67 protein-coding genes, 3 tRNA genes and 1 riboswitch (1 of these 71 only partly in view) are annotated in these 54831 nt (G+C 70.0%); of the genes, 3 read left to right on the forward strand and 67 right to left on the reverse strand.

What is annotated here, in order from left to right; all coding sequences use genetic code 11:
• The 10 genes from thiC to SLP03_RS07580 all read right to left on the reverse strand — a co-directional run.
• The coding region (gene thiC, locus SLP03_RS07535) for a phosphomethylpyrimidine synthase ThiC (RefSeq protein WP_319459802.1) at positions 1 to 1564 on the reverse strand (1564 nt) is incomplete at its 3' end.
• 17 nt (positions 1565 to 1581) lie between these two features.
• Positions 1582 to 2370, reverse strand: a complete 789-nt coding sequence (thiD, locus tag SLP03_RS07540) for a bifunctional hydroxymethylpyrimidine kinase/phosphomethylpyrimidine kinase (RefSeq protein WP_319459803.1) — start codon at positions 2368 to 2370, stop codon at positions 1582 to 1584.
• Positions 2367 to 3002 carry a thiamine phosphate synthase gene (locus SLP03_RS07545; RefSeq protein ID WP_319459924.1) on the reverse strand — a complete coding sequence of 212 codons (636 nt, stop codon included), beginning with the start codon at positions 3000 to 3002 and terminating at the stop codon, positions 2367 to 2369. Before SLP03_RS07545 ends, thiD begins: the two co-directional genes overlap by 4 nt.
• A 5-nt stretch (positions 3003 to 3007) precedes the next feature.
• The gene (locus tag SLP03_RS07550) at positions 3008 to 3787 is read right to left on the reverse strand and encodes a thiazole synthase (protein ID WP_319459804.1); all 780 of its coding nucleotides are present in this window, start codon (positions 3785 to 3787) and stop codon (positions 3008 to 3010) included.
• A complete protein-coding gene (gene thiS, locus SLP03_RS07555; RefSeq protein WP_319459805.1) occupies positions 3784 to 3984 on the reverse strand; it encodes a sulfur carrier protein ThiS in 201 nt (66 codons plus the stop codon). The genes SLP03_RS07550 and thiS overlap by 4 nt, the downstream gene beginning before the upstream one ends.
• Positions 3975 to 5069: a glycine oxidase ThiO gene (thiO, locus tag SLP03_RS07560; RefSeq protein WP_319459806.1), complete on the reverse strand. Its 1095-nt coding sequence runs from the start codon at positions 5067 to 5069 to the stop codon at positions 3975 to 3977. The genes thiS and thiO overlap by 10 nt, the downstream gene beginning before the upstream one ends.
• On the reverse strand, positions 5063 to 5689 hold the full coding sequence (gene thiE / locus SLP03_RS07565) for a thiamine phosphate synthase (protein ID WP_319459807.1): 627 nt from the start codon (positions 5687 to 5689) through the stop codon (positions 5063 to 5065). The genes thiO and thiE overlap by 7 nt, the downstream gene beginning before the upstream one ends.
• Positions 5684 to 5792: riboswitch (TPP riboswitch) on the reverse strand. It overlaps the preceding gene by 6 nt.
• A gap of 243 nt (positions 5793 to 6035) precedes the next feature.
• Positions 6036 to 6998: an aldo/keto reductase gene (locus SLP03_RS07570; RefSeq protein WP_319459808.1), complete on the reverse strand. Its 963-nt coding sequence runs from the start codon at positions 6996 to 6998 to the stop codon at positions 6036 to 6038.
• Between the two features lie 63 nt (positions 6999 to 7061).
• A complete protein-coding gene (locus SLP03_RS07575; protein ID WP_319459809.1) occupies positions 7062 to 8741 on the reverse strand; it encodes an ATP-binding cassette domain-containing protein in 1680 nt (559 codons plus the stop codon).
• Positions 8742 to 8782: 41 nt separating this feature from the next.
• On the reverse strand, positions 8783 to 9388 hold the full coding sequence (locus tag SLP03_RS07580) for a class I SAM-dependent methyltransferase (protein ID WP_319459925.1): 606 nt from the start codon (positions 9386 to 9388) through the stop codon (positions 8783 to 8785).
• A gap of 127 nt (positions 9389 to 9515) precedes the next feature.
• Here SLP03_RS07580 and SLP03_RS07585 point away from each other — a divergent pair, with 127 nt between their 5' ends.
• Positions 9516 to 10616, forward strand: coding sequence for a hypothetical protein (locus SLP03_RS07585; RefSeq protein WP_319459810.1), 1101 nt, complete (start codon positions 9516 to 9518; stop codon positions 10614 to 10616).
• 48 nt (positions 10617 to 10664) lie between these two features.
• Here SLP03_RS07585 and truA read toward each other — a convergent pair whose 3' ends face one another.
• The 57 genes from truA to SLP03_RS07870 all read right to left on the reverse strand — a co-directional run bounded on the left by truA (position 10665) and on the right by SLP03_RS07870 (position 53610).
• Complete coding sequence (gene truA, locus SLP03_RS07590) at positions 10665 to 11498, reverse strand: tRNA pseudouridine(38-40) synthase TruA (protein WP_319459811.1); 834 nt, start codon at positions 11496 to 11498, stop codon at positions 10665 to 10667.
• Between the two features lie 74 nt (positions 11499 to 11572).
• The gene (rplQ, locus tag SLP03_RS07595) at positions 11573 to 12130 is read right to left on the reverse strand and encodes a 50S ribosomal protein L17 (protein ID WP_319459812.1); all 558 of its coding nucleotides are present in this window, start codon (positions 12128 to 12130) and stop codon (positions 11573 to 11575) included.
• A 34-nt stretch (positions 12131 to 12164) separates the two neighbouring features.
• Positions 12165 to 13187 carry a DNA-directed RNA polymerase subunit alpha gene (locus SLP03_RS07600; protein WP_007073009.1) on the reverse strand — a complete coding sequence of 341 codons (1023 nt, stop codon included), beginning with the start codon at positions 13185 to 13187 and terminating at the stop codon, positions 12165 to 12167.
• Positions 13188 to 13283: 96 nt separating this feature from the next.
• A complete protein-coding gene (gene rpsD, locus SLP03_RS07605; protein ID WP_319459813.1) occupies positions 13284 to 13910 on the reverse strand; it encodes a 30S ribosomal protein S4 in 627 nt (208 codons plus the stop codon).
• A gap of 14 nt (positions 13911 to 13924) precedes the next feature.
• Positions 13925 to 14332: a 30S ribosomal protein S11 gene (gene rpsK / locus SLP03_RS07610; RefSeq protein WP_030329919.1), complete on the reverse strand. Its 408-nt coding sequence runs from the start codon at positions 14330 to 14332 to the stop codon at positions 13925 to 13927.
• An 18-nt stretch (positions 14333 to 14350) separates the two neighbouring features.
• Positions 14351 to 14731, reverse strand: coding sequence for a 30S ribosomal protein S13 (gene rpsM, locus SLP03_RS07615; protein WP_319459814.1), 381 nt, complete (start codon positions 14729 to 14731; stop codon positions 14351 to 14353).
• Positions 14732 to 14997: 266 nt separating this feature from the next.
• Positions 14998 to 15111: a 50S ribosomal protein L36 gene (rpmJ, locus tag SLP03_RS07620; protein WP_088952025.1), complete on the reverse strand. Its 114-nt coding sequence runs from the start codon at positions 15109 to 15111 to the stop codon at positions 14998 to 15000.
• Between the two features lie 93 nt (positions 15112 to 15204).
• Positions 15205 to 15426, reverse strand: a complete 222-nt coding sequence (gene infA, locus SLP03_RS07625; RefSeq protein ID WP_007073013.1) for a translation initiation factor IF-1 — start codon at positions 15424 to 15426, stop codon at positions 15205 to 15207.
• A gap of 259 nt (positions 15427 to 15685) precedes the next feature.
• Complete coding sequence (locus SLP03_RS07630; RefSeq protein WP_319459815.1) at positions 15686 to 16240, reverse strand: DUF1707 domain-containing protein; 555 nt, start codon at positions 16238 to 16240, stop codon at positions 15686 to 15688.
• Between the two features lie 279 nt (positions 16241 to 16519).
• Positions 16520 to 17371, reverse strand: coding sequence for a type I methionyl aminopeptidase (map, locus tag SLP03_RS07635; protein WP_319459816.1), 852 nt, complete (start codon positions 17369 to 17371; stop codon positions 16520 to 16522).
• Positions 17372 to 17463: 92 nt separating this feature from the next.
• Entirely contained in the window at positions 17464 to 18117 is a 654-nt protein-coding gene (locus tag SLP03_RS07640) for an adenylate kinase (RefSeq protein ID WP_319459817.1), read from the reverse strand.
• Entirely contained in the window at positions 18118 to 19446 is a 1329-nt protein-coding gene (gene secY / locus SLP03_RS07645) for a preprotein translocase subunit SecY (protein ID WP_319459818.1), read from the reverse strand.
• 235 nt (positions 19447 to 19681) lie between these two features.
• Positions 19682 to 20125 (reverse strand): 50S ribosomal protein L15, encoded by a 444-nt coding sequence (gene rplO / locus SLP03_RS07650; protein ID WP_319459819.1) that lies wholly within the window; start codon positions 20123 to 20125, stop codon positions 19682 to 19684.
• Positions 20125 to 20307 (reverse strand): 50S ribosomal protein L30, encoded by a 183-nt coding sequence (gene rpmD / locus SLP03_RS07655; RefSeq protein ID WP_319459820.1) that lies wholly within the window; start codon positions 20305 to 20307, stop codon positions 20125 to 20127. The genes rplO and rpmD overlap by 1 nt, the downstream gene beginning before the upstream one ends.
• Positions 20307 to 20921, reverse strand: a complete 615-nt coding sequence (gene rpsE / locus SLP03_RS07660) for a 30S ribosomal protein S5 (RefSeq protein ID WP_319459821.1) — start codon at positions 20919 to 20921, stop codon at positions 20307 to 20309. Before rpsE ends, rpmD begins: the two co-directional genes overlap by 1 nt.
• A gap of 33 nt (positions 20922 to 20954) precedes the next feature.
• Positions 20955 to 21344, reverse strand: coding sequence for a 50S ribosomal protein L18 (gene rplR, locus SLP03_RS07665; protein ID WP_319459822.1), 390 nt, complete (start codon positions 21342 to 21344; stop codon positions 20955 to 20957).
• Positions 21341 to 21883 (reverse strand): 50S ribosomal protein L6, encoded by a 543-nt coding sequence (gene rplF / locus SLP03_RS07670; RefSeq protein ID WP_319459823.1) that lies wholly within the window; start codon positions 21881 to 21883, stop codon positions 21341 to 21343. The genes rplR and rplF overlap by 4 nt, the downstream gene beginning before the upstream one ends.
• Positions 21884 to 21899: 16 nt before the next feature.
• Positions 21900 to 22307 carry a 30S ribosomal protein S8 gene (rpsH, locus tag SLP03_RS07675; RefSeq protein ID WP_319459824.1) on the reverse strand — a complete coding sequence of 136 codons (408 nt, stop codon included), beginning with the start codon at positions 22305 to 22307 and terminating at the stop codon, positions 21900 to 21902.
• 95 nt (positions 22308 to 22402) lie between these two features.
• Positions 22403 to 22588: a type Z 30S ribosomal protein S14 gene (locus SLP03_RS07680; RefSeq protein WP_074314593.1), complete on the reverse strand. Its 186-nt coding sequence runs from the start codon at positions 22586 to 22588 to the stop codon at positions 22403 to 22405.
• A 1-nt stretch (position 22589) separates the two neighbouring features.
• A complete protein-coding gene (rplE, locus tag SLP03_RS07685; protein WP_319459825.1) occupies positions 22590 to 23159 on the reverse strand; it encodes a 50S ribosomal protein L5 in 570 nt (189 codons plus the stop codon).
• Positions 23159 to 23479, reverse strand: a complete 321-nt coding sequence (gene rplX, locus SLP03_RS07690; protein WP_319459826.1) for a 50S ribosomal protein L24 — start codon at positions 23477 to 23479, stop codon at positions 23159 to 23161. The genes rplE and rplX overlap by 1 nt, the downstream gene beginning before the upstream one ends.
• Entirely contained in the window at positions 23476 to 23844 is a 369-nt protein-coding gene (rplN, locus tag SLP03_RS07695; RefSeq protein WP_007465279.1) for a 50S ribosomal protein L14, read from the reverse strand. Before rplN ends, rplX begins: the two co-directional genes overlap by 4 nt.
• Positions 23845 to 23941: 97 nt before the next feature.
• The gene (rpsQ, locus tag SLP03_RS07700) at positions 23942 to 24217 is read right to left on the reverse strand and encodes a 30S ribosomal protein S17 (protein ID WP_319459827.1); all 276 of its coding nucleotides are present in this window, start codon (positions 24215 to 24217) and stop codon (positions 23942 to 23944) included.
• Positions 24214 to 24450, reverse strand: coding sequence for a 50S ribosomal protein L29 (gene rpmC / locus SLP03_RS07705; protein ID WP_007465283.1), 237 nt, complete (start codon positions 24448 to 24450; stop codon positions 24214 to 24216). Before rpmC ends, rpsQ begins: the two co-directional genes overlap by 4 nt.
• Positions 24450 to 24875 carry a 50S ribosomal protein L16 gene (rplP, locus tag SLP03_RS07710; RefSeq protein ID WP_088647000.1) on the reverse strand — a complete coding sequence of 142 codons (426 nt, stop codon included), beginning with the start codon at positions 24873 to 24875 and terminating at the stop codon, positions 24450 to 24452. Before rplP ends, rpmC begins: the two co-directional genes overlap by 1 nt.
• Positions 24876 to 24878: 3 nt before the next feature.
• The gene (gene rpsC, locus SLP03_RS07715) at positions 24879 to 25748 is read right to left on the reverse strand and encodes a 30S ribosomal protein S3 (protein ID WP_319459828.1); all 870 of its coding nucleotides are present in this window, start codon (positions 25746 to 25748) and stop codon (positions 24879 to 24881) included.
• Positions 25748 to 26209, reverse strand: a complete 462-nt coding sequence (gene rplV / locus SLP03_RS07720) for a 50S ribosomal protein L22 (protein ID WP_319459829.1) — start codon at positions 26207 to 26209, stop codon at positions 25748 to 25750. Before rplV ends, rpsC begins: the two co-directional genes overlap by 1 nt.
• 40 nt (positions 26210 to 26249) lie before the next feature.
• Positions 26250 to 26531: a 30S ribosomal protein S19 gene (gene rpsS, locus SLP03_RS07725; protein WP_319459830.1), complete on the reverse strand. Its 282-nt coding sequence runs from the start codon at positions 26529 to 26531 to the stop codon at positions 26250 to 26252.
• 12 nt (positions 26532 to 26543) lie between these two features.
• Positions 26544 to 27383 carry a 50S ribosomal protein L2 gene (gene rplB, locus SLP03_RS07730; RefSeq protein ID WP_319459831.1) on the reverse strand — a complete coding sequence of 280 codons (840 nt, stop codon included), beginning with the start codon at positions 27381 to 27383 and terminating at the stop codon, positions 26544 to 26546.
• A 12-nt stretch (positions 27384 to 27395) separates the two neighbouring features.
• Positions 27396 to 27698 carry a 50S ribosomal protein L23 gene (rplW, locus tag SLP03_RS07735; RefSeq protein ID WP_007465304.1) on the reverse strand — a complete coding sequence of 101 codons (303 nt, stop codon included), beginning with the start codon at positions 27696 to 27698 and terminating at the stop codon, positions 27396 to 27398.
• Positions 27695 to 28345: a 50S ribosomal protein L4 gene (gene rplD, locus SLP03_RS07740; protein ID WP_319459832.1), complete on the reverse strand. Its 651-nt coding sequence runs from the start codon at positions 28343 to 28345 to the stop codon at positions 27695 to 27697. The genes rplW and rplD overlap by 4 nt, the downstream gene beginning before the upstream one ends.
• The gene (gene rplC / locus SLP03_RS07745) at positions 28342 to 29007 is read right to left on the reverse strand and encodes a 50S ribosomal protein L3 (RefSeq protein ID WP_319459833.1); all 666 of its coding nucleotides are present in this window, start codon (positions 29005 to 29007) and stop codon (positions 28342 to 28344) included. The genes rplD and rplC overlap by 4 nt, the downstream gene beginning before the upstream one ends.
• Before the next feature lie 11 nt (positions 29008 to 29018).
• Positions 29019 to 29327 (reverse strand): 30S ribosomal protein S10, encoded by a 309-nt coding sequence (gene rpsJ, locus SLP03_RS07750; RefSeq protein ID WP_007073037.1) that lies wholly within the window; start codon positions 29325 to 29327, stop codon positions 29019 to 29021.
• Positions 29328 to 29683: 356 nt separating this feature from the next.
• The gene (gene tuf, locus SLP03_RS07755; RefSeq protein WP_319459834.1) at positions 29684 to 30877 is read right to left on the reverse strand and encodes an elongation factor Tu; all 1194 of its coding nucleotides are present in this window, start codon (positions 30875 to 30877) and stop codon (positions 29684 to 29686) included.
• A 222-nt stretch (positions 30878 to 31099) separates the two neighbouring features.
• Entirely contained in the window at positions 31100 to 33196 is a 2097-nt protein-coding gene (gene fusA, locus SLP03_RS07760; protein ID WP_319459835.1) for an elongation factor G, read from the reverse strand.
• A 75-nt stretch (positions 33197 to 33271) separates the two neighbouring features.
• Complete coding sequence (gene rpsG, locus SLP03_RS07765) at positions 33272 to 33742, reverse strand: 30S ribosomal protein S7 (RefSeq protein WP_089012495.1); 471 nt, start codon at positions 33740 to 33742, stop codon at positions 33272 to 33274.
• 1 nt (position 33743) lies between these two features.
• A complete protein-coding gene (gene rpsL, locus SLP03_RS07770) occupies positions 33744 to 34118 on the reverse strand; it encodes a 30S ribosomal protein S12 (protein ID WP_007465318.1) in 375 nt (124 codons plus the stop codon).
• 536 nt (positions 34119 to 34654) lie between these two features.
• Positions 34655 to 35035, reverse strand: coding sequence for a hypothetical protein (locus SLP03_RS07775; RefSeq protein WP_319459926.1), 381 nt, complete (start codon positions 35033 to 35035; stop codon positions 34655 to 34657).
• 616 nt (positions 35036 to 35651) lie between these two features.
• Positions 35652 to 36020, reverse strand: coding sequence for a hypothetical protein (locus SLP03_RS07780; RefSeq protein ID WP_319459836.1), 369 nt, complete (start codon positions 36018 to 36020; stop codon positions 35652 to 35654).
• Between the two features lie 137 nt (positions 36021 to 36157).
• A complete protein-coding gene (locus SLP03_RS07785; protein WP_319459837.1) occupies positions 36158 to 40045 on the reverse strand; it encodes a DNA-directed RNA polymerase subunit beta' in 3888 nt (1295 codons plus the stop codon).
• Positions 40046 to 40126: 81 nt separating this feature from the next.
• Positions 40127 to 43558 carry a DNA-directed RNA polymerase subunit beta gene (locus SLP03_RS07790; protein WP_319459838.1) on the reverse strand — a complete coding sequence of 1144 codons (3432 nt, stop codon included), beginning with the start codon at positions 43556 to 43558 and terminating at the stop codon, positions 40127 to 40129.
• Positions 43559 to 44132: 574 nt separating this feature from the next.
• Positions 44133 to 44516, reverse strand: a complete 384-nt coding sequence (rplL, locus tag SLP03_RS07795) for a 50S ribosomal protein L7/L12 (RefSeq protein ID WP_319459839.1) — start codon at positions 44514 to 44516, stop codon at positions 44133 to 44135.
• A 53-nt stretch (positions 44517 to 44569) separates the two neighbouring features.
• On the reverse strand, positions 44570 to 45115 hold the full coding sequence (rplJ, locus tag SLP03_RS07800; protein WP_319459840.1) for a 50S ribosomal protein L10: 546 nt from the start codon (positions 45113 to 45115) through the stop codon (positions 44570 to 44572).
• A gap of 478 nt (positions 45116 to 45593) precedes the next feature.
• Complete coding sequence (locus SLP03_RS07805; RefSeq protein ID WP_319459841.1) at positions 45594 to 45998, reverse strand: hypothetical protein; 405 nt, start codon at positions 45996 to 45998, stop codon at positions 45594 to 45596.
• Positions 45995 to 46213 (reverse strand): hypothetical protein, encoded by a 219-nt coding sequence (locus SLP03_RS07810; RefSeq protein WP_319459842.1) that lies wholly within the window; start codon positions 46211 to 46213, stop codon positions 45995 to 45997. The genes SLP03_RS07805 and SLP03_RS07810 overlap by 4 nt, the downstream gene beginning before the upstream one ends.
• Before the next feature lie 84 nt (positions 46214 to 46297).
• On the reverse strand, positions 46298 to 47014 hold the full coding sequence (gene rplA, locus SLP03_RS07815) for a 50S ribosomal protein L1 (RefSeq protein ID WP_319459843.1): 717 nt from the start codon (positions 47012 to 47014) through the stop codon (positions 46298 to 46300).
• An 82-nt stretch (positions 47015 to 47096) separates the two neighbouring features.
• Positions 47097 to 47528, reverse strand: coding sequence for a 50S ribosomal protein L11 (gene rplK, locus SLP03_RS07820; RefSeq protein WP_319459844.1), 432 nt, complete (start codon positions 47526 to 47528; stop codon positions 47097 to 47099).
• Positions 47529 to 47715: 187 nt separating this feature from the next.
• Positions 47716 to 48438 carry a transcription termination/antitermination protein NusG gene (nusG, locus tag SLP03_RS07825; protein ID WP_319459845.1) on the reverse strand — a complete coding sequence of 241 codons (723 nt, stop codon included), beginning with the start codon at positions 48436 to 48438 and terminating at the stop codon, positions 47716 to 47718.
• 38 nt (positions 48439 to 48476) lie between these two features.
• Positions 48477 to 48869: a preprotein translocase subunit SecE gene (gene secE / locus SLP03_RS07830; protein WP_319459846.1), complete on the reverse strand. Its 393-nt coding sequence runs from the start codon at positions 48867 to 48869 to the stop codon at positions 48477 to 48479.
• Between the two features lie 212 nt (positions 48870 to 49081).
• Positions 49082 to 49154 (reverse strand) — tRNA-Trp (locus SLP03_RS07835).
• A gap of 128 nt (positions 49155 to 49282) precedes the next feature.
• Entirely contained in the window at positions 49283 to 49675 is a 393-nt protein-coding gene (locus SLP03_RS07840) for a MaoC family dehydratase (RefSeq protein ID WP_319459847.1), read from the reverse strand.
• A 1-nt stretch (position 49676) separates the two neighbouring features.
• Positions 49677 to 50123 carry a MaoC family dehydratase N-terminal domain-containing protein gene (locus tag SLP03_RS07845; RefSeq protein WP_319459848.1) on the reverse strand — a complete coding sequence of 149 codons (447 nt, stop codon included), beginning with the start codon at positions 50121 to 50123 and terminating at the stop codon, positions 49677 to 49679.
• 122 nt (positions 50124 to 50245) lie between these two features.
• Positions 50246 to 50413, reverse strand: a complete 168-nt coding sequence (gene rpmG, locus SLP03_RS07850) for a 50S ribosomal protein L33 (RefSeq protein ID WP_319459849.1) — start codon at positions 50411 to 50413, stop codon at positions 50246 to 50248.
• Positions 50414 to 50542: 129 nt separating this feature from the next.
• Positions 50543 to 50615 (reverse strand) — tRNA-Met (locus tag SLP03_RS07855).
• Between the two features lie 25 nt (positions 50616 to 50640).
• A tRNA-Thr gene (locus tag SLP03_RS07860) sits at positions 50641 to 50713 on the reverse strand.
• A gap of 108 nt (positions 50714 to 50821) precedes the next feature.
• Positions 50822 to 53368, reverse strand: coding sequence for a bifunctional diguanylate cyclase/phosphodiesterase (locus tag SLP03_RS07865; protein WP_319459850.1), 2547 nt, complete (start codon positions 53366 to 53368; stop codon positions 50822 to 50824).
• A gap of 110 nt (positions 53369 to 53478) precedes the next feature.
• Positions 53479 to 53610: a hypothetical protein gene (locus SLP03_RS07870; protein WP_319459851.1), complete on the reverse strand. Its 132-nt coding sequence runs from the start codon at positions 53608 to 53610 to the stop codon at positions 53479 to 53481.
• A 765-nt stretch (positions 53611 to 54375) separates the two neighbouring features.
• Here SLP03_RS07870 and SLP03_RS07875 point away from each other — a divergent pair.
• Together SLP03_RS07875 and SLP03_RS07880 are read left to right on the forward strand one after the other, a co-directional pair.
• Positions 54376 to 54786, forward strand: a complete 411-nt coding sequence (locus tag SLP03_RS07875; protein WP_319459927.1) for a VOC family protein — start codon at positions 54376 to 54378, stop codon at positions 54784 to 54786.
• Between the two features lie 23 nt (positions 54787 to 54809).
• Positions 54810 to 54831 carry the 5' portion of a hypothetical protein gene (locus tag SLP03_RS07880; RefSeq protein WP_319459852.1) on the forward strand. Its footprint extends 158 nt past the window's final position, so the window shows 22 of its 180 coding nt (coding positions 1–22); its start codon is at positions 54810 to 54812; its stop codon lies off the right edge, out of view.

The raw sequence follows: 54831 nt of genomic DNA on the forward strand, positions 1-54831 counted from the left end.
CGGAGGAGAGGAACTCCTCCGACTTGTCCTTCATGCCCCGGGCGGCGTACTCCTTCAGCTCCTGGGTGATCTTCATGGAGCAGAACTTGGGCCCGCACATTGAGCAGAAGTGCGCGGTCTTCGCCGGCTCCGCCGGGAGCGTCGCGTCGTGGTACGACCGGGCGGTCTCCGGGTCGAGCGAGAGGTTGAACTGGTCGGACCAGCGGAACTCGAACCGGGCCTTCGACAGCGCGTCGTCCCAGGCCTGCGCGCCGGGGTGCCCCTTGGCCAGGTCGGCCGCGTGCGCCGCGATCTTGTACGCGATCACGCCCGCCTTCACGTCGTCCCGGTCCGGCAGCCCCAGGTGCTCCTTCGGGGTGACGTAGCAGAGCATCGCGGTGCCGAACATGCCGATCATCGCGGCGCCGATGGCGGAGGTGATGTGGTCGTACGCGGGCGCGATGTCGGTGGTCAGCGGACCGAGCGTGTAGAACGGCGCCTCGTGGCACCACTCCTGCTGGAGGTCCACGTTCTCCTTGATCTTGTGCATCGGCACGTGACCCGGGCCTTCGATCATCACCTGGACGTCGTACTCCCAGGCGACCCTGGTCAGCTCGCCGAGGGTGCGCAGCTCGGCGAACTGCGCCTCGTCGTTGGCATCGGCGATGGAGCCGGGCCGCAGCCCGTCGCCGAGCGAGAAGGTCACGTCGTACCGCGCCAGGATCGCGCAGAGTTCGCGGAAGTTGGTGTAGAGGAAGTTCTCCTGGTGGTGCGCCAGGCACCAGGCCGCCATGATCGAGCCGCCCCGGGAGACGATCCCGGTCACCCGGTCCACCGCGAGGGGCACGTACGGCAGCAGCACCCCGGCGTGCACGGTCATGTAGTCGACGCCCTGCTCGGCCTGCTCGATGACGGTCTCCCGGAACACCTCCCAGCTGAGCTTCACCGGGTCGCCGCCGACCTTCTCCAGGGCCTGGTAGATCGGCACGGTGCCGATCGGGACGGGCGAGTTGCGCACGATCGCCTCGCGGGTCTCGTGGATCCGCTTGCCGGTCGACAGGTCCATCACGGTGTCCGCGCCCCACCGGGTAGCCCAGGTCAGCTTCTCCACCTCCTCGGCGATCGACGAGGTGACCGCCGAGGTGCCGATGTTGGCGTTCACCTTCACCAGGAACGCCTTGCCGATGATCGCCGGTTCGCACTCGGGGTGGTTGACGTTGAGCGGCAGCACCGCCCGTCCGGCGGCGATCTCGTCCCGGACGAAGTCCGGCGTCATCCCCTCCCGGACCGCCACGAACTCCATCTCGGGGGTGACCGTCCCGGCCCGGGCGTACGCAAGCTGGGTGGGCCGCTTCTCGTCCGCGCCGGCCAGCGGTGTTCCCGCGCCGCGCACCGGGGCGACGTCGCCGCGCGCGGCGATCCACGGGCCGCGCAGCGGCGGCAGTCCCAGCTCGGGGTCGGAGCCCGGCCCCGACGTGTCGTAGAGGCGTACCGGCGGGTTGTCCCCGGTGAGGTCGACCTCGGCGAACGGCACCCGGACGTCCGGCCGTGACCCCTCGACGTAGACCTTGCGACGTGCCTGCATGACAGCCTCCCTGGTGATCAACAGGACCAGCCGAAGTGGTCCAGCGGGCCATGTCCCGCGCCCAGCTCCCAGTTCCGCGCGCCGGTCAGCGCGCGGGTGACGTACTCCTTGGCGGCGGCGACCGCGACCGGCACCGGGTCGCCCGCCGCGAGCCGGACGGCGACCGCCGCCGAGAACGAGCAGCCCGTGCCGTGGTGGTGCCGGGTGGCCACCCGCGGCGCGCGCAGCAGCGTGGTCGGCCCGCCACCGGCCAGCACGTCGACCGACTCGCCGGCCGCGTCCACGTCGCCGCCGGTGACCACGACGTGCGCCGGGCCGCCGGCGGCGAGCGCCTCGGCGGCGGCGACCATCTCCTCGACGGTGGTCACCGGGCGTCCGGTGAGGGCTGCGGCCTCCGCGCAGTTCGGCGTCGCCACCTCCGCGTACGGCAGCAGCCGCTCGACCGCCTCCACCACGCCGAGCCGGTGCCCACTGGTGGCGACGAGGACCGGGTCGACGACCAGGTTCGGCAGCCGTCCCGCCTTCGCCGCCTCGGCGATCGCGTCGGCGACCGCCGGGGTGCCGAGCATGCCGGTCTTCACCGCGCGTACCCGGAAGTCCCCGAGCACGCTGTCGAGCTGCGCGGTGACGGTGCGGGGCGGCAGCGGCAGGACGGCGTCGACACCCCGGGTGTTCTCCGCGGTGACGGCGGTGATGACGCTGGTGCCGTACGCGCCGAGGGCGGCGAAGACCTTGAGGTCGGCCTGGATGCCGGCTCCGCCGCCGGAGTCGGAGCCGGCGATGGTGAGCACTGTCGTCGGGGTCATGGTTCCCGCCCTTTCCGGGTTGGCGGCTGCGTCGCCGCGAAGGGCGTCATCAGCGTGGTGACCGCCTCGACCGGGTCTTCTGCTCGCATCACCGCGCCGAGCACCGCCACTCCGCCGGCTCCCGCTTGCAGGCAGGCGTGTACCTGGTCCGGTGTCTCGATGCCACCCAGGGCGAGGAGCGGCACGGGGCTGACCTGGATCAGCTCGCGCAGCCCCGCGTGGTGCAACGGTGGGCCGTGGCCCGGCTTCGTCCGGCTGGGGAAGACGGGTGAGAGGGTGGCGTAGTCCTCTGTGGTCAGCCTTCGCAGCTCCGCCTGGTCGTGGCAGGAGCGGCCGACGAGTCCGTGCCGCGGTGGTGGGTAGGGGCCGGCGGCGGGGAGGTGCACGGCGTCTCCGTCGAGGGGGTCGGGGCCCGCGACGATCAGGGTGCCGCCGGCCTCGGTGAGGATGGGGCGCAGCTCGGCGGCGAGAGCGGCGCGGTCGACGCGGGGCAGGTCCTTCTCCCGCAGCACCACCCACCGCGCTCCCCCGGCCACCGCCGCCGCGACCACCTCGGGCAACGGCCGGCGCGCCTGCCAACGGTCGGTCAGCACCACCAGCCCCGACGGCGCGGAGGATTCCGCGCGGGACAGGGCGGTCACAGGTCGGGCCTTCCCTCGTCGGTGGTGGAGGCGAGGGCGTGGAAGCGGCGGGCGATCCGGCCCGCGCCGAAGGCCAGCCGGCCCGCCTCCACCGCGTACCGCATCGCGGTGGCCATCGCCACCGGGTCGGCGGCCCGGGTGACCGCGCTGGCCAGCAGCACCGCGTCGCAGCCCAGTTCCAGGGCGAGCGCCGCGTCGGAGGCGGTGCCGATGCCGGCGTCGAGGATCACCGGCACGTCCACGCTTCGCCGGATCAGCCGGATGTGGTGCGGGTTCGAGATGCCCAGCCCGGAGCCGATCGGCGCGCCGGCCGGCATCACCGCGGCGCAGCCGACGTCGGCCAGCCGGCGGGCCAGGATCGGGTCGTCCGAGGTGTACGGCAGCACGGTGAACCCGTCGGCGACCAGTTCCTCGGCGGCGCGCAGCAGCTCCACCCCGTCGGGCAGCAGCGTCCGCTCGTCGCCGATCACCTCCAGCTTCACCCAGTCCGTGTCGAACGCCTCCCGGGCCAGGTGGGCCACCTTCACCGCCTCGCCGGCCGTGTGGCAGCCGGCGGTGTTCGGCAGCAGCTTCACCGCGCACCGGGCGAGCAGGTCGAGCAGCCCGCCAGCCGTACCGGGGGCGGTGTCGACCCGGCGCAGCGCCACGGTGACCAGCTCGGTGCCGGAGGCACGGACCGCCTGCTCCAGCACGTGCAGGTTGGCCGCGCCGCCGGTGCCGAGGATGAGCCGCGAGCCGAACGTCTCGCCGCCGATCGTGAAGGTCACCACGCTCACCCGCCCTGGGCGGCGCTGAGCACCTCGACCCGGTCACCGTCCCGCAGCACCGTCGCCGGCCAGCCGCCGCGCGGCACCACTTCGCCGTTCACCGCGACCGCGAGCCCGCGCCGCTGGTCGGTGACCGTCCGGACCAGGTCCGCCACCGTGGCCCCACCCGGTACGCATCGGCCGACGCCGTTCACCGTCAGTTCCACGTGCGCTCCTCCTCAGGTACGAAGCGGTCCGGGGTGAAGGGTGCGAGCAGCGGGTCCGCCGCGCCGGTGACGATCAGCTCGGTGACCAGGTCGGCGGTGACCGGGGTGAGCACGATGCCGTGCCGGTGGTGCCCGGTGGCGGCGAGCACGCCGGGCCGGCCGGGTAGCGGCCCGATGATCGGCGCGTTGTCCGGGGTGCCGGGGCGCAGCCCGGCGGACGCCTCGACCAGGTCGTACTCGGCCAGCTCGGGGACCAGGTCGACGGCGGCGCGGAGCAGCCGCAGCACCGCGCCGGCGGTGACCTCGACGTCGGTGCGCTCCTCGACGGTCGCCCCGACCACCACCTCGCCGCTGTCCCGGGGCACCAGGTAGACCGACTCGCCGTCGGCGTACCCCCGGATCACGTGCCGGAAGCCCGGTGTGCCGCGACCCGGCGCGCGGAGCCGGAGCACCTGCCCCTTCACCGGCCGGACCGGCAGCCCGGTGAGCGCGGCGGCGCCGCAGCCGGCGGCGACCACGGCGACCGGCGCGTCCAGGTCGGCGAGCCGGTGGACCGCGCCGGGCACCAGCGCCGCACCGGCCCGCACGGCCGCGGTGCGCAGCGCGGCGACCAGCCGCCGCGGGTCGACCTGGTGGTCGCCGGGGGCGACCGCGCCGCCGCGCACCCGCGGCGCCAGCGCCGGCTCGCGCTCCCGCAGCTCCGACGGGCGCAGCGGCGTGATCGGCAGCCCCCACCCCTGCTGGTACGACCACAGCCGGCGCGCCTCGGCCAGGTCGTCGCCGGTGAGCCCGACGACGAGGGTGCCTTCGGTGCGGTACCCGAAGCCGGTGCCGGCGGCCTCGGCCAGCTCGGCGGCGAAGCCCGGCCAGCGGGCGGCGGACTCGGCGAGCAGCCCGGTCAGCTCGTGCTCCCCGAAGTACGCCTCGGCGACCGGCGCGAGCATCCCGGCCGCGACGTGCGACGCCCCGGAGCCCGGGGCCGGATCGTGCACGACCACCCGCAGCCCGCGCGTCGCGCAGCGCCAGGCGACGGCCAGCCCGACCGGTCCCGCGCCCACCACGGCGACGTCCGGTCGGGTCAGCACGTCAGCGCCCCGAGCAGGGCGGCGGTGGCTCGGGTGGGATCCGCGGCCCCGGAGAGCGCTCCGACCACCGCCACCCCGTACGCCCCGGCGGCCCGCAGCGCCGGCACGCGCGCGGCGGTCACCCCGCCGATGGCGATCACCGGCACGTCCACCGCCTCGGCGACCGCGCGCACTCCGTCGGGGCCGATCGGGTCGGGCAGCCCGGTCTTGGTGCCGGTGGGGTGGCAGGGGCCCACGCCCAGGTAGCTGGCCCCGGCGGCGGCCGCCGCGGCGGCGCTCCCCGGCTCCCGGGCGGTCGCCCCGAGCACGGCGCCGGAGCCGAGCACCCGGCGGGCCGCCCGTACCGGCAGGTCCTCCGCGCCGACGTGGCCGCCGGCGGCGCCGACCGCGAGCGCCACGTGCAGCCGGTCGTTGACCAGGCACGTCGCCGCGTACGGCCGGCAGAGCGCGACCACCCGGCGGGCCAGCTCGTACGTCTCCCGGTCGGTGGCGTCGTCCTCGACGCGGACCTGGACGACCAGTTCGGCGCGGGCCACCGGCAGGGCGGCGCGCAGCACGGCGAGCGGGTCCCGCCCGGGCCGGGTGTCGGTGATCAGATGCAGTCGTCCCAGGGACGGCACGGCAACGCTCCTCCCTGCGCCGGCATTACCCGGATCAGGTTCGACGGTCGGGGGCTTCAGCCCCCCTCTCAGCCCGGCGCACCGGGCTCCCGTGGGTCACTTGCGGCCTACCGTACGACGGATGGGCGGATCCGCCAAGGGCCGGGGTGCGGATTTCCCACTGGCCGTCGCATGTCGACGGTGAGGGCAGCGCGTGACGGACCGCTCACGCCATGCTGTCCAGTTGACCGGCGACCGGCCGATCCCCGAAAAAGCGTGATACCTCAAAGGCATCACGATGCCCCTGAGGTATCACGCTCTCGCGGTGGTCCCGTCCGGCAGTGCGAAAGCTGGCGGACCGGGTAGGTCAGAGGATGGCGTCGAGGGCGTCCAGGTCCTCGTCGGTGGGCTGCCAGGTGCCCGCCTCGGCGTTGGCGCGTACCTGCTCGGGCGTGGTGGCGCCGGCGATCACCGAGGTCACCGCCGGGCGGGCGGCCAGCCCGCCGATGGCCACCTGGAGCAGAGTGATCCCACGCGCCGCGGCGTACGCCTCGAGCGCCTCGATGGTGTCCCAGTCCGCGGCGGCCAGGCGCTCGGCGTACCGGCCGCCGCCGGCGAGCCGGCTGCCGGCGGGCGGCGCCTCGCTGCGCTTGTACTTGCCGGTGAGCAGGCCGTTGGCCAGCGGGAAGAACGGCAGCATGCCGAGGCCGAACCGCTCGCACGCGGGGATGACCTCGGCCTCGACGGACCGCTCCAGCAGCGAGTAGTGGTTCTGTGCGGAGATGAAGCGGGCCCGGCCCTGGGACGAGGCGGTCCAGTCGGCGTCGGCGATCTGCCAGCCGGCGAAGTTGGAGTTGCCGAGGTAGCGCACCTTGCCGGCGCGGACCAGGTCGTCCAGCGCGGCGAGCGTCTCGTCGATCGGGGTGCCCGGGTCGGGCTCGTGCATCTGGTACAGGTCGATGTGGTCGGTGTCGAGCCGGCGCAGCGACGCCTCGACGGCGCGGGCGATGTAGCGGCGGGCCCCCCGGGCGCCGTGGTCGGGCCCGTTGAGGCCGTGCATGTCCATGCCGAACTTGGTGGCGACCACCACGTCGTCCCGGCGGCCCTTGAGCGCCTGGCCGAGCAGTTCCTCGGAGGCGCCCTGCGGCTCGCCGTAGATGTCGGCGGTGTCGAAGAAGTTGATCCCGGCGTCGAGGGCGGCATCGACCACCGCCCGGGTGCCGTCGAGGTCGAGCTTGCGGCCGAAGTTGTTGCAGCCGATGCCGACCACGGACACCACGAGTCCGGAGTCGCCCAGCCGGCGGAAGGTCATCTCAGTCACGAGATCCACCCTATGCCCGCCCGTCGGGGGCCACCGGGCAGTCGCCCACCACTCCACGGCACCCGGCGCCGGTCACCTCACGTCCCAGACCGGCTCCGGGGTCTCCACCACCTCGCCGTCGCCCCCGAACAGCACGAACCGGTCGAACGATCGGGTGAACCACCGGTCGTGGGTCACCGCGACGACCGTTCCCTCGAACGCGGCCAGCCCCGCCTCCAGCGCCTCGGCGGAGGCCAGATCGAGGTTGTCGGTCGGCTCGTCCAGCAGCAGCAGGGTCGCCCCGGACAACTCCAGCAGCAGCACCAGGAAGCGGGCCTGCTGCCCGCCGGAGAGGGTGCCGAAGCGCTGGTCGCCCTGCCCGGCCAGCTCGTACCGGCTCAGCACCGCCATCGCCCCGTGCCGGTCCATCCCGGCCCGGTGGTCGTCACCCCGCCAGAGGATCTCGACGAGGTTCTTCGCCATCAGCTCCGGCCGGTCGTGGGTCTGCGAGAAGTGCCCGGGGCGGACCCGCGCGCCGAGCCGGACCACCCCGTCATGGGTGACCGGCGCCAACGCGGCCGCGCCGTCGACCGGGCCGTTGGCCGGGTCCGGGTCGGTGCCACCCCGGGCCAGCAGCCGCAGGAAGTGCGACTTGCCCGTCCCGTTGGCGCCCAGCACGGCGACCCGGTCGCCGTACCAGAGCTCCAGGTCGAAGGGGTAGGTCAGGCCGTCCAGCTCGAGCTGCTCGCAGATCACCGCGCGCTTGCCGGTCCGCCCGCCGGACAGGCGCATCCGGATGTCCTGGTCCTTCGGGGGTACGGGCGGCGGCCCGGCCTCCTCGAACCTGCGCAACCGGGTCTGCGCCGACTGGTAGCGCGACGCCATGTCGGAGTTGTACGCGGCCTTCTGCTTGTACATCAGCACCAGCTCGCGCAGCTTCTGGTGCTCCTCGTCCCAGCGTTTGCGCAGCTCGTCGAGGCGGGCGTGCCGGGCCGTCCGGGCGTCGTGCCAGCTGGCGAAGCCACCCGGGTGCACCCAGGCGCTGCCGCCCTCCACCGCGACCACCCGGTCGGCGGTCTGCGCCAGCAGCTCCCGGTCGTGCGAGACGTAGAGCACCGACTTGCCGGACTCGCGCAGCCGCGCCTCCAGCCAGCGCTTGCCGGGCACGTCGAGGAAGTTGTCCGGCTCGTCGAGGAGCAGCACCTCCTCGGTGCCGCGCAGCAGCAGTTCCAGGGCGAAGCGCTTCTGTTGGCCGCCGGAGAGGGTCCGGACCGGACGTTCCCGGGCGGCGTCCCAGGGCAGGTCGAGCACGATGGTGGTGACGGTGTCGAAGAGCACCTCGACGTCGTACCCGCCGGCCTCGCCCCAGGCGGCCAGCGCGTCCGCGTACGCCAGCTGGGCCTTGCCGGCGGCGGTGCTGTACTTGCCGCGCAGCTCGGCCGCCCGCATGGCCGTCTCGGTGTCGGCGAGCCGGCGGCCGGCGTCGCGCAGCGCTGGCGGCGCCAGCGAGAGCGCCAGGTCGGCGAGCGTCGACTCGTCGCCGATCATGCCGATGAACTGCCGCATCACGCCGAGACCACCGGCGCGGGCGACGACCCCGGTCTTCACCGGCAGGTCCCCGGCGACCATTCGCAACAAGGTGGTCTTCCCGGCGCCGTTCGGGCCGACCAGGGCGACCTTGGCACCCTCACCGACCCGGAACGACACCTCGGCGAAGAGTTCCCGGCCGTCGGGCAGGATGTGCCCGACCCCCGCCACATCCACGTATCCCACGCGGGCATCCTGCCCGAGCGGCCGGGGCGGGCGACACTCGATTACCGGGTGACCCGCAACACCCGGTAGCCCTTCTGGCTGGCGCGCCGGTCCACCTGCCAGCCCTCCTCGACGAGCCAGCGGTGCAGCGAGTCGCCGCCGAGGTGCCGGGCGACGACCAGCCAGGCGACGCCGTCCGGAGCAAGCCGGGGCAGCCAGCGGCGCAGCAGCTCGTGCAGCTCGGCCTTGCCGATCCGGATCGGCGGGTTGGACCAGAGCTCGGCGAAGGCGAGATCCGCCGGGACGTCGTCCGGGGCCGCCACCCGCACCCGGTCGGCCGCGCCGACCCGCGCGGCGTTGGCGGCGGTGAGTTCGCGGGCCCGTTCGTTGACGTCGACCGCCCAGACGGTGGCGTCCGGGGCGCAGGTGGCGAGCACGCAGGTGATCGGGCCGAACCCGCACCCCAGGTCGAGCAGCGGACCGGCGGCGTCGGTGGACGGCAGCTCCGCCTTGCGCAGCAGCACCGCGGTGCCGGGGTCGAGGCGGTCGGCGGAGAAGACGCCCCCGGCCGAGGTGAGGGTGAAGTCGCGCCCGGCGACGGAGAACTCGACCTCGCGCGGCTGGGCGGCGGTCGTGGGTTCAGCGGTGAAGTAGTGGTCGCCGGTCACGTCCGGCATTGTCGCACCGACCCGACGGGGGCCGGTCGACGGCGTGACGCACAGCAAGAAACGCCACCTCCGCCGGAATTCCCCAATATTACCCCCTAAAGGGACGATCAGTCCTACTGTGTGCCACATGGTGTATCGGTACGAGTCCGATGAGGACGCCTTCCTGGAGTACCCGGAGCACGGGTCCGACCCGTCGATGCTCGGCGCCGGTGCGCCTCCGCCCGCGGGGCCCTCCCCGTCCCGTTTCCCCGCCCCGTTACTTGCGCCACCGGCCCGGGCGACCGTCCCGGTAGCGCCGCCGGCGCCCACCAGCGCACCGCACCCCCCGGCGGCGACGTCCGACCCGCGCACGGCGGCGCCCCGGACCCAGGTGTACGACACGAGTCAGCCGCTGGGCCTGCCCCGGTCCCGTCGCGCCGACCGCAACCGCCGGGGCGGCCGGACCTGGCAGGTGCTGATCGGCGGCGCGGCCGTCCTGATGCTGCTCGCCCTCTGCGGGCTGGCCGCCGCCGCCGTGCTCCAGGACCGGGCCGCCACGCCGCAGGGCACCGCGCCGACCAACCAGCCCGTGGTGGAGCAGTCGGCCGCGCCGGACGACGGGTCCGACCTCAACTCCCGGGACACCGACCAGCTCGCGCTGACCGCCAAGGAGGTCTTCCCCGGCACGGCACTGGTGGTCACCGACGGCCAGCCGGCCTACCGGGTACTCAAGACCGATTCCAGCGGCAGCTGCGCGGTCGCGGCGGCCGGTGAGGTGGCCGACCTCCTGGTCCGGCTCGGCTGCAACCAGGTGGTCCGGGCCACCCTCCGCTCCCCGGACAACGACCACCTGCTCACCGCCGGGCTGTTCAACCTGACCGACCTGGCCAGCGCCCAGCGGGCCCGCGACCGGATCCGGCAGATACTCGACGAGCGGCAGGGCCGCTTCGGGGGCATGCCGGCCGGCGACGGCACCGAGGCCGTGGCGAACGCGGCCGCACGGGTCGGTTGGCAGGTACGCGGCCACTACATCGCGTACTGCGTGGTGACCCGGGCCGACGGGGAGCGGATCAGCGCCACCGACGCCAAGGTTCGCGAGATCCTGTACGACATGATCGAGGTGCACCTCAACCGCGGGGTGCTGGAGCGGCGGGCGAACGGCGGCGTGGCCAGCCAGCCCACCGACGCCCCGCCGAACGGCACCGCCACCCAGCAGGGCACCCGCGGCCAGCAGCTTCCCGGCAACTGACCACCGACACGGCGGCCCGCCGCCCCCGTGGCCGGCGACCGCGAACCGTCAGCCCTCGACGACCGGCACCCGGAGCCGGCGGGTCAGGTCGGCGCGGCGGGCGTACTCGGCCGGGTCGTCGGGGTAACCGACCGCGACCAGGGTCAGCCCGTGCGCCGCGGCCACGGTGACCTCGCTGGAACGTTCCCGGCGGGTGAGCAGGCTCGCCGGCCACTCGACGGGGCGGCGGCGGTCCCCGGCCACCAGCATCGCGCCGACCAGGCTGCGCACCATCGCCTGGCAGAAGGCGTCGGCCTGGACGGTGGCGACCAGGATCCCGTCCGGGTCCCGCCGCCAGTCCAGCCGGGTCACCTCGCGCAGCGTGGTGGCGTTCTCCTTCCGCCGGCAGTACGCGGCGAAGTCGTGCTCCCCGACGAGGCCGGCCGCGGCGGCGTTCAGCGCTGCCAGGTCGAGCGGCTTGGGCCAGGCCAGGGTGTCCCGCCGGCGCAGCGGCTCGGCGCCCCACGGCGCGTCGGTGACCCGGTACTCGTAGCGGCGGAAGGTCGCCGAGAAGCGGGCGTCGAAGTCGGCGGGCACCTCGGTCATCGCGCGTACCCGCACGTCGGTGGGGAGCAGCCGGGCCAGCCGGCGCAGCAGCCGCCCGTCGTGCTCCCGCCAGACGCCGCTGGGCAGGTCGAGGTGACAGACCTGCCCGGTGGCGTGCACGCCGGCATCCGTCCGGCCGGCCACGGTCAACCCGGTCGCGGTGCCCGCGCCGAGGACCAGGTCCAGCGTCCCGGTGAGGACACCGGCGACCGTACGCCGGGTCGGCTGGGCGGCCCAGCCGGAGAAGTCGGTGCCGTCGTACGAGACGTCCAGCCGCAGCCGGGTCCGCTCGTCCACCTCGTACCTCCCGTTCACGGCGTCGGGCCCGGCACCCCAGGAAGGGATGCCGGGCCCGGCGATGCTGCCTGTGCTCAGGCCTTGTTCTCGGTGGCCTCGTCGCTGTCCTCGCGGGCGGCGTCGGTGTCACCGGACGCCGAGACCGGCGCCTCGGAGTCCTGGTCGGCCTGGGCCGCCTGCGGGGCCTCCTCGGCCGGAGCCAGCGCCTCGACCTTGTCCTGCTGCGCCGCCTTGCGTGCGGCGGTCTTCTTGTTCACCTTGGGCTCGGCGACCTGCAGCTCCTCGACCAGTTCGATGATCGCCATGGGAGCGTTGTCGCCCTTGCGCGGGCCGGTCTTCACGATCCGGGTGTAGCCGCCGTTGCGGTTGGCGTACCGGGGCGCGATCTGGTCGAACAGGGCGTAGACCACGTCCTTGTCCTTGACGACACCCAGCACCCGCCGCCGCGAGGCGAGGTCACCGCGCTTGGCCTTGGTGATGAGCTGCTCGGCGAGCGGACGCAGCCGCCGGGCCTTCGTCTCGGTGGTCTTGATCTTGCCGTGCTGGAACAGCGACATGGCCAGGTTGGCCAGCATCAGCCGCTCGTGCGCGGGGCTGCCGCCGAGGCGGGGGCCCTTGGTGGGCGTGGGCATGCTTGGTGCTCCTCAGGTGTGGCGGCAGCGCGGACTAGAGCTGCTCGGTCTCGCGGTAGTCGTCGGTGTCGTAGTCGGCCTCGCCAAAGGCGTCCACGACGTGCGCCGGGTCGAAGTTCGGAGCCGAGTCCTTCAGCCCGAGACCCATCCCGGCGAGCTTCATCTTGACCTCGTCGATCGACTTCTGACCGAAATTCCGGATGTCGAGGAGGTCGGCCTCGGTACGCCCGATGAGCTCACCAACGGAGTTGATGCCCTCGCGCTTGAGGCAGTTGTAGGAGCGGACGGTGAGGTCCAGCTCCTCGATCGGCAGGGCCAGGTCCGCCGCCAGCTGGGCGTCCTGCGGGGACGGCCCGATGTCGATGCCCTCGGCGGTCTCGTCCAGCTCCCGGGCCAGCCCGAAGAGCTCCACCAGCGTCGAGCCGGCCGAGGCCAGCGCGGTACGCGGGCCCATCGACGGCTTGGTCTCGACGTCGATGATCAGCCGGTCGAAGTCGGTCCGCTGCTCGACGCGGGTCGCCTCGACGCGGTACGTCACCTTGAGCACCGGCGAGTAGATCGAGTCGACCGGGATCCGGCCGATCTCGGCGCCGGCCTGCTTGTTCTGCGCGGCCGTGACGTAGCCCCGGCCCCGCTCGACGGTGAGCTCCATGTCGAGCCGGCCCTTGCCGTTCAGGGTGGCGAGCTTCAGGTCCGGGTTGTGCACCGAGACACCGGCCGGGGGCTGGATGTCACCGGCGGTCACGTCGCCCGGGCCCTGCTTGCGCAGGTACATGCTGACCGGCTCGTCGTGCTCGGAGCTGACGCAGAGCTCCTTGATGTTCATGACGAGCTCGACCACGTCCTCCTTGACACCGGGGATCGTGGTGAACTCGTGCAGCACCCCGTCGATCTTGATCGACGTGACCGCCGCGCCCGGGATGGACGACAGCAGCGTACGACGCAGCGAGTTGCCCAGGGTGTAGCCGAAGCCCGGCTCCAGCGGCTCGATGGTGAACCGGGAGCGGGTCTCGTTGATCGACTCTTCGGAGAGAGACGGTCGCTGGCTGATGAGCATTTCTTCTCTTCTCTTCCGGGACGCCCGCTATTTGACGCCCACGACACAAACTGTTCCGGTGGCCCGCCCCGGGGGGCGGGCCACCGCAACGAACCCCTACTTGGAGTAGAGCTCGACGATCAGCTGCTCCTGGACCTGCGTGTCGATGACCTGCCGGGCCGGGAGCGAGTGCACGAGCACCTTCATCTGGCTCGGAATGGCCTCGAGCCAGGCCGGAACCGCCCGCGAACCCGCCTGGGCCTGCGCGACGACGAACGGGGTGAGTTCCTTGCTCTTGCCCCGGACCTCGATGATGTCGTGCTCCTTGACGCGGTACGACGGGATGTCGACCTTCTTGCCGTTCACCACGAAGTGGCCGTGCTTGACCAGCTGGCGGGCCATGTCACGCGAGTGCGCATAGCCAGCCCGGTAAACAACGTTGTCCAGCCGCGACTCGAGGATCTGCAGGAGGACCTCACCGGTCTTGGCCTGCTTGGCCACGGCCTCCTCGTAGTAACCGCGGAACTGCTTCTCCAGCACGCCGTAGACGCGGCGGGCCTTCTGCTTCTCACGGAGCTGGAGCAGGTACTCCGTCTCCTTGGTCCGACCGCGGCCGTGCTGCCCGGGCGGGAACGGCCGGGACTCGAACGGGCATTTCGGACCATCGCACTTGCTGCCCTTGAGGAACAGCTTCATCTTCTCCCGCCGGCAACGGCGGCAGTCAGCACCGGTGTAACGAGCCATCTCTCTCTAACCTCTCAGACCCGGCGACGCTTCGGCGGACGGCACCCGTTGTGCGGCTGCGGGGTGACGTCGGCGATCTGACCGACCTCGAGGCCCACGGCCTGCAGCGAACGGATGGCGGTTTCCCGGCCGGAGCCGGGACCCTTGACGAACACGTCGACCTTGCGCATGCCGTGCTCCATCGCCCGACGCGCGGCGGCCTCGGCGGCGAGCTGCGCGGCGAACGGGGTCGACTTGCGGGAGCCCTTGAAGCCAACCTGGCCCGCGGAGGCCCAGGAGATGACCGCACCGGTCGGGTCCGTGATGGACACGATGGTGTTGTTGAAGGTGCTCTTGATGTGCGCCTGCCCGTGGGCGACGTTCTTGCGTTCCTTGCGCCGGACCTTCTTGACAGCGGCTCCGGCACGAGCCTTCGGTGGCATAAGTCTGTGCGCTCCTAGTTACTTCTTGCCGGGCTTCTTCTTGCCGGCGACGGTCCGCTTCGGGCCCTTCCGGGTCCGCGCATTGGTCTTGGTCCGCTGGCCACGCACGGGCAGGCCCCGGCGGTGCCGGATGCCGGCGTAGCAGCCGATCTCGACCTTGCGGCGGATGTCAGAGGCGACCTCGCGGCGCAGGTCGCCTTCAACCTTGTAGTTGCCCTCAATGTGGTTGCGGAGCTGGACCAGCTCCTCGTCCGTGAGGTCCCGAGCGCGCTTGTCCGGCGAGATGCCGGTGGCAGCGAGCGTCTCCAGGGCGCGGGTACGACCGACCCCGAAGATGTAGGTGAGCGCGATCTCCAGCCGCTTTTCGCGGGGGAGGTCCACGCCGACTAGACGTGCCATGTGCGGGCGTACTCCTCGTGATGTTGTGGCGGAGGTGTGGACCCGTCCCTCCCCGCTACCGGCGTCTCCCGTCTTTCCGGCGCTTGTCAGCGCCGGCGACCGGGATCGGCCGCTGCCCGAGCGGGCCCCGGCCTCCGACCGGGGGTCAACCACGAGGTGGTACGCGCTGCGTACCGCTCGCGGCTGGGACGAGCTGGTGATGTGCTGTCGGGATCTGCGACGCCCGGACCGATCCGACCGGCCGTGTCACGGCCGGCGGAAATGGTTCAGCCCTGGCGCTGCTTGTGGCGCGGGTCGCTGCAGATGACCATGACCCGGCCGTGCCGGCGGATAACCCGGCACTTCTGGCAGATCCTCTTGACGCTCGGCTTGACCTTCACGGTTGCCTTACTTCCCATCTGGCCCGGAGACGCGCGACGCGCGACGCCGGACGTCGAAGACGGACACGGGGACGTTCCCGGCCGCCGTCAGGCTTACTTGTAGCGGTAGACGATGCGCCCGCGGGTCAGGTCGTACGGCGAGAGTTCGACGACGACCCGGTCCTCCGGCAGGATGCGGATGTAGTGCTGCCGCATCTTGCCGCTGATGTGAGCCAGGACCTTGTGACCGTTCGCGAGCTCCACCCGGAACATGGCGTTCGGCAGGGGCTCGATGACCCGACCCTCGATCTCGATGGCTCCGTCTTTTTTCGGCATGTCCTCCGCTGTCCTGACGTCGGTTACTCCGGACGGCCCACAACGTCTTACTCGAGCTCCGACGAAAATCGCCGGGCCCGAGCCAGCCGCGGCTCCGACTCCCACCGAAGCGCAGGGCGGGCATGCCGGAGTGGACGCTGTGCGCCGATCTGAAAGTGTACGCCCGCCTGCCGGCCGTCGCCAAACCGGCCGCCCGGCTCGTCACCCGCCCGGGGAAAACGGACACCCGGCGCGCGCGACGTCACGAGGAGCGACGACGCTACCGCTCCCCCGCCCGCCGGGCCTGCCGGCGGGCCCGGCGGCGGTCCCGCCGGCGGTCCCAGTGTCGAGGCTCACCCGTCGTCAGGCCGCCCGCCGTCCGCATCAGCAGCAGTGCGCCCCACGGCCCGACCACCCAGAGCGGCCAGAAGAAGACCAGTTCCCGGGCGCCGACGGCGGACAGCACCCAGATCGCGCTCAGGATCGCCGCCACCCGCAGCCAGGGCATCCACACCTCGAGCAGCCAGCCGGTCCGGACGCCGGACGGCACCGGTCCGGACGCCGGCGCCGCCGGCGGCGGCACGGGCCCGGCCGCGGCGACGTGGGCCGGGTCCGGCTGACGCGGCGCCAGCGCCGAGCGCTCCAGCGGTGCCGGTCCGGGAAGGTCTGCAAGCACCTCGCCCAGTTCCCCGTACGTCTTCGCGCCGTAGGTCCGTTGCAGCCGCTCGTCGTACTCGTACAGGTCGATCCGGCCCTCTTCGAGCGCGACCCGGAGCCGTTCCGCCGCGTGCTGCCGGTCCGCGTCGGCCGCCCGCATCCCGTCCCGCCCCTCCATGCCGGCAAGCATGCCACCGGTCCGCCACCGTCCCCCACCGGGCCGCTGCAGCGGTCATCGGATCCGGACAACCGGGACGGGTCGGCCCGGAGCGCCGTCGCCGACCCTCACCGCCAGGGCCGAGCCGAGGCGTTCGCGACATCAGCTCCACAGCGCCCGCGGCTCAACCGCCCAGAACGGCGGGGCGAGCCGCTCCTCCGCCGGGACCCGGCGGGTGGGCCCGCACCGGACCGGGCGCCGGCAGCCTCCCGGACCCGAAGGCTGGTCGAAGGTGGGCCGTCAGCGGGCCGGGGACTCGGCCGCCTGGCGAGAGGTCACCAGGCCGCCGAGGCGGGCGCGGCCGCCGTCCTCGGCGGTCAGCACCCAGACGCCATCGTCCAGCAGTGCCATCGAGTGCTCGACGTGCACCGCCATCGACCCGTCCCGGGTCACCACGGTCCAGCCGTCGGCGAGTTCCACCGTGCGCGGCGAGCCCATGGTGATCATCGGCTCGATCGCCAGCGCCAGCCCGGGTACGAGGCGGGGACCCTTGCCCGGCCGCCCGTGGTTGAGCACGTGCGGGTCCTGATGCATCTCGGTGCCGATGCCGTGGCCGCCGTACCCGTCGACGATGCCGTACCGGCCGCCCTTGCGGACCGCGTTCTCCACCGCGTGCGAGATGTCGGTGAGCCGCCCCTTGCCGCTGGCCGCGCCCCGGGCGGCCGCGGCGATCCCGGCCCACATCGCGTCCTCGGCGACCACAGCCATCTTCAGCAGGGCCGGCTCCACCTCGCCGACCCCGACGGTGATGGCGGCGTCCCCGTGCCAGCCGTTCAGCACGGCGCCGCAGTCGATCGAGATCAGATCCCCTTCGCGGAGCACCTGCTGCGACGACGGGATCGCGTGCACGACCTGCTCGTTGACCGAGGAGCAGATGGACGCCGGGAAGCCGTGGTAGCCCTGGAACGACGGGATCGCGCCGGCCTCGCGGATGGTCGACTCGGCGATCGCGTCCAGGTCGGCGGTGCTGACGCCGGGGGCGACCGCCTCCCGCATCAGCCGCAGCGCACGGGCGACCACCAGACCGGCGGCCCGCATCTTCTCGATCTGGTCGGGGGTCTTCAGCTGGATGTCCAGCTGGGGACGACGCATCGGAGCCGTTACCTTTCGTCGCGCGGAGCAGCGGGGCACGTCGGACGTACCCCGCTGTTCGCACTCTATCCGCCGGAACCCCGGCGGGAACGTCAGCCGCCGTACGAGCGCAGGGCGTCGATGGCGCGGACGGTGACGTCCTCCACCGGGCCGGCCGCGTCGATGCCGACGAGCTTGCCCTGCGCGCCGTAGTAGTCGACCAGCGGCGCCGTCTTCTCCGCGTACTCCCGGAGGCGGGCGGCGATGGTCTCCGGCTTGTCGTCGTCGCGCTGGAACAGCTTGGCGCCGCAGCGGTCGCAGATGCCGTCCCGGGTGGTGGCGTCGAACTCGACGTGCCAGATCTTGCCGCAGCCCCGGCAGGTACGCCGGCCGGACAGCCGCCGGATCACCTCGTCGTCGTCGACGACCAGCTCCAACACCAGGTCCAGCGCGGTGCCGAAGTCGGCGAGGAGCTTGTCCAGCGCGGCGGCCTGCGGCGTGGTGCGCGGGAAGCCGTCGAGCAGGAAGCCCTCGGCGGCGTCCGGGTCGGCCAGCCGGTCCCGCACCATGTTGATGGTGACCTCGTCCGGGACCAGCTTGCCGGCGTCCATGAACCGCTTTGCCTCGACGCCCAGGGGCGTGCCCTGGGAGACGTTGGCCCGGAAGATGTCACCGGTCGAGATCTTCGGCACCGATAGGTGGGCGGCGATGAACTCCGCCTGGGTGCCCTTGCCCGCGCCTGGCGGGCCAACCAGAACGAGTCGCATCTACCGCAGGAACCCTTCGTAGTTCCGCTGCATGAGTTGGCTCTCGATCTGCTTCACGGTCTCCAGACCGACGCCGACCATGATGAGCACAGCGGTGCCGCCGAACGGGAAGTTCTGGAACTGCTGATTGTTCAGCCAGATGAAGAAGAAGTTCGGCAGGATCGCGATGATGCCCAGGTAGAGCGCGCCCGGCAGGGTGATCCGACTGAGGATGAAGTCGAGGTACTCGGCGGTGGGCTTGCCGGGGCGGATGCCCGGCACGAAGCCGCCGTACTTCTTCATGTTGTCCGCGACCTCGGTCGGGTTGAACGTGATCGACACGTAGAAGTACGTGAAGAAGATGATCAGCAGGAAGTAGATCGCGATGTGCTCCGGCGCGCTCGCCTTCACGATGTGGTTCTGGATCCAGGCCTGGGTCTGGCCCGGGTTGGTCTGGTTGAAGAACTGGAGCGCGAGCTGCGGCAGGTAGAGCAGCGACGAGGCGAAGATGACCGGGATGACACCGGCCTGGTTCACCTTGAGCGGGATGTAGGTGGAGGTGCCGCCGTACATCCGCCGGCCGATCATGCGCTTGGCGTACTGCACCGGGATCCGGCGCTGCGCCTGCTCGATGAAGGTGACCGCGGTGATGACCAGCAGGACCAGGGCGATGACGAGGAGGAACTTCCACCAGCCGGAGCTGGTCTTGATCTTCCAGCCCTCGCTGGGCAGCCGGGCCGCGATCGAGGTGAAGATCAGGACGGACATGCCGTTGCCGACGCCCCGGTCGGTGATCAGCTCACCGAGCCACATCACCACGCCGGTGCCGGAGGTCATCGTCATGACCAGGATGGCCAGGGTCAGCCAGTCCGGGATGCCGGTGCCCTTGGGCACGACCGGGAACTGGTCGCAGCGGCCCTGGAAGAGCTGCCCCGAGCGGGCCAGCGCCACGAACGCCGAGGACTGGAGGATGCCCAGGCCCAGCGTCAGGTAGCGGGTGTACTGAGTGATCTTCGCCTGGCCGGCCTGGCCCTCCTTGCGGAGCTGCTCCAGCCGCGGGATGACCACCGTCAGCAGCTGCAGGATGATCGACGCGGTGATGTACGGCATGATGCCGAGCGCGAAGACCGACAGCTGCAGCAGCGCGCCGCCGGAGAAGAGATCCAGCAGATTCAGCACACCGGTGCCGCTGCCCTGGATGGTGTCGAGACACTTCTGCACGTTGCCGTACGACACACCCGGGCTGGGCAGAGTGGCGCCCATCCGGTAGACCGCGATGATGCCTACTGTGAACAGCAGCTTCTTGCGCAGGTCAGGCGTACGGAACGCACTGAGAAAGGCGGACAGCAACTTCTTCCTCCTGCGCGACGCGGGCCGCCGGTGATCCGTGGCGGGGCGGGGTTGGTGCCGGGCGAGTGCCCGATATCCATAGCTGGGATGGGACTCTAACAGCCCGCTCCCGGTCCGGGCAGATGTGCCCGGCTACATAAACCGAATCCGATGTTACCCGGCGCACATTGGCCGGGTAGACCATGGCGCCCGCCCAGTCCTAAGCAACTGAGCGGGCGCCACGGGTACCTCTGCCTTACAGCTCGGTGACCGAGCCACCGGCGGCGGTGATCTTCTCCTTGGCCGACGCGCTGAACCCGTGCGCCGACACCTGGAGGGCCACGCCGCCGAGGTCGCCGGTGCCGAGGACCTTGACCGGCTGGCCCTTGCGGACCGCGCCGACCTCGACCAGCTCGACCGGGCCGACCTGGCCGCCGTTCGGGAACAGTTCGGCGAGCCGGTCCAGGTTGACCACCTGGAAGACGACCTTGAACTTGTTCTTGAAGCCCTTCATCTTCGGCAGGCGCATGTGGATGGGCATCTGCCCACCCTCGAACGCCGCCGAGATGTTCTTCCGGGCCTTCGAACCCTTGGTACCGCGACCGGCGGTCTTGCCCTTGGAGCCCTCACCGCGACCCACGCGGGTCTTCGCGGTCTTGGCACCGGGCGCCGGGCGCAGGTGGTGAACCTTGATCGTCATTACTCGACCTCCTCGACCTTAACGAGGTGGTTGACCGTGAAGATCATGCCGCGGATCTCCGGACGGTCCTCCTTGACCACCACGTCGTTGATCCGCTTGAGACCGAGCGAACGCAGCGAGTGCCGCTGGTTCTGCTTGGTCCCGATCACGGACCGGACCTGGGTGACCTTCAGGCGAGCCATCAGGAAGCCACCCCCGCCCGCGACGCCAGCATGGCGGCCGGCGCGACGTCCTCGACCGGCAGGCCACGACGGGCTGCGACCTGCTCCGGGGACTCGAGCCCCTTCAGAGCCGCCACCGTGGCGTGCACGATGTTGATCGGGTTGGACGAGCCGAGGCTCTTGGAGAGCACGTCGTGGATGCCCACGCACTCCAGCACGGCACGCACCGGACCACCAGCGATGACGCCCGTACCGGCCGAGGCCGGCTTGAGCAGCACCACACCGGCCGCGGCCTCGCCCAGCACCGGGTGCGGGATCGACTTGCCGATCCGCGGCACCTTGAAGAAGTGCTTCTTGGCCTCCTCGACACCCTTGGCGATCGCCGCGGGCACCTCCTTGGCCTTTCCGTAGCCCACACCGACGGTGCCGTCGCCGTCGCCCACGATCACCAGGGCGGTGAAGCTGAAGCGACGACCACCCTTCACGACCTTGGCGACGCGGTTGATCGCGACGACCCGCTCGAGGTGCGGGGTCTTCTCGGCGGGCGCGTTTCCGCGGCCGCCCTCACGGCGGTTGTCGCGGCGACCACCCTCGTTGCCACCGGACCCGCCGCCACGGCGCTGTTGACCTGGCATCAGCAGCCTTCCTTATCTCTCGTGACGGGGTTTCTAGAACTCGAGCCCGGCTTCGCGGGCGGCATCGGCAAGCGCGGCGACACGCCCCGCGTACCGGTTGCCGCCGCGGTCGAAGACGACCTTCGACACGCCGACGGTCTTGGCCCGCTCGGCGAGCAGGGCGCCGACCTTGCCGGCCAGGGCGCTCTTGTCGCCCTCGGCGCCGCGCAGCGAGGCGTCCAGGCTCGAGGCCGACGCCAAGGTGTGACCCTTGGTGTCGTCCACGATCTGGGCGACGATGTGCCGCAGGGAGCGGGTGACGACCAGGCGGGGACGCTCGGTGGTGCCGCTGACGTTCTTGCGGACCCGGAAGTGTCGGCGCGCACGCCCGACGGCGCGCTTGGCGGCGACGCCGCGGCGGCGCTTGAGCAGCGTGGCGCTCACTTCTTACCTGCCTTTCCAGCCTTGCGGCGGATGACCTCGCCCTGGTACTTCACGCCCTTGCCCTTGTAGGGCTCCGGCGGACGGATCTTCCGGATGTTGGCGGCGACCTCACCGACCTGCTGCTTGTCGATGCCGGCCACGTGGAACAGGGTCGGCCTCTCCACCGTGAAGGCGATGCCTTCCGGGGCGGGCACCAGCACCGGGTGCGAGAACCCGAGCGCGAACTCCAGGTCCTTGCCCTTGGCGGTGACGCGGTAACCGGTGCCGGCGATCTCGAGGCTCTTGCGGTAGCCCTCGGTCACCCCGACGATCATGTTGGCGATCAACGTACGGCTCAGGCCGTGCAGTTCCTTGGCCTTGCGCTCGTCGTTGGGCCGGTTGACGTGCAGCGCGCCGTCCTCGCCCCGCTCCGCCTTGATCGGCTCGGCGAGGACGTGGCTCAGCTCGCCCTTGGGGCCCTTGACCTTCACGGTCTGGCCCTCGATCGTGATGTCGACGCCGGCTGGCACCGGGATCGACTTACGTCCAATACGCGACATTTCTACCTGTCTCCCGTTACCAGACGAAGGCGAGGACTTCCCCGCCAACGCTCCGCTTGCGGGCCTGCCGGTCGGTGAGCAGCCCCTGGGACGTCGAAATGATCGCCACGCCCAGCCCGCCGAGCACCCGCGGGAGCCCGTCCGACTTGGCGTAAACCCGGAGACCGGGCTTGGACACGCGCTTGATGCCGGCCAGGCTCCGCTCCCGGCTCTGGCCGTACTTCAGCTCGACGACCAGTCGCCTGCCGACGGCGCCCTCCTCGGGCTCCTCGACCGACCAGGTGGCGATGTAACCCTCGGCCTTGAGGACCTCGGCGATGTTCGCCTTGATCTTCGAGTAGGGCATCGTCACCCGGTCGTGGTACGCCTGGTTGGCGTTACGCAGACGCGTGAGCATGTCTGCGATCGGGTCGGTCATCGTCATGAATTCGTCAACCTTTCTCGCCGGGGTTCCCCAGGCATCGCCAGGGGCCTACGGCGAAGAGACAGTTCAGCCAACGCGCAGTGCGCGCTGAGCTATTACCAGGAAGCCTTGGACACGCCGGGCAGCTCACCGCGGTGGGCCATCTCCCGGAGGCACACCCGGCAGAGCCCGAACTTGCGGTAGACCGCCTTCGGACGCCCGCACCGCTGGCAGCGGGTGTACGCGCGAACCGAGAACTTCGGCTTCGCAGCCGCCTTGATGATCAGCGCCTTCTTGGCCATCTCAGTTCTCCTTGAACGGGAAGCCCAGGAGCTTGAGCAGCGCCCGGCCCTCGTCGTCGGTCGTGGCGGTCGTGACCACCGTGATGTCCATGCCCCGCTGGCGATCGATCCGGTCCTGGTCGATCTCGTGGAACACCGACTGCTCGGTCAGACCGAACGTGTAGTTGCCGTGCCCGTCGAGCTTGCGCCCGTCCAAGCCGCGGAAGTCGCGGATACGCGGCAGCGCGATCGACAGGAGCCGGTCCAGGAATTCCCACATCCGGTCGCCGCGCAGGGTCACCTTCGCGCCGATCGGCATGCCCTCGCGGAGCTTGAACTGCGCGATGGACTTGGTCGCCCGCCGCACCAGCGGCTTCTGGCCGGTGATCGTGGCCAGGTCGCGGACCGCGCCGTCGATCAGCTTGGCGTCCCGAGCGGCCTCGCCGACGCCCATGTTGACGACGATCTTGACCAGGCCGGGCACCTGCATGGGGTTGCCGTAGTTGTGCTGCTCTTGCAGCTTCGCCACGACCTCGTTGCGGTACCGCTCCTTGAGGCGCGGCAGGGTCTTGGTTTCGGTAGCCGTGGTCATCACAGGTCCTTACCGGTGCTACGCGCGATGCGGACCTTCTGGCCGTTGTCGTCGATCCGGTAACCGACCCGGGTCGGCTTCCCTTCGGAGTCCAGGACCTGCACGTTCGAGACGTGGATCGGGGCCTCCTGGGTGACGATGCCACCGGTCTTGGCGCCACGCTGGGTGGTGCTGATGCGGGTGTGCTTCTTGACCCGGTTCACGCCCTCGACCAGGACCTTGTCCTGCCGCGGGTAGGCCACGATGACCTTACCCTTGGCACCCTTGTCCTTGCCGGCGATGACGACGACCGTGTCGCCCTTCTTGACCTTCACGGTCACAACACCTCCGGCGCGAGAGAGATGATCTTCATGAACCGCTTGTCCCGCAGCTCCCGACCCACTGGGCCGAAGATACGGGTACCGCGCGGGTCCCCACCGTCCTTGATGATGACGGCGGCGTTCTCGTCGAAGCGGATGTACGAGCCGTCCGGCCGCCGCCTCTCCTTGGCCGTGCGAACGACGACAGCCTTGACGACGTCGCCCTTCTTCACACCGGCACCGGGGATCGCGTCCTTGACCGTGGCCACGATGACGTCGCCGATACTCGCGTAGCGCCGACCGGAGCCACCGAGAACCCGGATGCACAGGATCTCCCTGGCACCCGTGTTGTCGGCGACGCGCAGTCGCGACTCCTGCTGAATCACGTCTATCTCCTATGTCTGCCGGTTCTCCGGCCGCCCGGAGGCGGCCGGAGCCTGGCGGAACCTGCGCCCGACCTTGCCGGCCGAGCTCGAGCCTTCGCTACTTGGCCTTCTCGAGGATCTCCACGAGCCGCCAACGCTTAGTGGCGGAGAGCGGCCGGGTCTCCATGATGATGACCCGGTCGCCGATCCCGGCGGAGTTCTGCTCGTCGTGCACCTTCAGCTTGCTGGTCCGGCGCATGATCTTGCCGTACAGCGCGTGCCTGACCCGGTCCTCGACCTCGACCACGAGGGTCTTGTCCATCTTGTCGCTGACCACGAGGCCCTCACGCACCTTACGGCGGGCCCGCGCGGCGGCGGTGGTGTTCTCGCTCATGATGCAGTCACCTCAGTCGGCGCGGCCGAGAGCCCCAGCTCGCGCTCACGCATGATCGTGTAGATCCGGGCGATCTCCCGACGGATGACCTGCAGCCGTCGGTTGTTGTCCAGCTGCCCGGTTGCGGCCTGCACGCGGAGGTTGAACAGCTCCGCCTTGGCCTCCCGCAGCTTCGTGACCAGCTCCTCCTCGGAGAGCTCACGCAGCTCGGTCGCCTTAACGCCCGCTGCCATCAGGATTCACCCACTTCGCGCGTAACAATGCGGCACTTCATCGGGAGCTTGTGGATCGCGCGACGCATAGCCTCTCGCGCGATCTGCTCGTTGGGGAAGGACATCTCGAAGAGAACCCGCCCCGGCTTGACGTTGGCGACCCACCACTCGGGCGAGCCCTTACCGGAACCCATCCGGGTTTCGGCCGGCTTCTTGGTCAGGGCCTGGTCCGGGAAGACCGTGATCCAGACCTTGCCGCCACGCTTGATGTGGCGGGTCATCGCGATACGCGCCGACTCGATCTGGCGGTTGGTCACGTACGCCGGCTCGAGAGCCTGGATCCCGAACTCGCCGAACACCACCCGGTTACCACCCTTGGACGCGCCGTGGCGGTCCGGGTGGTGCGGCTTGCGGAAGCCCTTCGGGGGCTTGCGCGGCATCAGCATCTGTCAGCCCTCCTGCTGCGTCTCTGCCGGAGCGGAAGCCGTGGCGGCCACAGCCGCGCTGTCGATCGGCTCGCCGCTAGGCGTCTCGGCCTGCTGCGCGATCGTGGTCGCGGCGGCCCGGCCGGCCTCGGTGCCGCCGGCGGTGGTGCCCGACGAACCCGACCGACCACGGCGCGGACGCTCGGGGCGGTCGCCACGGTCACGACGCGGGCGGGCGGGACCGGTCTCGGCCGGAGCCTCCCGGCCCGGGACGAAGTCGCCCTTGTAGATCCAGACCTTCACGCCGATCCGGCCGAAGGTGGTACGGGCCTCGAAGAAGCCGTAGTCGATGTTGGCCCGCAGGGTGTGCAGCGGGACCCGACCCTCACGGTAGAACTCGGTGCGGCTCATCTCGGCGCCGCCGAGACGACCCGAGACCTGTACCCGGATGCCCTTGACGATCGGGTTCTTCATCGAGGACTGCATCGACTTGCGCATCGCCCGACGGAAGCTGACCCGGCTGGACAGCTGCTCGGCCACACCCTGTGCGACCAGCTGCGCGTCCGACTCGGGGCTCTTCACCTCGATGATGTTCAGCTGCACCTGCTTGCCGGTCAGCTTCTCCAGCTCGCCGCGGATCCGGTCGGCCTCCGCACCCTTACGGCCGATGACGATGCCCGGCCGGGCGGTGTGGATGTCGACGCGGACCCGATCCCGGGTGCGCTCGATGTCGACCTTCGAGATGCCGGCCCGCTCCAGGCCCTTGGACATCATCCGGCGAATCTTGACGTCCTCGCCGACGTAGTCCTTGTAGAGCTTGTCTGCGAACCAGCGGGACTTCCAGTCGGTCGAGATGCCGAGCCGGAATCCAGTGGGGTGAACCTTCTGACCCATTACTCGGCGCCCTCCGTCTTGCTCTGCGTGTCAGCCGGCTCGGCCTGCTGCGCCGGGGCCGCCTTCTTCGCCGCCGCGGACTTCTTCGGCGTGGCCGGAGCCACCGCCTCGACCGCCATGGTGATGTGGCAGGTCCGCTTGCGGATCCGGAACGCCCGGCCCTGCGCCCGCGGCCGGAACCGCTTCATGGTCGGGCCCTCGTCGACGAACGCCTCGCTGACGAGCAGCGCATCGGGGTCCAGCCGCTCGTTGTTCTCCGCGTTGGCAATCGCGCTCGCGAGCACCTTGTACACCTGCTCGCTCGCCGCCTGCGGCGCGAACTGCAGCACCGTGAGCGCCTCCTTCGCGGGCAGGCCGCGGACGAGGTTGACCACCCGGCGCGCCTTCGTCGGCGAGATGCGCACGTGCCGCGCAACCGCCCGCGCGCCCGGAAGCACCGGAGCGTCGCCCTTTCCTGGCATCGCTGTAACCCCTTGTTCCTCTATCCGTATGCCCGCGGCGTCAGCGCCGACGGCTCTTCCGGTCGTCCTTCTCGTGACCCTTGAACGTGCGGGTCAGCGCGAACTCGCCGAGCTTGTGCCCGACCATCGCCTCGGTCACGAACACCGGGACGTGCTTGCGTCCGTCGTGCACGGCGATCGTGTGACCCAGCATGTCCGGGATGATCGTCGAGCGCCGCGACCAGGTCTTGATCACGTTCTTCGTGCCCTTGTCGTTCTGCGTCTCCACCTTCTTGAGCAGGTGGTCGTCGATGAACGGGCCCTTCTTAAGGCTGCGAGGCATGTTCTATCTCCCTCAGCCGCGCTTACGCGTGGCGTAGCGGCGGCGGACGATCAGCCGGTCACTCGGCTGGCCCTTACGACGGGTGCGGCCCTCGGGCTTACCCTGCGGGTTGACCGGGTGGCGACCACCGGAGGTCTTACCCTCACCACCACCGTGCGGGTGGTCGACCGGGTTCATCGCGACACCACGGACGGTCGGGCGCTTGCCCTTCCACCGCATCCGGCCGGCCTTGCCCCAGTTGATGTTCGACTGGTCGGCGTTGCCGATCTCGCCGATGCTTGCGCGGCACCGAACGTCGACCCGCCGGATCTCACCGGACGGCATGCGGAGGGTCGCGTACGCGCCCTCACGGCCGAGGAGCTGGATGCCGACGCCGGCCGAGCGGGCCATCTTGGCCCCGCCGCCCGGACGCAGCTCCACCGCGTGGATGGTGCTACCGACCGGGATGTTACGCAGCGGCAGGTTGTTGCCCGGCTTGATGTCGGCGCCCGGACCGGACTCGACAGCGTCGCCCTGCTTCAGGTCCTTCGGCGCGATGATGTAGCGCTTCTCGCCGTCGGCGTAGTGCAGCAGCGCGATCCGCGCGGTGCGGTTCGGGTCGTACTCGATGTGGGCGACCTTCGCCGGCACGCCGTCCTTGTCGACCCGCTTGAAGTCGATCAGACGGTACTGGCGCTTGTGGCCGCCACCGTGGTGCCGCGTGGTGATCCGGCCGTGGGCGTTACGCCCGCCCTTCTTCGGCAGCGGAGCCAGCAGCGACTTCTCCGGCGTCGACCGGGTGATCTCGGCGAAGTCGGCGACGCTGGAGCCACGACGGCCCGGCGTCGTCGGCTTGTACTTACGGATAGCCATTGTCTACACCCCTCAGCTGACCGGGCCGCCGAAGGCCTCGATACGGTCTCCGTCAGCCAGCTTCACGATCGCCCGCTTGGTGGCCTTGCGCTGACCGAAGCCGGTCTTGGTGCGCTTGCGCTTGCCCTGGCGGTTGAGCGTGTTGACCGTCAGAACGCGGACGTTGAAGATCTGCTGAATAGCGATCTTGATCTCGGTCTTGTTCGCGTCCGGGTGCACCAGGAAGGTGTACCAGTTCCGGTTCAGCTCGCTGTAGCTCTTCTCCGAGACGACCGGCGCGACGATGATGTCGCGCGGATCGGCGATCGTGCTCACTTGCCACCCTCCTCGGTGGTCTCGGCGGGAACACCCAGGAACTCGTCCAGGGCGTCCTTGGTGAAGACCACGTCGTCGGCCACCAGCACGTCGTACGTGTTGAGCTGGCCGGCCTCGATCAGGTGCACCCGCGTCTCGTTGCGCAGCGACACCCAGTTCAGCTCGTCCGTGCTGCTCAGCACGACCAGGACCCGACGGGCCTCGGTCAGCTTGGTCAGCGTGGCCAGGGCCGCCTTGGTCGACGGCTTCTCGCCCGAGACAAACGCCTCGACGACATGCACCTGGCCGGCGCGCGCCCGGTCGGAGAGGGCGCCACGCAGGGCGGCGGCCTTCATCTTCTTGGGGGTGCGCTGGCTGTAGTCGCGCGGCACGGGACCGTGCACGACGCCACCGCCGGCGAACTGCGGGGCGCGGATCGAGCCCTGCCGGGCACGACCGGTGCCCTTCTGCTTGTACGGCTTCTTGCCGCCACCGGCGACCTCGCCGCGGGTCTTGACCTTGTGCGTGCCCTGCCGGGCGGCCGCGAGCTGCGCCACCACGACCTGGTGCATCAGCGCGAGGTTCGCCTGGACGTCGAAGATGTCGGCCGGCAGCTCGACAGAGCCGCTCTTGGCGCCTTCGACGGTGAGGACGTCAACGGTGGTCACTTGGCCGCACCGCCCTTCTTCGCCTTGGTCTTGGCCGCGGTACGGACCAGGACCAGCGCGCCCTTGGGGCCGGGAATGGCACCACGGACGAGCAGGAGGTTGTTCTCGGTGTCGACCGCCTGAACGGTCAGGTTCTGAACGGTGTAGCGCACGCCACCCATCCGGCCGGCCATCCGGGTGCCCTTGAAGACCCGACCCGGAGTGGCGCAGGCGCCGATGGAGCCGGGCGAGCGGTGCTTGCGCTGGACACCGTGGCTGGCGCGCAGACCGTGGAAGCCGTGCCGCTTCATCGGGCCGGCGTAGCCCTTGCCCTTGGTCTTGCCGGTCACGTCGATCGAGATCCCGGCGGGGAACTCCTCGACCGTGACCTCCTGGCCCAGCGAGTAGTCCGCGGCGTCCGCGGTGCGCAGCTCGACGATGTGCCGGCGCGGCGCCACATCTGCCTTCGCGTAGTGCCCGCTGATCGGCTTCTTAACCTTGCGCGGGTCGATCGTGCCGTACGCCAGCTGGACCGCTGAGTAACCGTCCTTGTCGGCGTTACGAACCTGGCTGATGACGCAGGGGCCGGCCTGAACCACGGTCACCGGGACAACGCGGTTGTTGTCCCAGACCTGGGTCATGCCGAGCTTTGCGCCCAGGATCCCCTTGACTTGCCTGTCCATTTGTCCGGTCCCTACAGCTTGATCTCGATGTCGACGCCAGCCGGCAGGTCGAGGCGCATGAGCGAGTCGACCGTCTTCGGGGTCGGGTCGATGATGTCGATCAGACGCTTGTGCGTACGCATCTCGAAGTGCTCGCGCGAGTCCTTGTACTTGTGCGGCGAGCGGATGACGCAGAAACGGTTGATCTCCGTGGGCAGCGGCACCGGGCCAGCGACCTGCGCCCCGGTACGCGTCACCGTCTCGACGATCTTCCGAGCCGAGGAGTCGACGACCTCGTGGTCATAGGCCTTGAGCCGGATGCGGATCTTCTGTCCCGCCATGGTGGCTTCTGTTCCTTCTCTCGATGCCGCTGTGTCGCGGGCACCTGTACCGGCTGGTACAGGCCCACTTCCGCCGACCCCCGCGGTCGGGCGTGTCGCGCCCTCGGACCAGGCTCCGCCCCGAGGCTCCGGAGCGATTCGCTGACCACGCGGTGGGTCATGGCGCCGATCGCGTCTCCGCGACCCGGACGCCGTGCGAGGGTGGTTGACCGCTCAGTGGCGATCAACCACCCTACGCGCGATTGTTCGTCTGCCCGGAGGTCCAGCATGCGCCGGACGCAGGCGACTAACCGTCGTTACGCAACCTGACTAGTATGCCGCACGAACGGCGGCGACGCTAATCGGGGTTACCCAGCTCACTTGATGATGTTGGTGACGCGACCCGCGCCGACCGTACGGCCACCCTCCCGGATCGCGAACTTGAGGTTTTCCTCCATCGCGATGGGCTGGATCAGCTTCACGGTCATCGTGGTGTTGTCGCCCGGCATGACCATCTCGGTGCCCTCGGGCAGCGTGACGACGCCGGTGACGTCCGTGGTCCGGAAGTAGAACTGCGGACGGTAGTTCTGGAAAAAGGGAGTGTGTCGGCCGCCCTCCTCCTTGGAGAGGATGTAGACCGTCGCCTCGAAGTCCGTGTGCGGGGTGTTCGAGCCCGGCTTCACCACGACCATGCCGCGCTCGACCTCGTCGCGCTTGGTACCACGCAGCAGCAGGCCGACGTTCTCGCCCGCGCGGGCGTCGTCCAGGGTCTTCCGGAACATCTCGATCGCGGTGACCTTGGTCTTGAAGCTCTTCTCCTTGATGCCGACGAGCTCAACATCCTCGTTCGGCAGGAGAACGCCGCGCTCCACCCGACCGGTGACGACGGTGCCACGACCGGTGATCGTGAACACGTCCTCGACCGGCATCAGGAACGGCTTGTCGACATCGCGCTCCGGCTGCGGGATCGCGGTGTCGACCGCGGTCATCAGCTCCAGGAGGCGGCCGGTCCACTCCGGGTCGCCCTCGAGCGCCTTCAGCGCCGAGACGCGGACGACCGGCAGGTCGTCACCCGGGTACTCCTGCGAGGAGAGCAGCTCGCGGACCTCGAGCTCGACGAGCTCCAGGAGCTCCTCGTCGTCGACCATGTCGCTCTTGTTGAGCGCCACGACGATGTACGGCACACCGACCTGACGGGCCAGCAGCACGTGCTCGCGGGTCTGCGGCATCGGGCCGTCGGTCGCCGCCACCACCAGGATCGCGCCGTCCATCTGCGCGGCACCGGTGATCATGTTCTTGATGTAGTCGGCGTGCCCGGGGCAGTCGACGTGCGCGTAGTGCCGCGCCTCGGTCTGGTACTCGACATGCGCGATCGAGATCGTGATGCCGCGGGCCTTCTCCTCCGGCGCCTTGTCGATCTGGTCGAACGGCGTGTAGGGGTTCAGGTCCGGGAACTGGTCGTGCAGGACCTTGGTGATGGCCGCCGTCAGCGTCGTCTTACCGTGGTCGATGTGACCAATGGTGCCGATGTTGACGTGCGGCTTAGTCCGCTGGAACTTAGCCTTCGCCACTGGTGTCCTCCTGTGGACTTCTTGGTTCGTTCGCCCCGGCGCGCCGGTCGGCGCTTAGGACTCTGTCGACAGCCGTTCCGGCCTGGCGGCCGGAGAGCTTTTGTGGGTTCTGCGGCGATGAAGCCTACAGGCCCGGTCTCACGCAACCCGATCGAGGTGGCCGCGGGCGGGGAGTGCCCTCCCGCGACCAGCCTCGGACCATCGAATCAGCTCAGGTGAGCGTCACTCACCCGTCGCCTTGGCGATGATCTCCTTCGCCACGCTCTGCGGAACCTCGGCGTAGGAGTCGAACTGCATGCTGTAGCTAGCCCGGCCCTGGGTCTTCGACCGCAGGTCACCGACGTAGCCGAACATCTCCGACAACGGCACCAGAGCCTTCACGATGCGGGCGCCACTGCGCTCCTCCATCGCCTGGATGATGCCGCGGCGGGAGTTGAGGTCACCGATGACGTCACCCATGTTCTCCTCAGGAGTGGTGACCTCAACGGCCATCATCGGCTCGAGCAACGCCGGGTCGGCCTTGCGGGCCGCGTCCTTCATCACCATCGAGCCGGCGATCTTGAATGCCATTTCCGACGAGTCGACCTCGTGGTACTGGCCGTCCAGCAGCGTCAGCTTGACACCGACCAGCGGGAAGCCGGCGAGGATGCCGTACTGCATGGCGTCCTGCGCGCCCGCGTCCACCGACGGGATGAACTCCCGGGGGATGCGGCCACCGCTGACGGCATTCGCGAACTCGTAGGTCGGCGAGTCGTTGTCCAGCGGCAGCGGCTCGATGCTCACGATCACGCGGGCGTACTGGCCGGAACCACCGGTCTGCTTCTTGTGGGTGTACTCGACCTTGTCCACCTTGCGGCGGATGGTCTCGCGGTACGCCACCTGCGGCTTGCCGACGTTGGCCTCGACGTTGAACTCACGCCGCATCCGGTCGACCAGGATGTCCAGGTGCAGCTCGCCCATGCCGGAGATGACCGTCTGACCGGTCTCCTCGTCCAACCTGACGCGGAAGGTCGGGTCTTCCTCGGCCAGCCGCTGGATGGCCGTGCCCAGCTTCTCCTGGTCGGACTTGGTCTTCGGCTCGATCGCCACCGAGATGACCGGCTCCGGGAAGGTCATCGACTCCAGGATCACCGGGTTCGCCGGGTCGCACAGCGTGTCGCCGGTGGTGGTCTGCTTGAGACCCTGCACCGCGATGATGTCGCCGGCCTGCGCCGACGGACGCTCTTCCCGCTTGTTGGCGTGCATCTGGTAGATCTTGCCGATCCGCTCCTTCCGGTCCTTGGTGGAGTTGACCACCTGGGATCCGGAGTCGAGCGTGCCGGAGTAGACCCGCACGTAGGTGAGCTTGCCGAGGTGCTTGTCGGTCTGGATCTTGAAGGCCAGGCCGGAGAACGGCTCGGACTTCGACGGCTGCCGCTGGATCGGGGTCTCGCCGTCGGCGGCGGTGCCCTCGATGGCCGGGACGTCCAGCGGCGACGGCAGGAAGTCGACGACGGCGTCGAGCATGGGCTGGACGCCCTTGTTCTTGAACGCCGAGCCGCACAGCACCGGGTTGGCCTTGCTGGCGATGGTGGCGCGCCGGATGGCGGCCTTGATCTCCGCGACGGAGATCTCCTCGCCCTCCAGGTACTTCTCCATCACCGCGTCGTCGACGTCGGCCAGGGTCTCCACCAGCTTCTCGCGCCACTCGGCCGCGGAGTCGGCCAGCTCGGCCGGGATCTCCTCGATGGCGTAGTCCTCACCCTTCTGGGTCTCCCCGCGCCAGGTGAGCGCCTTCATTTCGATCAGGTCCACGACGCCGATGTGGTCGCCCTCGAGCCCGATCGGGATCTGGAGCACCAGCGGGGTGGCGTTGAGCCGGTCGATCATCATCTGCACGCAGCGGAAGAAGTCGGCGCCGGTCCGGTCGAGCTTGTTGACGAAGCACATCCGCGGGACGTGGTACTTGTCGGCCTGACGCCAGACGTTCTCCGTCTGCGGCTCCACACCGGCGACACCGTCGTAGACCGCGACCGCACCATCCAGCACCCGCAGCGACCGCTCGACCTCGACCGTGAAGTCGACGTGACCGGGCGTGTCGATGATCTGGATCGTGTGGCCCTTCCACTCACACTTGGTAGCAGCGGAGGTGATGGTGATACCACGCTCCTGCTCCTGCTCCATCCAGTCCATGACGGCAGCGCCCTCGTGGACCTCACCGATCTTGTACGTGATACCGGTGTAGAACAGGATCCGCTCGGTGGTCGTGGTCTTACCGGCATCGATGTGGGCCATGATGCCGATGTTGCGTACGTTGGCGAGCGCGTCTGCGGCGGCCACTTCAATCCCTACTTATCGTCGTCTCGACACAACTGGTGGCGGTTCCGGCGCCGGTCCGGCGCCGGAACCAGGGTGTTACCAGCGGTAGTGCGCGAAGGCCTTGTTCGACTCGGCCATCTTGTGCGTGTCCTCGCGCCGCTTGACGGCGGCACCCAGACCGTTGCTCGCGTCCAGCAGCTCGTTCATTAGCCGCTCGACCATGGTCTTCTCCCGACGCGCCTTGGAGTACGTCACCAGCCAGCGCAGCCCGAGGGTGGTCGCCCGGACCGGACGGACCTCGACCGGCACCTGGTAGGTCGCGCCACCGACACGGCGGCTGCGGACCTCGAGGGTCGGCTTGACGTTGTCCATGGCGCGCTTGAGCGTGACGACCGGGTCGGTGCCGGACTTCTCGCGGCAGCCCTCCAGGGCGGCGTACACGATGCGCTCGGCGAGCTGACGCTTGCCGCGCATCAGGATCTTGTTCACCAGCTGGGTGACCAAAGGCGAGTTGTACACCGGGTCAGCGACCAGCGGCTTCCGCGGAGCGGGTCCCTTACGCGGCATGTCAGCTCTTCTCCTTCTTCGCGCCGTAACGGCTGCGCGCCTGCTTGCGGTTGCGGACACCCTGGGTGTCCAGCGAACCGCGGACGATCTTGTAACGCACGCCGGGGAGGTCCTTCACCCGGCCACCGCGGACGAGCACGATCGAGTGCTCCTGCAGGTTGTGACCCACGCCCGGGATGTAGGCGGTCACCTCGATCTGGCTGCTGAGCTTGACACGAGCGACCTTGCGGAGCGCCGAGTTCGGCTTCTTGGGGGTGGTGGTGTACACGCGGGTGCACACACCGCGCCGCTGAGGGGAACCCTTCAGCGCCGGGGTCTTGGTCTTGGTCGTCTTGGCCTGGCGGCCCTTTCGGACCAGCTGCTGAATCGTGGGCACCGGGTTTCTCCGCTCCCTTCGGCCGCTCGCGCGGCCGCGCCGTCTGCTCGTAGCCGCCTGATGGTCGGCTCTCCTACATTCCAGCCCGGGCCACCTGACGGAGGCCCCGGCACCCGCGGTCGGGCGTGTCGCCCGGATCACGGTCCCGGTGTCGTCGCTCGCGCGCCGTACCGGGTTTCTGTCACCGGCGCGCGGCTCACCGAGCGCCGGATCTTTGGCTTTGATCGTGCCCCGCGCGATCACCGGTGGACCGGCTCCAGCGCACGCACGCATTGCCCGGGCTGGCCCGGGCACAATGGGAAAGAGTACCTACCACAGCCGTGCAGGTCAAAACGAGCGGCCCAGGAGAACTGCGTCGCAGCCCGCCGGCCGAACCCGCCATGCCTGCCCACCCACGAATGGGTACCTACGGTGACAAGTGTACCGGCTTCCCCACGGGCCGGCCCGGCGGCCCCGGTTCCGCCCAGAGGCCGAGCACCAGGCCCTGGGCAAACCGGCGAGGTCATCGACGCCGCCGGGCCAGGAGGTGACTCCGGTCACGCCAACTGGACGACCAATGCCAGGCCGAGCCCGAGCAGGCTGAGCAGCAACCCCACCCCGCCGCAGCTCACGCCGGCCACGGCGAGCCCGTTGCCGGTGAAGCGGACCGCGGGCGGCGGCGCCGGCCGGCGGATCTGCCGGCGGGCCAGCAGACCGGCGACGATCGCCGCTGTCCCGGCCAGCGCGCCGAGCACCGTGAACGCCCCGGCGGCCCAGGCGCCGCCGTAGTCCGGGCCGGCAATACCGAAACAGAGCACCAGGAGCGAGACCAGGATGGCGGCGATCCCGGTCACCAACGACCCCACGGCCAACCCCGAGGTCACCGGCGGCACGTCCAGGTGGACCACGCCGAAGGGCGTGCCGGGAACCGGATCGATCCGCTTCGGTGGGCGAGCCGGCTCACGCGGGGGCGGCGGCAGCGGCCCGGGGCGGGGACCTACCGCCGGCGGCCTCGGCCCCCAGCCGGCGCCGGGCAGCGGCGCGGCACCGGGAAAGCCGGGTGCCGCCGCGGGGTACGCCGGGCCACCCGACCAGCCGGTCGACGGCTGCGGGTGCCCCGGAACCGGCCCGTACGACGAACCGCCCGGCGGCGCGGACCAGGGCTGCTGCCCCGGCGCGGACCCGGGCGGGGGCCAGCCTCCGGGGTACGTCCCGGACGGAGGCTGCTGGCCGGCGGACGGCGCGGACGGCGGCACCGGCGGGGGCGCGTACCCGACGGCGGCGACCTCCGGCGGCGCGCTCGGCCCCTCGTCGACCCCGGCGAAAGGCCCGGCCCACGGGCTCGGGCGATCCGCAGCCGGCGCGGACTCGACCGCCGCGGACTCGACCGGGTCCTGCCCGGACCGGCTCGGCTCGCCGCCCGACGGTGGGGCCGGTTCCGTCACGAGGTCCTCCTGTCGACGCGCCTCGCCCGCCACGGCGCGGCGGACACCGGTCAGGCTACCGCCGCCGGCCTCACCGGCGGGTCCGGGCGCGGACGCCTCCCCCAGCCGGTCAGTCGACGTTCGGGGCGTAGTCGTGCCCGAAGGGGGCGTCGGCGAGCCGGACCACTCCGATCACCACCGCCGCCACCACCGCAACGGCCACCAGGACCAGGCCGGTCCGGGCCAACCGTTCGCCGCGCCGCAGCCGGTCCCCGCCGGTCAGGAAGCCACCCGAGGCGTACGCCTCCCGGCGGGCCTGCCGGGCGAGCAGAAGGGCGATCGTGGACGGCACCACCCCGCCGACGAAGAGCCCGGTCAACGCCCCGATCAGGCCCAGGGCGAAGACCGCGCGGGCCTTCGTCGACCGGGTCGGCTCAGGATCGAGCGGATGGCGCGGTCCCTGTTGCGCGACGGGCACCGGCCCGGGTGCGGTCGTCATGTCGACCATCATGCCCCGCCGGTGCGGCCGGCGTTCCGGACCGCCCGCCCTCTCCCCCGCGCGTTCCGAGTTCCGCAGGCACCGCAGACGCGACGAGGCCCCCGGCGGGTGCCGGGGGCCTCGTCGTTGCCTACTGCTTAGCGGTACGACCCGAAGTCGAAGTCGTCCAGCGGAACCGCCTGGCCACCGGCCGGGCCGAAGCCGTAGTCGGTTTCCGGGTAGCCGGTCATCGAGTAGACCTTGGCCTTCGCCTCCTCGGTCGGCTCGACCCGGACGTTGCGGTACTTGCTGATGCCCGTACCGGCCGGGATGAGCTTGCCGATGATCACGTTCTCCTTGAGGCCGACCAGCGAGTCGCTGCGCGAGTTGATCGCCGCGTCGGTCAGCACCCGGGTGGTCTCCTGGAAGGAGGCCGCCGAGAGCCAGGAGTCGGTGGCCAGCGAGGCCTTGGTGATACCCATCAGCACCGGGCGACCGGCGGCGGGCTCGCCGCCCTCACCCACGAGCCGGCGGTTCTCCGACTCGAAGAGCGCCCGGTCGACCAGCACACCCGGCAGGAACTCGGTCGAGCCGGAGTCGATGACCGTCACCCGCTTGAGCATCTGGCGAATGATGATCTCGATGTGCTTGTCGTGGATGAGCACACCCTGCGAGCGGTAGACCTCCTGGACCTCCTGGGTCAGGTGGACCTGGACCGACCGCGGGCCGAGGATGCGGAGCAGCTCGTGCGGGTCGATGGTGCCCTCGGTGAGCTTCTCGCCTACCTCGACGTGACCGCCGTCGTGGGTCCGCAGCTTGACCCGCTTGGAGATCTTGTCGTAGACGATCTCCTCGCTGCCGTCGTCCGGCACCACGATGATCTTCCGGGACCGCTCGCCGTCCTCGATCCGGATCCGGCCCGGGGTGTCGGCGATGGGCGCCTTACCCTTCGGGACCCGGGCCTCGAAGATCTCCTGGACACGCGGCAGACCCTGGGTGATGTCCTCACCCGCGACACCACCGGTGTGGAAGGTACGCATCGTCAGCTGGGTACCCGGCTCACCGATGGACTGGGCGGCGATGATGCCGACCGCCTCACCGATGTCGACCGACTTGCCGGTCGGCAGCGAACGGCCGTAGCAGGCCGCGCAGACGCCCAGCTTCGACTCACAGGTGAGCACGCTGCGCACCCGCACCGTCTCCACCCCGGCCGCCACGATCCGGTCGACCAGGATCGAGTTGAGGTCCTGGCCCCGCTCAGCGACGACGGTGCCGTCCGGCCCCTTGATGTCGTCGGCCAGGGTCCGGGCGTGCACGCTGGTCTCGGCGTGGGTGTGGACGACCAGCTTGCTGTCGAGCCGCTCGCCGATCTGCATCGGGATGGCCCGGTCGGTGCCGCAGTCCTCCTCGCGGATGATGACGTCCTGCGAGACGTCCACCAGACGACGGGTCAGGTAACCCGAGTCGGCGGTACGCAGGGCGGTGTCCGCGAGACCCTTACGGGCACCGTGCGTGGAGATGAAGTACTCCAGCACGGACAGACCCTCCCGGTACGAGGCCTTGATGGGCCGCGGGATGATCTCACCCTTGGGGTTGGCCACCAGACCACGGATCGCCGCGATCTGCCGGAGCTGGAGCAGGTTACCGCGGGCACCCGAGTTGATCATCTTCCACAGCGGGTTCTCCTGCGGCAGCGCGGTGTCCATCTCCTTGGCGACCTCGTTGGTCGCCTTGGTCCAGATCTCGATGAGCTCGCCGCGACGCTCCTCGGCGGTCATCAGACCACGCTGGTACTGCTTGTCGATCCGGTCGGCTTCCTTCTCGTACTTCTCCAGGATCTCCCGCTTGCGCGGCGGAGCGATGACGTCCTCCATGCCGATCGTCACGCCGGACCAGGTGGCCCAGTGGAAACCGGCCTCCTTGAGCCCGTCGAGGGTGGCGGCCAGCGCCACCTTCGGGAAACGCTCGGCGAGGTCGTTGACGATCGCGGAGAGCTGACCCTTGCGGATCTCGTAGTTCACGAAGCGGTAGCCCTGCGGCAGCGTCTCGTTGAACAGCACCCGACCGAGGGTGGTCTCCACGGTCAGCGGCTGACCCTCGACCCAGCCCTCGGGCGCGGTCCACGGCTCGGCGCCGGCGCCGTTGTCGACCTCGGTGACGCCGCGCAGCCGGATCTTGACCGGCGTCCCCAGGTGCAGCTCGCCGTTGTCGAACGCCATCCGCGTCTCGGCGTCCGAGCTGAACGGCCGGCCCTCGCCCTTCCCACCGGGGGTGAGGTGGGTGAGGTGGTAGAGACCGATGACCATGTCCTGGGTGGGCATGGTGACCGGCTTGCCGTCGGCCGGCTTGAGGATGTTGTTCGACGACAGCATCAGGATCCGGGCCTCGGCCTGGGCCTCGGCGGACAGCGGCACGTGGACCGCCATCTGGTCACCGTCGAAGTCGGCGTTGAACGCGGTGCAGACCAGCGGGTGGATCTGGATGGCCTTGCCCTCGACCAGCTGCGGCTCGAAGGCCTGGATGCCCAGACGGTGCAGGGTCGGCGCGCGGTTCAGCAGCACCGGGTGCTCGCCGATGACCTCTTCCAGCACGTCCCACACGACCGGCCGCTGCCGCTCGACCATCCGCTTGGCGGACTTGATGTTCTGCGCGTGGTTGAGGTCAACCAGCCGCTTCATCACGAACGGCTTGAACAGCTCCAGCGCCATCTGCTTGGGCAGGCCGCACTGGTGCAGCTTCAGCTTCGGGCCGACCACGATGACCGAACGGCCGGAGTAGTCGACGCGCTTGCCGAGCAGGTTCTGGCGGAACCGGCCCTGCTTGCCCTTGAGCATGTCGGAGAGCGACTTCAGCGGGCGGTTGCCCGGACCGGTGACCGGCCGGCCGCGACGGCCGTTGTCGAACAGCGCGTCGACGGCCTCCTGGAGCATCCGCTTCTCGTTGTTGACGATGATCTCGGGCGCACCGAGGTCGATCAGCCGCTTGAGGCGGTTGTTCCGGTTGATCACCCGGCGGTACAGGTCGTTCAGGTCGGAGGTCGCGAAGCGGCCACCGTCCAGCTGCACCATCGGACGCAGGTCCGGCGGGATGACCGGAACGCAGTCGAGCACCATGCCGAGCGGCGAGTTGCGGGTGTTCAGGAACGCCGCGACCACCTTGAGCCGCTTGAGCGCCCGGATCTTCCGCTGCCCCTTGCCGGACCGGATGGTCTCGCGCAGGCTCTCGGCCTCGGCACCCAGGTCCATGTTCTGGACCAGGGCCTTGATGGCCTCGGCGCCCATGCCGCCGGTGAAGTACTCGCCGAAGCGGTCGCGCAGCTCGCGGTAGAGCAGCTCGTCGGTGACCAGCTGCTTTGGCTCCAGCTTGCGGAAGGTGTCGAGAACCTCGTCGAGGCGGTCGATCTCGCGCTGGGCCCGGTCGCGGATCTGGCGCATCTCGCGCTCTCCGCCCTCCTTGACCTTGCGCCGGACGTCCGCCTTGGCACCCTCGGCCTCCAGCTCGGCCAGGTCGGCCTCGAGCTTGGCGGCCCGCTTCTCGATCTCCGAGTCGCGGCTGTTCTCGGCCTGCCGCTTCTCGGCCAGGATCTCGTTCTCGATGGTCGAGAGGTCACGGTGACGCGACTCGGCGTCCACGCTCGTCACGACGTACGAGGCGAAGTAGATGATCTTCTCGAGGTCCTTGGGGGCGAGGTCCAGCAGGTAGCCCAGCCGGCTCGGCACGCCCTTGAAGTACCAGATGTGGGTCACCGGAGCGGCCAGCTCGATGTGCCCCATCCGCTCACGACGGACCTTGGAACGGGTCACCTCGACGCCGCAGCGCTCGCAGATGATGCCCTTGAAGCGGACCCGCTTGTACTTACCGCAGTAGCACTCCCAGTCCCGCTGCGGACCGAAGATCTTCTCGCAGAAGAGCCCGTCCTTTTCCGGCTTGAGGGTGCGGTAGTTGATCGTCTCGGGCTTCTTGACCTCACCGTGCGACCACTGACGGATGTCGTCGGCGGTGGCGAGGCCGATGCGCAGCTCGTCGAAGAAGTTGACGTCGAGCACTATGTCCCCTATGTCGTCGTCTGTACTGCTTAGCTAGTGGATGGGGTCGGGAGCCGGCGAACCGGCCCCCGACCGCTCACCTCAGACCTCTTCGACCGAGCTTGGCTCGCGCCGGGACAGGTCGATGCCCAGCTCCTCCGCGGCCCGGAACACCTCGTCGTCGGTCTCGCGCATCTCCAAGGCCACACCGTCGCTGGAGAGCACCTCGACGTTGAGGCACAGCGACTGCAGCTCCTTGAGCAGCACCTTGAACGACTCCGGGATGCCCGGCTCCGGGATGTTCTCGCCCTTGACGATCGCCTCGTAGACCTTCACCCGGCCGAGGACGTCGTCGGACTTGATCGTCAGCAGCTCCTGCAGGGCGTAGGCGGCGCCGTACGCCTGCATCGCCCAGCACTCCATCTCACCGAAGCGCTGGCCACCGAACTGCGCCTTACCACCCAGCGGCTGCTGCGTGATCATCGAGTACGGGCCGGTCGACCGGGCGTGGATCTTGTCGTCGACCAGGTGGTTGAGCTTCAGGATGTAGATGTAGCCGACCGCGATCGGGTCCGGCAGCGGCTCGCCGGAGCGACCGTCGTACAGCTGCGCCTTTCCGCTGGCGCCGATCAGCTGCTTGCCGTCCCGGTTGGGCAGGGTCGACGAGAGCAGACCGGAGATCTCCTCCTCGCGGGCACCGTCGAAGACCGGGGTGGCCACGTTGGTGTCCGGCTCGGACTCGTGGGCGTCGATCGAGCGCAGCTGCTTCTTCCACGCCGCGTCGTCGCCTTCCACGCTCCAACCGGTCTTGGCGACCCAGCCGAGGTGGGTTTCCAGCACCTGGCCGATGTTCATCCGGCTCGGCACACCCAGCGGGTTGAGCACGATGTCGACCGGCGTGCCGTCCTCCAGGAACGGCATGTCCTCGACCGGCAGGATCTTGGAGATGACGCCCTTGTTGCCGTGCCGGCCCGCGAGCTTGTCACCGTCCTGGATCTTGCGCTTCTGGGCGACGTACACCCGGACCAGCTCGTTGACACCCGGCGGCAGCTCGTCGCCGTCCTCGCGGGAGAAGGTACGCACACCGATGACCGTGCCGGTCTCGCCGTGCGGCACCTTCAGCGAGGTGTCCCGGACCTCACGCGCCTTCTCGCCGAAGATCGCGCGGAGCAGCCGCTCCTCCGGGGTCAGCTCGGTCTCGCCCTTCGGCGTGACCTTGCCGACCAGGATGTCGCCGGGGACGACCTCGGCGCCGATCCGGATGATGCCGCGCTCGTCGAGGTCCGCGAGCATTTCCTCGCTGACGTTCGGGATGTCGCGGGTGATCTCCTCCGGGCCGAGCTTGGTGTCCCGGGCGTCGACCTCGTGCTCCTCGATGTGGATCGAGGTGAGCACGTCCTGCTGCACGAGGCGCTGCGACAGGATGATCGCGTCCTCGTAGTTGTGGCCCTCCCAGCACATGAACGCCACCAGCAGGTTGCGTCCGAGCGCCATCTCGCCCTCGTCGGTGCACGGACCGTCGGCGATGACCTGGCCGGCCTCGACGCGGTCGCCCTCGAAGACGACCGGCTTCTGGTTCACGCAGGAGCCGGCGTTGGAGCGGCGGAACTTGTGCAGCAGGTACGTCCGGCGGTGACCGTCGTCCTGGTGGATCGTGACGTAGTCGGCGCACAGATCCTCGATGACGCCGCCGACCTCGGCGACGACCACGTCGCCGGCGTCGACCGCGGCCCGGTACTCCATGCCCGTGCCGACCAGCGGCGACTCGGCCTTCACCAGCGGCACCGCCTGGCGCTGCATGTTCGCGCCCATGAGTGCGCGGTTGGCGTCGTCGTGCTCGAGGAACGGGATCATCGCCGTCGCGACCGAGGTCATCTGCCGCGGCGAGACGTCCATGTAGTCGACGGCGCCGGGAACCACGTCCTCGGTCTCGCCGCCCTTACGGCGGCACAGGACCCGGTCCTCGGCGAAGGTGCCGTCGGGCTTGAGCCGCGCGTTGGCCTGGGCCTTGACGAACCGATCCTCCTCGTCCGCGGTCAGGTAGTCGATCTGGTCGGTGACCCGACCCTCGACGACCTTCCGGTACGGCGTCTCGATGAAGCCGAACGGGTTGACCCGGGCGAAGGTGGAGAGCGCGCCGATCAGACCGATGTTCGGGCCTTCCGGCGTCTCGATCGGACACATCCGGCCGTAGTGGGACGGGTGCACGTCGCGGACCTCGAAGCCGGCCCGCTCCCGGGACAGACCACCCGGGCCGAGCGCGCTCAGCCGGCGCCGGTGGGTCAGGCCCGCCAGCGGGTTGGTCTGGTCCATGAACTGGGACAGCTGCGACGTACCGAAGAACTCCTTGATCGCCGCCACCACCGGGCGGATGTTGATCAGGGTCTGCGGCGTGATCGCCTCGACGTCCTGGGTGGTCATCCGCTCGCGGACGACCCGCTCCATCCGGGAAAGGCCGACCCGGACCTGGTTCTGGATCAGCTCGCCCACGGTACGCAGGCGCCGGTTGCCGAAGTGGTCGATGTCGTCGGCCTCGTAGCCGTCCTCACCGGCGTGCAGCCGGCAGAGGTACTCCACGGTGGCGACGATGTCGTCCTCGGTGAGCGTGCCCGTGGTGATCGGCACGCCAACTTCGAGCTTCTTGTTGAACTTGTAACGACCGACCTTGGCGACGTCGTACCTCTTCGGGTTGAAGAAGAGGTTGTCGAGCAGGGTCTGGGCGTTCTCACGGGTCGGCGGCTCGCCAGGGCGGAGCTTCCGGTAGATGTCGAGCAGCGCCTCGTCCTGGCCGGCGATGTGGTCCTTCTCGAGCGTGGTCATCATCAGCTCGGACCAGCCGAACTTCTCGCGGATCCGCTCCGCGGACCACCCGATGGCCTTGAGCAGGACGGTGACGGCCTGCCGACGCTTACGGTCGATGCGGACGCCGACCGTGTCGCGCTTGTCGATGTCGAACTCCAGCCAGGCACCCCGGCTCGGGATGACCTTGACGCTGGAGAGGTCGCGGTCGGAGGTCTTGTCCGGCTCCTTCGAGAAGTACACGCCCGGCGAGCGGACGAGCTGGCTGACCACGACACGCTCGGTGCCGTTGATGACGAAGGTGCCCTTGGGCGTCATCATCGGGAAGTCACCCATGAACACCGTCTGGCTCTTGATCTCGCCAGTGGTGTTGTTGGTGAACTCCGCGGTCACGAACAGCGGCGCGCAGTAGGTCAGGTCCTTCTCCTTGCACTCCTCGATCGAGGCCTTGACCTCGTCGAAGCGCGGAGCCGAGAAGGAGAGCGACATGGTGCCGGAGAAGTCCTCAATGGGACTGATCTCCTCGAGGATCTCCGCGAGACCCGAGCGTGCGTGCGGGTCGTCCGCCGACCGGCCCTGCCAACCCTCGTTGCCGACGAGCCAGTCGAAGGACTCGTTCTGAATGGCAAGGAGGTTGGGGACCTCGAGGTGTTCGGTGATCCTGCCGAAAGAAACTCGGCGGGGAGCGAAAGCGCTCGACGTACGACTGGTCTTCGCAGGGCGGGAAGCTGCCAAGATGCGTCCTTCCGAGGACCGGTGCTGCAGAACGGCTGGTACGCGTGCACTCCAATGACCCCACCAGAATTATCCGTAAACGGACATTTCCGAGCAGGGGTCAAGTCGGAAGGCAGCGCAAACTAGCAGTGTAGCCGAGAGGCTAACCGCTGTCCAGCCCACCCCGCAGGTCGTCGCGGAACTCGCCTCGGGACCCTGGAAAACCGGGTCTACCGGGCCGCTCGGAACGCGACGTTCCTGCCGGGCCGCTCGGGTGTCGCGGCCAATGGTGCTGCCGCTGCCATTACCCAAGTGGTGGCCGTTGCAAGCGCGGAAGGTCTTGCTGGTGCCAGCGTGCCTGTCAGCCCGGTGTCGCGTCAAGGGCCGGTTACCGGTCGGGGTGTCTTTCCCACCGACGGACTACCGACAGGACCCGCTGTGCGGCGGTACGGCGGACGCCGGACGCCCTGCTCACGCTGCTGTCACCGGAACCCACCAACCACAGCGGGCGGCGATCCGTTCCCGGATCACCGCCCGCCGCGACGCGGTCCACCCCGGCTCACGTGAGCCGGGCGCGCGCCTGGTCGTACCTCAATTACTTGAGGGTGACCTTGGCGCCCTCGCCCTCGAGCTTGGCCTTGGCCTTCTCGGCGGTCTCCTTGTTGACCTTCTCCAGGATGGCCTTCGGCGCGGACTCGACCGCGTCCTTGGCCTCCTTGAGGCCCAGGCCGGTCAGCTCACGCACGACCTTGATGACCTGGATCTTCTTGCCACCGTCGGCCTCGAGGACGACGTCGAACTCGTCCTTCTCCGCCTCGGCCTCGGCCGGGGCGGCAGCGCCACCGGCAGCGGAGACCGCGACCGGGGCGGCGGCGGTGACCTCGAAGGTCGTCTCGAACTGCTTCACGAACTCAGAGAGCTCGATCAGCGTCATCTCCTTGAACGCGTCGAGCAGCTCGTCGGTGCTGAGCTTCGCCATGTCTGGCGTCCTTTCTCAAAGGGAAACTAAGAACGTGGGTGCGCCGGGAGGCCTCAGGCCGCCTCGGCGCCCTCCTTCTCGCGCTTGTCCTGCAGGGCAGCCGCCAGACGGGCGGTCTTGGAGAGCGGAGCCTGGAACAGGGCCGCGGCCTTGCTCAGGTTGCCCTTCATGGCGCCGGCCAGCTTGGCCAGCAGCACCTCACGGGACTCCAGGTCGGCGAGCTTCGTGACCTCGGCCGCGGAAATGGCCCTGCCCTCGAAGACACCGCCCTTGATGACGAGCTTCGGGTTGGTCTTCGCGAAGTCGCGAAGACCCTTCGCCGCCTCGACGACGTCGCCCGAAACGAAAGTCAGCGCGGTAGGACCGGTGAACAGCTCGTCGAGGCCGGAGATGCCCGCCTCGGTCGCCGCACGCTTGGCCAGCGTGTTCTTCGCGACCGTGTAGGTGGTCTCCTTGCCGAGCGAGCGCCGCAGCTGGGTGAGCTGGGAAACCGTCAGACCACGGTACTCGGTGAGCACCGCAGCGCTCGCGTTGCGGAAGCTGTCGGTCAGCTCAGCGACGGCCGTGGCCTTGTCGGCCCGGATCGGCTTGTCCGCCATGTCCCTCCTCTCGTTGCTCGAGGCTGGTCGCCGTCGACGAGCGGAAGCTCTGCGACGGCGCCGGAGGCATCACGACAACGAGAAAAGCCCCGGCGCAGGGCGCGCGGGGCGAGGGCCGGCCTGATCACCGTGGTCGGCAGACCACAGGAAGAACCGATTTTCGCTTACCGCCCTGCGCGGGTCGCCCGTCATCGCGGAACCTTCGACCGTGCCGAAGCACGGTGACCAGCGGTCTCTGGGTGGAACTACCGGCCCAGGTTACGCGACGTGTCCGTGTACCGCCAAATCGCCCCAGAGTGCGCCCGGTCACTTCCTCAGGCCAGGAGCGGCGTCGCCAGGCGTAGCCCGCCAGGGCCACCGCGGCCCACGCCGCCGCCCAGAGCGACCGCAGCAGCGCCGTCGACGCGGCCAACGACCCGGTCAGCGCCCGTGCGGTCCGCCATCACCGGCGGGGCGAGCCAGGGCGCGGTCGAGCCGCTCAGGCCGAGGACCAGGGCGCCGACGGCGCCGAGGGCCAGCACGGCGACGCCGTGCCCGGCGCTGCCGGTGACGGCCCGGCTGGACAGGGCGCCGAGCGCCACAGCCGCAGCCAGGGCCAGCAGGTGCGCCCAGAGGCGGGCAGCCCGGCCGCCCGCTCCCGGGCGGGCCCGACCACCACCTGGGCCAGCCGGCGCTGCACGTCCGGCTCAACGTCCAGCAGCATCTTGGTCTGCCAGGCCAGCACGGGGACGAGCACCACCGCCGAGACGCCGTAGGCCTCGGCCGGCTGGGCCCGGCCGCCGCCGTAGCGGACGCCGAGGGCGAGCAGCCCGGCGAGTACCGGCGCCAGCGCCCGTCCGGTACGCAGGAACCCGGCCAGCCGCAGCCGGACCAGCGCGGTCACCGGGCAACCCGGACCCCGCGGAACGGCGCCAGGCCGAGCCGCTCCACCCAGTCCGCCGCGGCCCGACCGGCGGCCGGGCCTGCGGGCCCGGCCACCCGGCCCATCGCGGCGGGATATTGCGCCACGGTGAACGGCTGGTCGGCCGGGAAGCGCTCCGGCACCCAGCCGACGGCGGCGGGCCGGTCGACCACCCGGCCGCGGGTCGGCCGGAGCACCCCGGCGGCGAGCCTGCCACAGCGGACAGACGAACGGGGCCCCGCCACGAGTCGTGGCGGGGCCCCGGGTTACGTCAGGCGTGCTCAGCCCTCGGTCGAGGTCTCCTGCAGGTTCTTCACCACGTTCGGGTCGACCGGGACGCCCGGGCCCATGGTGGTGGTCAGGACGACCTTGCGGAGGTACTTGCCCTTGGCCGCGGACGGCTTGGCGCGGAGCACCTCGTCGAGGACGGCGGCGTAGTTGTCGATCAGCTGGGTCTCGGAGAACGAGGCCTTGCCGATGATCAGGTGCAGGTTGGAGTGCTTGTCCACCCGGAAGGTGATCTTACCGCCCTTGATGTCCGAGACGGCCTTGGTGACGTCCATGGTCACCGTGCCCGTCTTCGGGTTCGGCATCAGGCCGCGCGGGCCCAGGATCCGCGCGATCCGGCCGATCTTGGCCATCTGGTCGGGGGTGGCGATCGCCGCGTCGAAGTCGAGCCAACCACCCTGGATCCGGGCGACGAGCTCGTCGGTGCCCACCTCGTCCGCACCCGCCGCGGCGGCCTCTTCGGCCTTCGCGCCGGCGGCGAAGACGATCACGCGGGCGGTCTTACCGGTGCCGTGCGGCAGGTTGACCACGCCGCGGACCATCTGGTCCGCCTTGCGGGGGTCGACGCCGAGGCGCATCGCGACCTCGACCGTGGCGTCGAACTTGACGTTGGTGGTGTCCTTGGCCAGCTTCACGGCCTCGGCGGGGGTGTACAGCTTCGACCGGTCGATGACATCGGCGGCCTTGCGGTAGCTCTTGCTGCGCTGCATTTCCTGTTACTCCTGTGGTCTCTGGCGGGCCGCGTTCACCGCGCGCCCTCCCACGATCTGATCTGGTCTGCCGAGGCCGACGTCAGTCGTTGACGACGATGCCCATCGACCGGGCGGTGCCGGCGATGATCTTCTCAGCCTGGTCGAGGTCGTTGGCGTTGAGGTCGACCATCTTCTTCTCGGCGATCTCACGCAGCTGGGCGCGGGTGACCGAGCCGACCTTCTGGCTCTGCGGCACGCCGGAACCCTTCTCGACGCCGGCGGCCTTGATCAGCAGCCGGGCGGCGGGCGGGGTCTTCAACACGAAGGTGAAGGACCGGTCCTCGTACACGCTGATCTCGGCGGGGACGATGTCGCCCCGCTGAGCCTCGGTCTGCGCGTTGTAGGACTTGCAGAACTCCATGATGTTGACGCCGTGCTGGCCGAGCGCGGGGCCCACCGGCGGCGCCGGCGTGGCCTGGCCCGCCTTCAGCTGAAGCGTGAACGTCTTGACGAGCTTCTTCTTCGGAGGCATGTCTCTTCCTGGGGCTTGGAACTGGGAAATGTGCCGGCCGCGGGCGCGCACGGTCAGCGCGGTGCGACAGCGGCGACATTCAAGAGTAGCGCAGCTTCCCGCAACCCCTTCCGCCGAGGGTCCGGCGGAGGGCGGAACGACGACGCCGGCGGCAGGCTGCTGCCCACCGCCGGCGACCGGAACATCGTCAGATCTTGGCGACCTGGTTGAAGTTCAGCTCGACCGGCGTCTCCCGGCCGAAGATCGACACCAGCACCTTGAGCTTCTGCTGGTCGGCGTTGATCTCACTGATCGTCGCCGGCAGCGAGGCGAAGGCGCCGTCGGTGACGGTGACCGAGTCGCCGACCTCGAAGTCGAGGACCCTGACCTCGGGCTTGGCCTTCTTCTCCTCGGCCTCGACCGCCGGGGCCAGCCACTTCAGCACCTCGTCGAGGCTCAGCGGCGCCGGACGGTCGGCCCGATCGGTCGCCCCCACGAAGCCGGTGACCCCCGGGGTGTTCCGGACGCAGGAGTAGGACTCGGCGGTCAACTCCATCCGGACCAGGATGTAACCCGGGAAGACCTTCGCCTGGACCTGGGACCGCTTGCCGTTCTTGACCTCGACCTCTTCCCGGGTCGGCACCTCGACCTGGTAGATGAAGTCCTCCATGTCGAGGGAGGTGATCCGGGTCTCGAGGTTGGTCTTGACCTTGTTCTCGTAGCCGGCGTAGGAGTGCACCACGTACCAGTCGCCGGGCGCATAGCGCAGCTTCTGGCGCAGCTCGGCGACCGGGTCGTACTCCTCGTCCGGCGCGGGCTCGGTGGTCGGGAATTCCGGCTCGCTGGCGGCCTCGACCGACTCATCGTTGGCCGCCGTCGCCACCGTGGACTGCTCGTCCGTGGTCTCGGCGGTCTCGTCGTACTCAGGCACGCTCGCTCACTTCCGTCACTATCGGCACAGTCAGCCGGTCAGCTGGGGTTGCCGAAGACCCACAGCACGCCCTTCGCGAACGCGAAGTCGAGAAGGCCCACGATCGTCAGCATCACCGCGACGAACGTGACCACCACGGCGGTGTAGGTCAGCAGCTCCTTGCGCGTCGGCCAGATGACCTTACGCAGCTCCGCCACGACCTCGCGGAAGAACCGCGCGATGCGGACGAAGAGCCCCACCCGGTCGGTGTCCTTGCGGGTCTTCCGACCGTCGGCCGACTCGGCCCGGGCCCGCGCGCGGGTCGCCGTGCCGCCCCGGGAAACTGGCTCGTCCGCGTCGGTGGCGTCGTCGTCGGCCACGTCGTCGACGACCGCATCTTCGCGCAGACGCTCGTCGTCGGCGTCCTCGCCGCGCCGCTTGTTCTCGGCCACTTCGCCCTCCGTGCGGGGTATCGGGTCGCACGCCGATGGGCGTGCGCGGCGTTTGGTCACGCCGGCCGGACCATCCGTCCCGCGACGGGCCGCGGCCGGCGGACCGAGCTGGAGGGCCCCGATGCCTCGGAACCACCCCACCGGTACCACCACCACGGGCCGGACGCCGCCGTTCGGCGGCGCGACCCACGGGAACGGTCAGGCCTGAGGCGCAGGGGTGACAGGACTTGAACCTGCAGCCTGCGGTTTTGGAGACCGCTGCTCTGCCAATTGAGCTACACCCCTGTGCGGCAACTCTCACCCCACCCGGCCACGCACGACCGAGCAGGGGTCACTTGCCCCACGGCGGACCAGTGTACGGGTAGTCGTACGACTTTCCCAACCGGTCTGCCCCACGCAGGTCGGAACGCCCCTCAGCGGGGCGTCCGGATGGTCGCTCGGGCCTGCGAGAGCACCTTCTCCCCCAGGCAGGTGGCCGTCACGTCGAGCCTGGTCAGGCCGTCCTGGGTGACCTCCTTGACCACCGCGGCGACCTCGATCTCGGTGCCCTGGTCGTCGTCCGGGACGACCACCGGGCGGGTGAACCGGACGCCGAAGTCGACCACCGCGTCCGGCGCGCCGGCCCACGTGGTGACCGCCCGGCCGACCAGCGCCATGGTGAACATGCCGTGGGCGATCACCCCGGGCAGGCCGACCTTGGTGGCGAACCGGTCGCTCCAGTGGATGGGGTTGAAGTCGCCGGAGGCCCCCGCGTAGCGGACCAGGTCCGCGCGGGTCACCCGGAACGTCTGGGTGGGCAGTTCCATGTCAGGCCTCCCCGCGTACGACGATCTTGGACCAGACGGCGACCACCGGCTCGCCGGCGGTCGTGCGCACATCGGTGCGGGTGGTCAGGAAGCCGTGCCCGCCCCGATTGGTGACCTCCTCGATGGTGCTCACGCAGACCAACTCGTCGCCGGCCACCATTGGACGGGTGTAGGCGAACCGCTGGTCGCCGTGCACCACCCGGCTGTAGTCCACGCCGAGGGCCGGATCCTCGACGATCTGCCGGCTGGCGGCCATGGTGACCACCACGGGGAAGGTCGGTGGGGCCACCACGTCGGGGTGCCCGAGCGCGCGGGCCGCCTCCGGGTCGTGGTGGGCCGGGTCGGTGGCGCCGACGGCCGTGGCGAACTCACGGATCTTTTCTCGGCCCACCTGGTAGGGGGCGGTCGGCGGATAGGTCCGGCCGACGAAGGACGGGTCCAGGGACATGCCGCGAACCTACACGGAAAACACGAACGCCGATCCGTACAGGGCGCCGGCCCGGAGGCCGCCGTCCATGCGGATCGGCGTTCGGAGATGCTGCGGGACCGGGCCGGCGAACCGGCCGCGGGTCAGCGGGTCTCGCGGTGGATGGTGTGCTTGCCGTCCCGGGGGCAGAACTTCTTCAGCTCAACGCGGTCCGGGTCGTTACGGCGGTTCTTGCGCGTGATGTAGTTGCGCTCCTTGCACTCCACACACGCCAGAATGATCTTCGGCCGGACATCGGTCGCCTTCGCCACGGCGGAGTGCCTTCCTCGCTACGGGTAACAACTACGACGCGCCAGCCTATGCGCTGGCAGCGCGGACATGCAAAGTGGGCGCCTGGGGCGCCCAACCCACCGACCGCCGGAGAGCCCGGAGGACGAGAGTAGCGGTGGCCGGACTTGAACCGGCGACACAGCGATTATGAGCCGCTTGCTCTGCCATCTGAGCTACACCGCCGTGGCGGGTCCAGCCGGACCCTGTGAGCCCCCTTACGGAATCGAACCGTAGACCTTCTCCTTACCATGGAGACGCTCTGCCGACTGAGCTAAGGGGGCCTACCCGATCACCCCGAAGGGCGTCGCGCAGAGGAAACAGTACACGACCCCGCCGCCGAGGTGAAATCGGATCCCCCCATATCGCGGGCCGATCCCCCTCGTCACAGCTCAGAGCAGAGTCGCCGAGCGGTCCGGAACCACCCGCAGCCGGGGCGCCTCGGCGGCAGCGACCTCCGGCTCCACCTGCGCGCCGAACCACGCCTCCAGCCGCTCGTACGGCAGCGGCCGGCTGAACAGGAAACCCTGGCCGATCTCGCAGCCGATGTCCTGGAGCAGCTCGAGGGTCAGCTCGCTCTCCACCCCCTCGGCGACCACCGCGAGGCCGAACTGCTGGGACAGGGTCACCACCGCGTTGACGATCGCCAGATCGCCCGGGTCGGTCGCCATGCCCTGCACGAACGAGCGGTCCACCTTCACCTCGTGCACCGGCAGCCGGCGCAGGTAGGCCAGGGACGAGTAGCCCGTCCCGAAGTCGTCCACCGAGAGCCGTACCCCGAGGTCGCGCAGCCGGTGCAGGGTCGGAATCGGCCGGTCGGTGCCGTCCAGCACCCCGGCCTCCCGGATCTCGAACGTGAGCCGCTGCGGCGGCACACCGTACTCGTCGAGCAGCTCGCGTACCCGGTCCGGGAAGTGCGGGTCGGTGAGCGTACGCGCGGAGAGGTTGACCGCGACGGCGAGCGGCTGCTCGGCGTGGGTCCAGTCCCGACTACGCCGCAGCCCCTCCCGGAGCACCGCCTCGGTGAGCCGGCTGAGCTGGCCGGTGTGCTCGGCCACCGCGACGAAGTCCTCCGGGGCGACCGTGCCGTGCGTCGGATGCTCCCAGCGGGCCAGGCACTCGACCCCGAGCAGCCGCCGGCCCCGCAAGGTCACCTTGGGCTGGAAGTAGACCTCCAGCTCGCCCTCGTCGAGGGCGCGGCGCAGGTCGCCGGCGAGGCCCAGCCGGCGCATCGACCGGGACTCCAGCGCCGGATTGAACAACTGCACGCTGCCGGGCACCGACTTGGCCGCCGTCGCGGCCAGGTCGACCCGTTGCAGCAGAGTCGCGGCGTCGCTGCCGTGATCCGGGTGTACGGCCACCCCGACCGCGGTGTCCACGTCGAGGGTGAGCGAGTCGAAGACCATCTCGTCGCGGATCTGCTCGCGCAGCTCGGCGGCCAACTCCAGGGCCGCCTCGACGTTCTCCAGCCGCAGGGTCACCAGGAACTCGTCGCCCCCGGCCCGACCCACCAGCGCCGAGGAGGGGGCCGAGGCGCGCAGCCGATCGGCCACCTCGGCCAGAACCTTGTCCCCCGCGGCGTGCCCGAGCGAGGCGTTGACCTGGCGCAACCCGTCCACGTCGAAGAGCAGCACGGCGACCACCTCGCCGGGCGCCCGGATCTTGACCGACTCGTCGAGCGCGCCGGTGATCCGCCGCCGGTTCGGCAGCTTGGTCAGCGCGTCGTGGTACGCGTCGTGGCGCAGCCGGTCGACCAGGCGGGAATTCTCCAGGGCGACCGCCGCGTGCGCGGCGACCGTCTCCAGGACGGGCACGTCGTCCGAGGTGAAGAAGCTGAGAGCGCCGAGCCGGTTGGTGACCTCGAGCGTGCCGATCACCGCCTGACCGGAGCGGAGCGGAACGACGATGACGTCCTTAACGGCCGCTTGCCGCAACACGTCAAGCTGATCCCGCTCCCCGCCCACCCGGGCACCGAGAGCGACGGTCTGGCACGCGTCGACGGCCCGCTCCCGCAGGCTCACCGGCGTCTTGGAGAAGTCGAGCAGGCCCGGATCATCGACCCGAGCGCTGAGCAGCACCTCCGGATGACGCCCCTGCTGCGGCAACCAAAGAGTGGCGTACTCCGCCTGCATGAGGGCGCGCACCCGGCCGAGCAGGGCGTCCGGCAGCGTGCCGTCCTGACCGCTCTGTGTCATCGCCCGGGTGAGGTCGTAGATGTCGGCGAGCGTGCGGTGCTGACGCAAGAACTGGGCGTAGGTCCGGTAGACGACGCCCACGATCAGCCCCAGCGCGGCCAGCAGCAGCAGCGACCAGTGGGTGGTGGTCACCGTGATGAGGATGATCAGCCCCACCGTCACGTTCACGACCGCCGCCAGGAGCGGCACCGTCGAGGTCTTGACGACCTCCAGGCCGGCCTGCCAGCCCTGGATGAGGGTGATGACACCCACCACGGCTGCCAGGGTGACCAGGGTGACCGTGCTCACCGCCGCGAAGAGGATGCCCCAGGTGCCCGGACCGACGCCCTGGATCGGCGGCATCCCGAGGATGACCAGACCGGCCAGCGAGGTGGCCGCGGCCGAACGGGCGACGTTGAAGGCGAACTTGGCCGGACCAAGCCGCCGCCGTACCTGGATGACCACGGCCGCGAGGGTCGCCACCAGGACGACCGTGAGGGGTGGCAGGTAGTAGAGCGCCAGCACCAGGGGGATCTCGCTGATGGTGGCGGTCAGCGACTGCCTGCGCACGACGAAGCTGAGGACGGGCAACTGCGCGACGACCAGGGCGACGAACAGGAGGAAGGCAGGTCCCCACTTACCGTGCGGGTGCGGTGCGGCGAGAGCCAGGAAGGTCGAGCAGACGACGGCCAGCAGAGCCAGCGGCCCGGTGATCAGCCAGGCCTTCTCCGTCGTGCGTCGAGCCACTCCGGTGCGACTTACCATCTGGCTCCCTCATCGTCACGGAGAGTGAGCTCCACGTCCACTCCGAAGCCACCCACGTCAGGGCTACCGGAGGGGGCCCCAGACGGACGGATCTTCGTTCGGGTTGCGGCCTAGGCCCATTCGAATTCAAGAGTGGTCACTCCGCCGGTGGCCGGGGTGCCGGCCACGTCGACGACGCCCACGACCAGGGCAACCAGCATCAGGGTCAGACCGAGCAGCCGACCCAGCTTTTGAGTAGGCATCTGTGGGCTCCTGTCGCAAACGGGCAGCACGGGGGGGCGTGAAGACTCCATGATGGTGCCACAAGCGCCGAGGGCAACAAAGACCTCGGTGGGTGGGCTCCGCCGGGACGCGGCCAAGTCCAACCGATCGGCAGGATGCCCTGCCTGGCGGGGTGATACCCGCACCGCCCTGTCCGCCACGCCTCGCTTCGCTTGGCGATCACTCGGACCTTAGGTGTCAATGGTTGATTCTTCTTGAGTGCCCCCGAAGCCGCGAAACGCCCGTAAGCCCGCGCGTCACCTGTCTGCCCGCCTCGACTACCAGAGCCGGGCCGGCCAACGCTACCCATGTATCGAAGAATTTGCCGTTTGCGCGGTCACCAAGCGTGGCGAACCGGGAGCCGGCTCCCGTCGACGGACTGGTCCGATCGCGGGCGGCGCGGAACGACGAAGGCCGTGGGGGGCCGTCTTCTACCGTCAGGGGTGGAGACGGTCGCGATGGGGTCGTTGTGGGAGGAGCTGTCCGGTCGGGAGGCTACGGCCCGGGAGCGGGTGGAGCGCACCCGGGAGCAGAACGCGGAGCTGAACCGGCGACTGGTGGCTGAGGAAAAGGCCCTGTCCCGGCTTGTGACCACCACCTGGGAGACGGTTGAGGAGATCCTGGGTGACGCGGCGCCAGGCGGCGCGCGCGACGGCGGGGATGCAACCGTGTATGGCGAAACAAGTGGCCAGATCGATCAGGAATCGAGAAGTGCAGGTCATGGAGCCGCACCTAGCCTCACTGCCATGGACATCACCATTCACACGAGCTTCCTCCCGCATGACGACCCGGACGCCTCCCTGGCCTTCTACCGCGACGCCCTCGGCTTCGAGGTCCGCAGCGACGTCGGACAGGGCAAGATGCGTTGGATCACGGTCGGCCCCGTCGACCAGCCCGGCACGTCCATCCTCCTGGCGCCGCCGGCCGCCGACCCCGGGGTCACCGAGGACGAGCGCCGCACCATCGCCGAGATGATGGCCAAGGGCACCTACGGCTGGATCCTGCTGGCCACCCGGGACCTCGACGGCACTTTCGAGAAGCTGCAGGCCGGCGACGCGGAGGTCGTCCAGGAGCCGACCGAGCAGCCGTACGGCATCCGCGACTGCGCCTTCCGCGATCCCGCGGGCAACCTGGTCCGCATCCAGGAGCTTCGCTGAGCCGTTCGGTCATCGATTCGGCCATGATGGCCGGCGTCGCGACCA

Source organism: Micromonospora sp. RTP1Z1 (assembly GCF_033804685.1).
In the GTDB taxonomy this organism is placed as follows: Bacteria; Actinomycetota; Actinomycetes; order Mycobacteriales; family Micromonosporaceae; genus Micromonospora.

What these genes read in the sequence shown, in the direction of transcription:
- thiD (WP_319459803.1), bottom strand. Translation starts at nt 2,370, where the DNA reads ATGACCCCGACGACAGTGCTCACCATCGCCGGCTCCGACTCCGGCGGC.
- SLP03_RS07585 (WP_319459810.1), top strand. Translation starts at nt 9,516, where the DNA reads ATGGTGTATCGGTACGAGTCCGATGAGGACGCCTTCCTGGAGTACCCG.
- rplQ (WP_319459812.1), bottom strand. Translation starts at nt 12,130, where the DNA reads ATGCCCACGCCCACCAAGGGCCCCCGCCTCGGCGGCAGCCCCGCGCAC.
- SLP03_RS07600 (WP_007073009.1), bottom strand. Translation starts at nt 13,187, where the DNA reads ATGCTCATCAGCCAGCGACCGTCTCTCTCCGAAGAGTCGATCAACGAG.
- rpsD (WP_319459813.1), bottom strand. Translation starts at nt 13,910, where the DNA reads ATGGCTCGTTACACCGGTGCTGACTGCCGCCGTTGCCGGCGGGAGAAG.
- rpsK (WP_030329919.1), bottom strand. Translation starts at nt 14,332, where the DNA reads ATGCCACCGAAGGCTCGTGCCGGAGCCGCTGTCAAGAAGGTCCGGCGC.
- rpsM (WP_319459814.1), bottom strand. Translation starts at nt 14,731, where the DNA reads ATGGCACGTCTAGTCGGCGTGGACCTCCCCCGCGAAAAGCGGCTGGAG.
- infA (WP_007073013.1), bottom strand. Translation starts at nt 15,426, where the DNA reads ATGCCGAAAAAAGACGGAGCCATCGAGATCGAGGGTCGGGTCATCGAG.
- SLP03_RS07630 (WP_319459815.1), bottom strand. Translation starts at nt 16,240, where the DNA reads ATGGAGGGGCGGGACGGGATGCGGGCGGCCGACGCGGACCGGCAGCAC.
- map (WP_319459816.1), bottom strand. Translation starts at nt 17,371, where the DNA reads ATGCGTCGTCCCCAGCTGGACATCCAGCTGAAGACCCCCGACCAGATC.
- SLP03_RS07640 (WP_319459817.1), bottom strand. Translation starts at nt 18,117, where the DNA reads ATGCGACTCGTTCTGGTTGGCCCGCCAGGCGCGGGCAAGGGCACCCAG.
- rplO (WP_319459819.1), bottom strand. Translation starts at nt 20,125, where the DNA reads ATGACGATCAAGGTTCACCACCTGCGCCCGGCGCCCGGTGCCAAGACC.
- rpmD (WP_319459820.1), bottom strand. Translation starts at nt 20,307, where the DNA reads ATGGCTCGCCTGAAGGTCACCCAGGTCCGGTCCGTGATCGGGACCAAG.
- rpsE (WP_319459821.1), bottom strand. Translation starts at nt 20,921, where the DNA reads ATGCCAGGTCAACAGCGCCGTGGCGGCGGGTCCGGTGGCAACGAGGGT.
- rplF (WP_319459823.1), bottom strand. Translation starts at nt 21,883, where the DNA reads ATGTCGCGTATTGGACGTAAGTCGATCCCGGTGCCAGCCGGCGTCGAC.
- rpsH (WP_319459824.1), bottom strand. Translation starts at nt 22,307, where the DNA reads ATGACGATGACCGACCCGATCGCAGACATGCTCACGCGTCTGCGTAAC.
- SLP03_RS07680 (WP_074314593.1), bottom strand. Translation starts at nt 22,588, where the DNA reads ATGGCCAAGAAGGCGCTGATCATCAAGGCGGCTGCGAAGCCGAAGTTC.
- rplE (WP_319459825.1), bottom strand. Translation starts at nt 23,159, where the DNA reads ATGACCACGGCTACCGAAACCAAGACCCTGCCGCGCCTCAAGGAGCGG.
- rpsQ (WP_319459827.1), bottom strand. Translation starts at nt 24,217, where the DNA reads ATGAGCGAGAACACCACCGCCGCCGCGCGGGCCCGCCGTAAGGTGCGT.
- rpmC (WP_007465283.1), bottom strand. Translation starts at nt 24,450, where the DNA reads ATGGCAGCGGGCGTTAAGGCGACCGAGCTGCGTGAGCTCTCCGAGGAG.
- rplP (WP_088647000.1), bottom strand. Translation starts at nt 24,875, where the DNA reads ATGCTGATGCCGCGCAAGCCCCCGAAGGGCTTCCGCAAGCCGCACCAC.
- rpsC (WP_319459828.1), bottom strand. Translation starts at nt 25,748, where the DNA reads ATGGGTCAGAAGGTTCACCCCACTGGATTCCGGCTCGGCATCTCGACC.
- rplV (WP_319459829.1), bottom strand. Translation starts at nt 26,209, where the DNA reads ATGCCAGGAAAGGGCGACGCTCCGGTGCTTCCGGGCGCGCGGGCGGTT.
- rpsS (WP_319459830.1), bottom strand. Translation starts at nt 26,531, where the DNA reads ATGCCTCGCAGCCTTAAGAAGGGCCCGTTCATCGACGACCACCTGCTC.
- rplB (WP_319459831.1), bottom strand. Translation starts at nt 27,383, where the DNA reads ATGGCTATCCGTAAGTACAAGCCGACGACGCCGGGCCGTCGTGGCTCC.
- rplC (WP_319459833.1), bottom strand. Translation starts at nt 29,007, where the DNA reads ATGGACAGGCAAGTCAAGGGGATCCTGGGCGCAAAGCTCGGCATGACC.
- rpsJ (WP_007073037.1), bottom strand. Translation starts at nt 29,327, where the DNA reads ATGGCGGGACAGAAGATCCGCATCCGGCTCAAGGCCTATGACCACGAG.
- rpsG (WP_089012495.1), bottom strand. Translation starts at nt 33,742, where the DNA reads ATGCCGCGTAAGGGACCCGCTCCGCGGAAGCCGCTGGTCGCTGACCCG.
- SLP03_RS07780 (WP_319459836.1), bottom strand. Translation starts at nt 36,020, where the DNA reads ATGACGACCGCACCCGGGCCGGTGCCCGTCGCGCAACAGGGACCGCGC.
- rplL (WP_319459839.1), bottom strand. Translation starts at nt 44,516, where the DNA reads ATGGCGAAGCTCAGCACCGACGAGCTGCTCGACGCGTTCAAGGAGATG.
- rplJ (WP_319459840.1), bottom strand. Translation starts at nt 45,115, where the DNA reads ATGGCGGACAAGCCGATCCGGGCCGACAAGGCCACGGCCGTCGCTGAG.
- rplA (WP_319459843.1), bottom strand. Translation starts at nt 47,014, where the DNA reads ATGCAGCGCAGCAAGAGCTACCGCAAGGCCGCCGATGTCATCGACCGG.
- rplK (WP_319459844.1), bottom strand. Translation starts at nt 47,528, where the DNA reads ATGCCTCCGAAGAAGAAGCTCGTCAAGACGTTCACGCTTCAGCTGAAG.
- SLP03_RS07840 (WP_319459847.1), bottom strand. Translation starts at nt 49,675, where the DNA reads ATGGAACTGCCCACCCAGACGTTCCGGGTGACCCGCGCGGACCTGGTC.
- SLP03_RS07845 (WP_319459848.1), bottom strand. Translation starts at nt 50,123, where the DNA reads ATGTCCCTGGACCCGTCCTTCGTCGGCCGGACCTATCCGCCGACCGCC.
- SLP03_RS07865 (WP_319459850.1), bottom strand. Translation starts at nt 53,368, where the DNA reads ATGGTAAGTCGCACCGGAGTGGCTCGACGCACGACGGAGAAGGCCTGG.
- SLP03_RS07870 (WP_319459851.1), bottom strand. Translation starts at nt 53,610, where the DNA reads ATGCCTACTCAAAAGCTGGGTCGGCTGCTCGGTCTGACCCTGATGCTG.
- SLP03_RS07875 (WP_319459927.1), top strand. Translation starts at nt 54,376, where the DNA reads ATGGACATCACCATTCACACGAGCTTCCTCCCGCATGACGACCCGGAC.